The organism is Streptomyces caeni (assembly GCF_042678285.1).
Classification (GTDB): Bacteria; Actinomycetota; Actinomycetes; order Streptomycetales; family Streptomycetaceae; genus Streptomyces; species Streptomyces caeni.
Genome location: NZ_JBHUDX010000032.1, coordinates 1 through 51,569, shown reverse-complemented (window position 1 = coordinate 51,569; position 51,569 = coordinate 1). Strand labels below are relative to the sequence as shown.

At 71.2% G+C, this 51,569-nt stretch carries 39 protein-coding genes and 2 pseudogenes; 14 read left to right on the top strand and 27 right to left on the bottom strand.

What is annotated here, in order from left to right; all coding sequences use genetic code 11:
- Nucleotides 1-120: 120 nt before the first annotated feature.
- Nucleotides 121-345, top strand: a pseudogene (locus ACFSL4_RS14195) (tyrosine-type recombinase/integrase); the annotation flags it as partial.
- A gap of 89 nt (nt 346-434) precedes the next feature.
- Here ACFSL4_RS14195 and ACFSL4_RS14190 read toward each other — a convergent pair.
- Together ACFSL4_RS14190 and ACFSL4_RS14185 are read right to left on the bottom strand one after the other, a co-directional pair.
- Complete coding sequence (locus tag ACFSL4_RS14190; RefSeq protein WP_381082359.1) at nt 435-821, bottom strand: hypothetical protein; 387 nt, start codon at nt 819-821, stop codon at nt 435-437.
- Between the two features lie 119 nt (nt 822-940).
- Nucleotides 941-8,695, bottom strand: a complete 7,755-nt coding sequence (locus tag ACFSL4_RS14185; protein ID WP_381082357.1) for a ricin-type beta-trefoil lectin domain protein — start codon at nt 8,693-8,695, stop codon at nt 941-943.
- A gap of 517 nt (nt 8,696-9,212) precedes the next feature.
- On the opposite strand from ACFSL4_RS14185, the gene ACFSL4_RS14180 reads away from it, so the two are divergent.
- On the top strand, nt 9,213-12,386 hold the full coding sequence (locus ACFSL4_RS14180; protein WP_381082355.1) for a DNRLRE domain-containing protein: 3,174 nt from the start codon (nt 9,213-9,215) through the stop codon (nt 12,384-12,386).
- A gap of 185 nt (nt 12,387-12,571) precedes the next feature.
- Here the strand turns inward: ACFSL4_RS14180 and ACFSL4_RS14175 are convergent, their stop codons facing one another.
- Nucleotides 12,572-13,861 carry a geranylgeranyl reductase family protein gene (locus tag ACFSL4_RS14175; protein WP_381082353.1) on the bottom strand — a complete coding sequence of 430 codons (1,290 nt, stop codon included), beginning with the start codon at nt 13,859-13,861 and terminating at the stop codon, nt 12,572-12,574.
- 179 nt (nt 13,862-14,040) lie between these two features.
- On the opposite strand from ACFSL4_RS14175, the gene ACFSL4_RS14170 reads away from it, so the two are divergent.
- Entirely contained in the window at nt 14,041-14,547 is a 507-nt protein-coding gene (locus ACFSL4_RS14170; RefSeq protein ID WP_381082351.1) for a GNAT family N-acetyltransferase, read from the top strand.
- A 93-nt stretch (nt 14,548-14,640) separates the two neighbouring features.
- Nucleotides 14,641-14,979: a PASTA domain-containing protein gene (locus ACFSL4_RS14165; RefSeq protein ID WP_381082349.1), complete on the top strand. Its 339-nt coding sequence runs from the start codon at nt 14,641-14,643 to the stop codon at nt 14,977-14,979.
- 221 nt (nt 14,980-15,200) lie between these two features.
- On the opposite strand, the gene ACFSL4_RS14160 is transcribed toward ACFSL4_RS14165, so the two are convergent.
- From ACFSL4_RS14160 to ACFSL4_RS14135, 6 genes are all read right to left on the bottom strand, one after another.
- Nucleotides 15,201-15,896, bottom strand: coding sequence for a demethylmenaquinone methyltransferase (locus ACFSL4_RS14160; protein WP_381082347.1), 696 nt, complete (start codon nt 15,894-15,896; stop codon nt 15,201-15,203).
- 60 nt (nt 15,897-15,956) lie between these two features.
- Nucleotides 15,957-16,616, bottom strand: a complete 660-nt coding sequence (locus ACFSL4_RS14155; protein ID WP_381082345.1) for a hypothetical protein — start codon at nt 16,614-16,616, stop codon at nt 15,957-15,959.
- Nucleotides 16,617-16,623: 7 nt separating this feature from the next.
- Nucleotides 16,624-17,823 carry a cyclic dehypoxanthinyl futalosine synthase gene (mqnC, locus tag ACFSL4_RS14150; protein ID WP_381082343.1) on the bottom strand — a complete coding sequence of 400 codons (1,200 nt, stop codon included), beginning with the start codon at nt 17,821-17,823 and terminating at the stop codon, nt 16,624-16,626.
- 89 nt (nt 17,824-17,912) lie between these two features.
- Entirely contained in the window at nt 17,913-18,638 is a 726-nt protein-coding gene (locus tag ACFSL4_RS14145) for a prepilin peptidase (protein ID WP_381082341.1), read from the bottom strand.
- A 265-nt stretch (nt 18,639-18,903) separates the two neighbouring features.
- Complete coding sequence (locus tag ACFSL4_RS14140; RefSeq protein ID WP_381082339.1) at nt 18,904-20,742, bottom strand: serine/threonine-protein kinase; 1,839 nt, start codon at nt 20,740-20,742, stop codon at nt 18,904-18,906.
- An 81-nt stretch (nt 20,743-20,823) separates the two neighbouring features.
- The gene (locus tag ACFSL4_RS14135) at nt 20,824-21,672 is read right to left on the bottom strand and encodes a menaquinone biosynthetic enzyme MqnA/MqnD family protein (RefSeq protein WP_381082337.1); all 849 of its coding nucleotides are present in this window, start codon (nt 21,670-21,672) and stop codon (nt 20,824-20,826) included.
- A 355-nt stretch (nt 21,673-22,027) separates the two neighbouring features.
- On the opposite strand from ACFSL4_RS14135, the gene ACFSL4_RS14130 reads away from it, so the two are divergent.
- Nucleotides 22,028-22,231 carry a cold-shock protein gene (locus ACFSL4_RS14130; protein ID WP_043442843.1) on the top strand — a complete coding sequence of 68 codons (204 nt, stop codon included), beginning with the start codon at nt 22,028-22,030 and terminating at the stop codon, nt 22,229-22,231.
- Nucleotides 22,232-22,604: 373 nt separating this feature from the next.
- Nucleotides 22,605-22,915: pseudogene (locus tag ACFSL4_RS14125) on the top strand (AzlD domain-containing protein).
- Nucleotides 22,916-22,982: 67 nt separating this feature from the next.
- Here ACFSL4_RS14125 and ACFSL4_RS14120 read toward each other — a convergent pair.
- The 4 genes from ACFSL4_RS14120 to ACFSL4_RS14105 form a co-directional block, all read right to left on the bottom strand.
- A complete protein-coding gene (locus tag ACFSL4_RS14120; protein ID WP_381082334.1) occupies nt 22,983-24,188 on the bottom strand; it encodes a cytochrome P450 in 1,206 nt (401 codons plus the stop codon).
- Nucleotides 24,189-24,216: 28 nt separating this feature from the next.
- Nucleotides 24,217-25,233 carry a DUF1259 domain-containing protein gene (locus tag ACFSL4_RS14115; protein WP_381082332.1) on the bottom strand — a complete coding sequence of 339 codons (1,017 nt, stop codon included), beginning with the start codon at nt 25,231-25,233 and terminating at the stop codon, nt 24,217-24,219.
- A 121-nt stretch (nt 25,234-25,354) separates the two neighbouring features.
- Nucleotides 25,355-27,271, bottom strand: coding sequence for an AMP-dependent synthetase/ligase (locus ACFSL4_RS14110; protein WP_381082363.1), 1,917 nt, complete (start codon nt 27,269-27,271; stop codon nt 25,355-25,357).
- 221 nt (nt 27,272-27,492) lie between these two features.
- Entirely contained in the window at nt 27,493-28,782 is a 1,290-nt protein-coding gene (locus ACFSL4_RS14105; RefSeq protein WP_381082330.1) for an acetyl-CoA C-acetyltransferase, read from the bottom strand.
- Nucleotides 28,783-28,869: 87 nt separating this feature from the next.
- Here ACFSL4_RS14105 and ACFSL4_RS14100 point away from each other — a divergent pair, with 87 nt between their 5' ends.
- Both ACFSL4_RS14100 and ACFSL4_RS14095 read left to right on the top strand, forming a co-directional pair.
- Nucleotides 28,870-30,171 carry a 3-oxoacyl-ACP reductase gene (locus tag ACFSL4_RS14100; RefSeq protein ID WP_381082328.1) on the top strand — a complete coding sequence of 434 codons (1,302 nt, stop codon included), beginning with the start codon at nt 28,870-28,872 and terminating at the stop codon, nt 30,169-30,171.
- Between the two features lie 3 nt (nt 30,172-30,174).
- Nucleotides 30,175-31,035, top strand: a complete 861-nt coding sequence (locus ACFSL4_RS14095) for a MaoC family dehydratase (RefSeq protein ID WP_381082326.1) — start codon at nt 30,175-30,177, stop codon at nt 31,033-31,035.
- Between the two features lie 367 nt (nt 31,036-31,402).
- On the opposite strand, the gene ACFSL4_RS14090 is transcribed toward ACFSL4_RS14095, so the two are convergent.
- The 6 genes from ACFSL4_RS14090 to ACFSL4_RS14065 form a co-directional block, all read right to left on the bottom strand.
- Complete coding sequence (locus ACFSL4_RS14090; RefSeq protein ID WP_381082324.1) at nt 31,403-32,068, bottom strand: TetR/AcrR family transcriptional regulator; 666 nt, start codon at nt 32,066-32,068, stop codon at nt 31,403-31,405.
- A 43-nt stretch (nt 32,069-32,111) separates the two neighbouring features.
- Nucleotides 32,112-32,411, bottom strand: a complete 300-nt coding sequence (locus ACFSL4_RS14085) for a DUF4229 domain-containing protein (protein WP_381082322.1) — start codon at nt 32,409-32,411, stop codon at nt 32,112-32,114.
- Nucleotides 32,412-32,547: 136 nt separating this feature from the next.
- Nucleotides 32,548-33,072, bottom strand: coding sequence for a GNAT family N-acetyltransferase (locus ACFSL4_RS14080; RefSeq protein WP_381082320.1), 525 nt, complete (start codon nt 33,070-33,072; stop codon nt 32,548-32,550).
- A 4-nt stretch (nt 33,073-33,076) separates the two neighbouring features.
- Nucleotides 33,077-34,240, bottom strand: a complete 1,164-nt coding sequence (gene mqnE / locus ACFSL4_RS14075; RefSeq protein WP_381082318.1) for an aminofutalosine synthase MqnE — start codon at nt 34,238-34,240, stop codon at nt 33,077-33,079.
- A gap of 87 nt (nt 34,241-34,327) precedes the next feature.
- Nucleotides 34,328-34,783 (bottom strand): Lrp/AsnC family transcriptional regulator, encoded by a 456-nt coding sequence (locus ACFSL4_RS14070; protein ID WP_381082316.1) that lies wholly within the window; start codon nt 34,781-34,783, stop codon nt 34,328-34,330.
- 85 nt (nt 34,784-34,868) lie between these two features.
- Nucleotides 34,869-35,561, bottom strand: coding sequence for a UbiX family flavin prenyltransferase (locus ACFSL4_RS14065; RefSeq protein WP_381082314.1), 693 nt, complete (start codon nt 35,559-35,561; stop codon nt 34,869-34,871).
- An 81-nt stretch (nt 35,562-35,642) separates the two neighbouring features.
- Here ACFSL4_RS14065 and ACFSL4_RS14060 point away from each other — a divergent pair, with 81 nt between their 5' ends.
- The gene (locus tag ACFSL4_RS14060; protein ID WP_381082312.1) at nt 35,643-36,284 is read left to right on the top strand and encodes a rhomboid family intramembrane serine protease; all 642 of its coding nucleotides are present in this window, start codon (nt 35,643-35,645) and stop codon (nt 36,282-36,284) included.
- Nucleotides 36,285-36,462: 178 nt separating this feature from the next.
- Here the strand turns inward: ACFSL4_RS14060 and mqnP are convergent, their stop codons facing one another.
- Complete coding sequence (gene mqnP / locus ACFSL4_RS14055; RefSeq protein ID WP_381082310.1) at nt 36,463-37,365, bottom strand: menaquinone biosynthesis prenyltransferase MqnP; 903 nt, start codon at nt 37,363-37,365, stop codon at nt 36,463-36,465.
- Nucleotides 37,362-38,819, bottom strand: coding sequence for a menaquinone biosynthesis decarboxylase (locus ACFSL4_RS14050; RefSeq protein ID WP_381082308.1), 1,458 nt, complete (start codon nt 38,817-38,819; stop codon nt 37,362-37,364). The genes mqnP and ACFSL4_RS14050 overlap by 4 nt, the downstream gene beginning before the upstream one ends.
- Nucleotides 38,820-38,907: 88 nt before the next feature.
- Between ACFSL4_RS14050 and ACFSL4_RS14045 the strand changes: the two genes are divergently transcribed.
- The 5 genes from ACFSL4_RS14045 (at nt 38,908) to ACFSL4_RS14025 (ending at nt 45,044) form a co-directional block, all read left to right on the top strand.
- Nucleotides 38,908-39,303: a PLD nuclease N-terminal domain-containing protein gene (locus ACFSL4_RS14045; RefSeq protein ID WP_381082306.1), complete on the top strand. Its 396-nt coding sequence runs from the start codon at nt 38,908-38,910 to the stop codon at nt 39,301-39,303.
- Nucleotides 39,304-39,702: 399 nt separating this feature from the next.
- Complete coding sequence (locus ACFSL4_RS14040; protein WP_381082304.1) at nt 39,703-42,381, top strand: SpoIIE family protein phosphatase; 2,679 nt, start codon at nt 39,703-39,705, stop codon at nt 42,379-42,381.
- A 691-nt stretch (nt 42,382-43,072) separates the two neighbouring features.
- Nucleotides 43,073-43,504 (top strand): hypothetical protein, encoded by a 432-nt coding sequence (locus tag ACFSL4_RS14035; protein WP_381082302.1) that lies wholly within the window; start codon nt 43,073-43,075, stop codon nt 43,502-43,504.
- Entirely contained in the window at nt 43,501-43,986 is a 486-nt protein-coding gene (locus tag ACFSL4_RS14030; protein WP_381082300.1) for a hypothetical protein, read from the top strand. Before ACFSL4_RS14035 ends, ACFSL4_RS14030 begins: the two co-directional genes overlap by 4 nt.
- Nucleotides 43,971-45,044, top strand: a complete 1,074-nt coding sequence (locus ACFSL4_RS14025; protein WP_381082298.1) for an ABC transporter substrate-binding protein — start codon at nt 43,971-43,973, stop codon at nt 45,042-45,044. The genes ACFSL4_RS14030 and ACFSL4_RS14025 overlap by 16 nt, the downstream gene beginning before the upstream one ends.
- A 6-nt stretch (nt 45,045-45,050) precedes the next feature.
- Here ACFSL4_RS14025 and ACFSL4_RS14020 read toward each other — a convergent pair whose 3' ends face one another.
- The 6 genes from ACFSL4_RS14020 to ACFSL4_RS13995 form a co-directional block, all read right to left on the bottom strand.
- Entirely contained in the window at nt 45,051-45,461 is a 411-nt protein-coding gene (locus ACFSL4_RS14020) for an SRPBCC domain-containing protein (RefSeq protein ID WP_381082296.1), read from the bottom strand.
- A 120-nt stretch (nt 45,462-45,581) separates the two neighbouring features.
- A complete protein-coding gene (ccsB, locus tag ACFSL4_RS14015) occupies nt 45,582-46,664 on the bottom strand; it encodes a c-type cytochrome biogenesis protein CcsB (protein ID WP_381082361.1) in 1,083 nt (360 codons plus the stop codon).
- 11 nt (nt 46,665-46,675) lie between these two features.
- Nucleotides 46,676-48,487 carry a cytochrome c biogenesis protein ResB gene (gene resB, locus ACFSL4_RS14010; protein ID WP_381082294.1) on the bottom strand — a complete coding sequence of 604 codons (1,812 nt, stop codon included), beginning with the start codon at nt 48,485-48,487 and terminating at the stop codon, nt 46,676-46,678.
- 2 nt (nt 48,488-48,489) lie between these two features.
- Nucleotides 48,490-49,263: a cytochrome c biogenesis CcdA family protein gene (locus ACFSL4_RS14005; RefSeq protein WP_381082293.1), complete on the bottom strand. Its 774-nt coding sequence runs from the start codon at nt 49,261-49,263 to the stop codon at nt 48,490-48,492.
- Between the two features lies 1 nt (nt 49,264).
- Nucleotides 49,265-49,906, bottom strand: coding sequence for a TlpA family protein disulfide reductase (locus tag ACFSL4_RS14000; protein WP_381082292.1), 642 nt, complete (start codon nt 49,904-49,906; stop codon nt 49,265-49,267).
- Between the two features lie 77 nt (nt 49,907-49,983).
- A complete protein-coding gene (locus ACFSL4_RS13995) occupies nt 49,984-51,270 on the bottom strand; it encodes a polysaccharide deacetylase family protein (RefSeq protein ID WP_381082290.1) in 1,287 nt (428 codons plus the stop codon).
- Nucleotides 51,271-51,569 lie beyond the last annotated feature (299 nt).

Here is a 51,569-nt window from a genome sequence, read left to right as displayed (position 1 = left end):
GGGCTGCTCCCACCCTCCCCGGCACCACCCGGATCAGGCTGCCCTCAGCTCCACCGTCCCGCTGCGACGGGATCAGCGGTGAAGGTCTCTCACCTCCACTCGAACCACTGCGCCTCACGGCGCACCCACGACCTTCGGCACTCGACAGCCACCCTGCTCCTGGAACAGGGCGTCGAACTCGTCGTGATCAAGGAACTCCTCGGCCACGCCCACATCGGCGTCACCGCCACCGTCTACGCCCACGTAAGGCTCCGCCTCCAACGTCAGGCGATTGACGCTCTCAACGCCGCTCTGGGAGGGCACACCCACCCTGACGACCCACCTCCCACCACAACTGCGCGGTGACACGCCGAAGACGCCCGCGGCCCCACGAGAAACCTCGTGGGGCCGCGGGCGTCCGGCTGCGTTGCCGTCAGCGTTGCCGTCAAACGACGTTACGCAGAACTCCGGTCATCAGCGTCCACAGGCACGCGCGCCGCAGTCACTACGCCAGAGAACGAAACCTCCACCACAATCCGATCACCGGGAGAATAGATCCAGAGTTCCGGCACAGATTCCGTGATCTCTGATAGGTGAGAGATAGAGGATCCGAGCCCCATCTCCACACTTGGAACTGCCAGGCTCTCCCAGAAGAAGATTAGGCTGTCAGCTTTCGGGGCGAACTGCTGAATTACGGTGCCCAGCTCGATGGAATCCGACTCCATCGAGCAGAGCACCAAATCATCAGCCACCGCGCCCCATTCGATCCCACCATCAGAGTTGCGCGGGTAACGGCTAAGGCTTTCACGCTCGTACTGGAGATGCTGGACCAGGCTCAGCAACTGCACCCCTGGCCGCCCAACCCAAGTCAGCCGTCGATCACCCTGCTGATCTGCACGAACCACTCGGACCATGGATCGAGGCAAAAGGTCCGGTCTGGTTCCGTATACACCTTCGAGCGTCACGAATTACCGCCAAGCATTCTCGCGAAGTCATCTTCTGTGCCATTCCACGGCACGGCCCACTTACGCGCAGAGTCACCTTTACCGACTTCCACGTTGATATGCGGACCCTTCACCGGGTCATAGTCCATCCTCAACCTCTTGAATTCACCGTTCACCCGAGTGGTGAACCCCACTACCTTGCCGTAGGTCGTCGGCGAAGATTCGAGGCGGCCAATGTACGGCTGCCGGGTCGCCGGATCGATATCACCCAGCAGGTCGAGCGCCTTGTTCCGGGCTTGTTCGAAGCTGCCAAAGCTATCCAGGACAACTTCCTTACATGCCCCTCCGGCATTGTGCACCAATACCGGCGTGGCCCCAGCCAGCACATAGTACGTGTGGACGTCGCTGACGGTGAGGTTGTTGACGGTGGCGTCTTGGGCCGTCCGGCGTTCGATCGCGGTGATCTGGACGTAGGTGCCCGCGCTGGTCTGCAGCCACTGGCCGGCCTTGAGGTCGGTGGCCTTGATCCAGGCGCGCAGTTCGGGGACCCAGAAGGGGTGGCCGTCGGTCGCGGTGACCTGGGCCGTCTTCGTGCCCTTCTCACCGTCGGTGTCGATCGTGACCTTGACGAGGTGCTTCAGGCCCTGGCCCTTGATCTCGGCCGTGACCGTCTCGATCCGGGTCTCGCCCGTCCTCGGGTCGGTCGCGACGACCTTGTCGCCGGTCTTGACCTTCTCGATCGGCTTGGTGGTGCCGTCGGCCATCAGGACCCTGGTGCCCGGCACGAAGCTGTTGCACGTCCCACCGCCGCCGTCGCCGTCGGCCTTGCCCGACCCGCCGCTGCCGCTGGAGCCGCCGTTGCTCTTGGAGGACCCACCCGACTTGCCGCCGGGCTTGGAGCCGCTGCCACCGCCGCCCTTGCCGCCGCCGGAGCTGTGGGACGAGACCTTCGGGGCCGCCTTGGCCTGGGCCCGCTTCTGGGCCGCGTTGCCAGTCTTCTTCGACGCGCTGAGCGCCCGGTCGGATGTTCGCTTGGCTGCCTCGGCCGCCTTCTTCTTGGCTTTCTGCGCGGCCAGCTTCTTCGCCCGCTCGATCGCCAGTTTCTTGGCCTTCAGGGCCGCCGCCTCGGCCGCTTTCGCCGCCTTCAGGACGATCTGGGCCGCCTTCTTCGCCGCACGGAAGGCCTCCACCGCCTTGATCGTGCGGTTCACGGCCTTGATCACCGACGGAATCTTGCCCAGCTTCGACCACGGGATCGCGTCGACCACGATGCCCACACACGACCACATGTCACCGCCGAAGCAGGCCATCGCGTCGTTGATGCCGATGAAGTCCTTCAGCGTCTCCCATGCGACGGCGAGGATCACCGACGTCAGCGACTTGCCCATCATGGACTGCGCCTGCGCCACCTGCGCCGCCGACAGACCCGCGCCCGCCAGCGCCGCCGCCCGCTCCGACGCGGTCAGCGCGATGGACAGACCCGACGGGTCGGACATCGTCACCGGGTTGTTGTGGGCGTAGGTGTAGCCGTTGGACTGCAGCACGTCGTTCAGGTCCAGCACCGGGTCCGCGGACAGGAACCTGCCCACCACCGGGTCGTACAACCGCGCACCCAGCGGCACATAGCCGGACGCGTCGTCCCGCGTCGCACCCAGGAAACCCCTGTGGCTCTGGACGTTCTCCCCGGCCGTGTCCGCGCCGCGCTGGTTGCCGAACGGATCCTGCTTGCGCATCCGCACCGGCATGGTCTCCTTGAGACCCACCTCCGCGAACGTGCTGCCCTGATGGTCGCCGGCCAGCGCCACCAACTGCGCGCTGCCCGTGCCGTAGGCGTAGCGCATCACCGCGCCGCCGGGCACCGAGTACGTCCGCTGCGTGTTGATCAGGACGCCGCCCGACGCGACGGTGACCTCGGCCTCGCCCAGGTGCAGCGTGGCCTGCTTGCCCTTGATCGTCAGCAGGGTGGAGCCGTCGGGCGCGTAGATGTGACGGGTGTCGTTCTGCGCCGCCCACTGCTGCTCGGCCTTCGCGGCGTCACAGGCGGCCAGCACGATCGGGGTCGCGTTCGCCGAGTTGGCCCCCTGCACCTCCAGGCACAGGCCCGAGGCGATGTGGGTCAGCTGGCCGGAGGCGTTGCGCCGAAGCTCCTGGGCAGCCGAGCCGTCGCACTTCTGCAGCTGGAACGCGGAGCCGGCCGTGTCCGCGGCGGGCTGCAGGCACCAGGTGTCGTAGACGTTCAGCGTGCCGCGGTCGGGGTCGGTCTGCGTCGCCCCCGGTGTCGGGCTGAAGCGCCAGCTCTGCGCCAGCGTGGAGTTGCAGGAGTACAGCTGGATCGGCTGACCGGCGGCCGCCAGACCCGACTTCAGGTCCAGGCACTTGTCCGCCAGGCCCACGTACGGGGTCTTCCCGCCCGCGCCCTGCCCCTTGATCCGGTCGACCTTGCCGTCGTACGTCCAGGTCAGCTCCTGCTTGTCGCCGTTGTCGAGGGAGGTGACGGACTTGGTCTCACCGGTCAGCTCGTACAGGCGCTGCGCCTCGGCCGTGACCTGCGCGCCGGCCGGCGTGGTGTAGGCCTTGGACACCGTGGTCAGCGTGTGCGGCTGGGTTCCGTCGGCCTTGCCGTAGGCGTAGGTGGTCGTGGCGTCCTTGGCGGTGTCGCCGGTGAGGTCCTTCTCGGTCAGCTTGGTGCGGTTGCCGAGCAGGTCGTACTCGTACTCCTGCCAGTAGCCCGAGTTGTCCGTGCCGGCCGCCACGTTGAGCGTGCCGTCGCTGTTCTTCGGGCCGGTGCAGGAGGTCTGGTCCGCCGAGGTCCAGGCCGTCTTCAGCTGGCCCAGCGGGTCGTAGGCGAAGCACTGCCGCTCCGCGATCCCGGTGGAGTGCTCCTGGATCGAGGTGACGTTGCCCGCCGGGTCGTAGGTGTAGGACCGGTTGGAGACGAGGTTGCCGCTGACGACGCTCTGGTCGCCGGCCTGCTCGCGGTAGACCGACTGGTCCTTGAGCTCACCGCTGGACTCGTCGTACGAGTTCTGCGTCCACACCCGGTACGGCTGCGCGCCGAGCGTGGAGCGCAGGACCTGGCCGTAGGAGTCGTACACCGTCTCCGCGCCGTACCAGTCCTTGCCGGATATGGAGAGCGGCTTGCCGTCCCTGTTGTAGCGGACGACGAGCTTCTCCGCGTCGAACCGGCCCACCGCCGGCAGCGACGCCTCCTCCAGCAGGCCCGTGTCGTCGTACGTGTAGCCGTACGTGTACGACTGCTGCAGACCCCACGCGCTGGCCGTCAGGAGCGGCAGGGTCAGCGTGGTCGAGGTCGGCTGGTAGTCCTTGGTGTAGCCGTCGACCTTCTGGGTGTAGGCCTCGCCGTCGGTGTAGCGGGTGGCGGTGGCCGGCATGCCCTTGCCGCCGGGGGCCGTGTCGTAGCCGAACTGCGCCAGCAGGGTGCCGGTGGCGTCGTCCAGGCGCTGCTCCGTCGGCCGCGACAGTGCGTCGTAGCCGTTCCAGACCGTGACGCCCCGGGCGTTGGTCGTGGTGAGCGGGCGGTCGAACGTGTCGTACGTGGTCGTCGTCGTGCCCGTGTCCGGGTCGGTTGCGGTCTCCGTCCGGCCGCGGTGGTCGTACGTCCACGTCCACGGGTGTGCGGTGTCGGCGGAGTTGGCCGCCCTCACCAGCCGGCCGGCGGCGTCGTACGAGTACCGCATCGACGTGAAGCCGTCGGTCGCCGCCGGGTTGAACGTGTCGACCCGGGAGGTGCGGCCGAGCGCGTCGGTGTAGACCCGGTAGGAGGAGGCTCCCTCCGGGTTGACCACCTTGGACCAGTCCTGGCCGTACTCGTAGCGGGTGGCCCGTGCCGGGACCGGCTGCGAGGTGGCCTCGTGGGTCAGCGGGTCCTCGACCTTGAGGACGGGTGTCTCCTCCGTCACGCGGCCGAGGCCGTCGTAGGTGTAGCGGGTGATGTTGGGGACGGCCGTGTCCGCGAGCGGGGTGAACAGCTCACCCGGCTTGGCGGCGTCGGCGAGGTAGGCGTTGTTGGTCTGCCAGACCTCGCCGGAGCTGTTGTACAGCGTGTCGGTGATCAGGTAGCCGGCGCCGCCGTCGGCCTCCTCCTGCGTCTGCCGCTCGCGGCCGAGGCCGTCGTAGAGGGTGACGGAGGTCTCGATCCGGTTGTCGCGGCCGCGGGTGTAGGTGGTGACGTACGGCGGCTTGCGGTCCGGGTTCGCCGGGTCGTACACCGGGACCGTGTAGACGGCCCGGAAGTCCGGCACGGACGAGGACGACGGGGTGCGGTCGGCGCCCCATGCCTCCAGCAGGCGGCCCAGCGGGTCGTACTTCGCCTCGCTCACGTGCCCGTTGGCGTCCGTGGTCGTGAGGGTCGTCGAACGGCCCGGCTCCAGCTCGGTGATCTGGGTGTGGCCGAGGGCGTTCGTCTGGGTGACCTTGAAGACCTGCCCGGTGGGCGGGTCGTAGGTGATCGTGCCGGACTTGCCGGCCGGGTCGGTCTGCTTGACGACACGGCCGACCGCGTCGAACTCGCTGGTGCCGGCGGACTGGAAGCCGGTGCCGGCGCCGTTCAGCGACCAGGACTCGGTGGCCTCGCCGAGCGTGGTGGAGGCGAGCGCGGTGCCGTAGGCCTGGCCGTCGTACGCGGTGCGGGTGGCGCCGCTGAGCGTGGACAGGTCGGCGAAGTCCGCGTTCGCGCAGGTGGTCGGGGAGAGAAGGACCTGCTTGGTCAGGCCGATCAGGTTCTTGCCGGTGTGGTGCAGGTACTCCAGCTTGGTGCAGGACTCGTCACCCGTCCTGCCGGTGTCGCCGAGCGACTCCACCAGGGTGGGGAGACCGTACGTCGACTCGTAGGTCGTGTGGGTCTTGACGACCCGCTCGGTGCGGGTGTCGTCGCTGTTGGTGCCGGAGGACTTGGTGTACGCGGTCTCGTCGGGCTCGGTGACGCGCCAGGCGCGCAGCGGGCTCAGTCCGTCGTCGCGGTCGCGCCTGGCGAGTTCGGTGGCGGCCGGGACGGTGACGCTGCGGGAGAGCCAGTCGGTGTCCGCGGCGTCCGCGCTCGCGTAGGCGAGTTCCTCGGCGATGCGGCCGGCGAACGGCTCGGAGTCCTTGGCGATCTCGGCGCCGGTGATGTCCGTCACCGGGACGGTGTCGCCCATGCCGCGGAAGTAGCGGGTGACGGACTTGGACTTCCTGCTGCCGATGGCCGGGTCGTCGGCGCCCGTGATCACCGTGGTCTGCTCGAACCCGGCGAACTGCGAGTAGGTGCGGGTGGACTTCTTGGTGAACTCCGCCTCGGCGAGCTTCCAGCCGGGGCTCTGGTACGTGTAGCCGGTCTTGGTGGCGAACGCGCCGTCGACGTTGGGGAGTTCCTCGATGGAGTCCACCACGTACTTGTGGAACCAGTCGATGTCCTCGACCTCGGGGTCGGGGTTCCAGAACATCGGGTAGCACAGGCGCGTGTTGGACTTCAGCGCGGCGGTGTCGGTCTTGCCGGGCAGGTTGGTGCCGGTGGCGCAGTCGCCGGTGGGCACCTTGTAGGTGACGACGGTCTCGCCGCCGTACTCGTTGATGACGCGTGCGATGCGCAGCCGGGAGAAGCCCGGGCGCGGATCGCTGGGCCGCACGACCCGGTTGGGCATGTCCTCCGCGTTCGACTCGAAGCGCACCGGGTTGAGGGTGACGCTCTCGTCGGTGCTGCCGTTGCGGGCGTATCCGGTGCGCTGGACCGACTCCAGCCACAGGGCGGTGTTCGGGCCGGTCCTCAGGACCGGGAAGCTCTGTGTGAGGGCGTACCGGTCGACGACCTGGCGGGCGCTGGTGTCGGTGCGGCGCTGCGCCGAGGTCTGGATCTGGGTCAGGCGCTTGCGGGTCCAGAACGACGGGCCGGCGTTCCAGCACTTGCGGCCGGAGGTGGCGGCGGACTCGCAGTTCAGGTCGGCCGGGGTGTCGTACCAGATGCGGTACTTGCCCGGGTCCTTGTCGGTGAAGTTGGCGTCCGAGCAGGTCAGCGTTCCCTCGTCGAAGCAGCGCTCGGCGACCGTGAAGCTGACGCGGGCCGGGGCGGTCGCGGAGAAGATGCTGTCCTTGCGCTGCCCGTAGTCGATGCGGCTGAGCCAGCCGCCGCGGTCGTAGACGACCGGCGCCTTGAAGTCGAAGTTGCGGGCGTAGTGGTTCTGCTCCTTCTTCCACCACAGGGACATGGCGTTGCCGTGGATGTCCTCGACGTAGTCGAGGCCCCAGCGCCATGCCTGGGTGCACCACGAGCCGGGCCAGTCACCCACCTTGTAGCAGGGCTCGCCCGGGTGGTTGCCGTACACCGGCACCGTCAGGACCGAGTCGGTGACCGGCTGGCCGTCGGTCCAGCCCGGCAGCTTGTGCAGGCCGAAGTGGTAGCGGGTGCCGTCCCGGGTGGTGACGACCCAGTACTCGCCGTCCTTGGCGCCGTTGCCGGTCGCCGGGTCCTTGATCTGCTCGACCTTGGAGCCGTCGCCGTTGGCGGTGAACCACTTGCCCTGGGTCTCGTCCCACACGAGCTCGGTGGTCATGCCGCCCAGTGACAGGGTGGCGTTGTTCGAACCCCAGCACAGGTCCGCGGTGCGGTGCGTGGCGTTGTTCGAACCGGACTTCTTGGAGTCCTCGCGGCAGTTGGCGTAGGTGCGGGTGATGGAGCCCGCGTTGTAGTCCCAGCCGTCGCCGATCCAGGACGCCTGGTTGTTGGTTGCGGAGGTGCGCCCGTCGACCGACTGCGAGGAGTAGCTCAGCGCCACCTTGGGCATCAGGCCGCCGGCGGTCTCCGGCACCTGCACGTCGTAGGAGTAGGTGAAGGCTCCGGAGGAGGAGCCGGCCGCCCAGGAGCCGGAGGACAGCAGCGGGGTCGCGGTGTAGTCGCCGGAGGCGGAGGCGCCGGTGTCCATGGCACCGATGACCTGCGGGCCGGAGGCGTCGACGGCCGGGAGGACGTCCTGGCCGCTGAACGAGGCGGTGCGCGCGGAGGCGCCGGAGGGCGTCGAACCGGCCGTGCCGTCCAGCAGGTCGGCGACCGGGACGGAGCCGCTGAGGATCGTGCGGGTCTTGGCCTTCTTCGCGGCGGTGGACCTGGTGGGCGCCTTCTTCGCGGGCACCTCCCGCACCGTGCTGCGCAGCCGCTCGGCACGGCGGGCACCCGTCTTGACCGACATGGTCTGGACACCGCTGCCCGCGGCGCAGTCACCGCTGTTGGGAGCGGTCAGGACGCAGTCGGGCAGCAGGACGAGGCCGAAGCGGTCGGCGGCCTGGGGGCCGTAGAGGTCGGCGAAGCCGGTGGTGTCGACGGCGACCGCGACCTGCGCGGCCGGGTCGGCGTCGGCGGGCGGGGTGACCTGCATGATCAGGCCGGAGACATCGGCGTCCTGGGACGCGGTCGGCGCGGCCAGGGCGACCGTCCAGTCACCGTCGATCGCGGCCGGGTCGGTGCCGACGGGCACGCCGAGCGCGACCGGCAGGCCGTTGCTGACCGGTACCGTGGTGCCGGGCGCCGTGGTCGAGGTCAGGGTCGCGGTGCCGCTGCTCTCGGTCCAGGGCGTGACGGCGACCGGCGCGTACGGGTCGACGGGGATCTCGGGCGCGGTCGTGAGGTTCTTGTCGGCCTCCGCGTCCCCTTGGACCGCGGTGTCCTGCGGCAGGTCGGGGAGCTTGACCTCCTCGCGGCTCATGCCGGGGCCCGGGATCGCCCATGCCTGCGCGCTCAGGCTGGTCACCGTCAGCGCCGATGCCAGCACCAGGACGGTCGCCACGCGGCCCTGCCGCCGGCGCCGCCGTTCCGACTCCGTCCTGGCCGGGCGTCTCGGTCCCAGCCATGCCAGTGGACTTTGAACACGCATACGCGTCGTCGACTCCCACCCCAGGCGATGCGAACAAAGAGCACATGCCACTCCAGGCGCATGCGTGCCCGCACTCTCTGTCATGAGCGCCACACACTTCAAGATCGGAGCGATGGACGGATGAGACGGTCATGTGATGTGCACCATAAGACATATATGACCAGACCGGCCGCTTGATCACCTCGCATGAAATATGGCGAAAGCGCGACCCTATCGACGCACAACAGGTTGCCAAAACGTGCGAGTAGGGGCATGCGTGACGGACGGTCAAGGACTTCCCAACGCTCCATCACATCTTCATAAAGACTTTATATGTGGACGGCATGTGTAAACCGTGTGATCGTGTGCGCGCCCACGCCCCGCGGCCTGCCGACCGGGGCTGTCCGTGCTGTCCCCATCCGCCTGGTCCACACGGGAGTTGACCGACGCCGTGTCCGCGCCGCCTCGCTGTCTCAGTCCTTTCATACGTACGCGCACCAGGCTGGCTCTCACGCTGGGTCTGGTCCTGGCCGCTCTGACCACTGCCCTGCTGCCCTGGTGGCACCCTGATGAGCCGTCAGCCCCGCAGGCCGGCAAGGCGACCGGCGCGCGGCAGGCTGCGACCGCCCCCCGCGACGAGGCCGCCGCCGCGGCCGAGGCCCGGCGCACCGGAAAGCGGGTCGTCGTCGACACGGCGACCACCGCCACCTCCCTCACCTGGGCCCAGCCGGACGGGCAGTTGCGCACCCGGATCACCGCCCTTCCGCAGCGTGCGAAGAACGCCGAGGGGAAGTGGGCGCCGATCGACAACCGGCTGCGACGCACCGACGACACCGCCGACGGCCTCGGAGTCCGGCCGGTCAACCCCGCGCTCCCGGTGCGGTTTTCCAGCGGTACGCCGGACGGCACCGCCCGCGCCGACCGCTCGTACGCGCGCCGACCGCTGACCGCCGGCCAGACCGCGCAGGACACCGTACTGGCCGAGGTGGACATCGACGGCCACACCGTCGCCTACACCTGGCCGGGCAGGCTGCCCGAGCCGGTGCTCGACGGGCCGCGCGCCCTCTACCCGGAGGTACTGCCGGACGTCGACCTCCTCCTGGTCGCCCGCGAGGAGGGCGGCTTCGCGCAACTGCTCGTCGTCAAGACCAGAAAGGCCGCCCAGAGCAAGGCCCTCGCGACGGTGTCGTACGGGCTGCGCTCCCAGACGGCCGTGTTCCAGTACGACGAAGCCGCGCGCCGTGTCCTGGTGCTGGACAAGGCCGGCAAGGAACTCGGCTCGATCCCCACGCCGTTCGCCTGGGACTCCAGCGGCCGTGACCCCGAACTCCCCGAGGGACAGGGCGCGCCGCGCACCTCGGTCGCGACACCGGCCGACGTGCTGAAGCTGTCCGGCCTGAGCGGCATCGAGCCCGGCGCCCACAGCGCCCCGATGCCGATCGAGCTGGCCGGCGACCGCAGTGGCACGGCCCGCCTCGACCTGGGGGTCGGCGAGACCGGCCTGCTCACCGACGAGAACGTCCGCTTCCCGGTGTTCGTCGACCCGACGCTCAACAGCGGCTGGCTGGCGTGGACGGTGGCGTACAAGCCGTACCCGAACACCAGCTTCTGGGACGGCACCAACTTCGGCTCCGGCACCTCCGACGCCCGCGTCGGCCACGAGAGCGACACCGGCGGCACGGCCCGCTCCTTCTGGCGGATGAACTACAGCAGCAGCCTGAAGGGCGCGACGATCTCGTCGGCGACCTTCAAGGTGCTCAACAACCACTCCTGGTCCTGCACCACCCGGGAGTTCCAGTTCTGGCTGACCGGCTCCATCTCCTCGGGCACGACGTGGAACAAGCAGCCGAGCTGGTCCACGGAGCTGCAGCGCAAGTCGTTCGCGCACGGCTGGTCCTCCAGTTCCTGCCCCGACGCGTACGAGGCGTTCAACGTGAAGGCCGCCGCCCAGAAGGGCGCGGACAGCGGCTGGTCGAACATCACCTTCGGCATGCGCGCCACCAGCGAGTCCGACACCCAGACCTGGCGCAAGTTCCGGGCCACCTCGGCCACTCTGGAGGTCGTCTACAACCGCAAGCCGTACGAGCCCACCGGCGGCAAGTCCACCCCCGGCGGCGCCTGCTCGGCCGGCGGCTCGGGCGTGACCGTCGGCAAGACCAACATCGTGCTGTCGGCGAACGCCAAGGACCCCGACGGCAACCTCAGCAAGCTGCGCTTCCGCTTCTGGCCGACCGGCGGCACCGTCCCGTCCGGCACCCTGGTCACCCCGAACTCCAGCGGAACCGCCACGGTGACCATCCCCTCCACACTGCCGCTGAACGACAAGACCACCTACTCGTGGGACGTGCGCGCCGAGGACTCCGGCGGCTTGGTCTCCACGTACTTCCCGCCCGGCACCGAGCCCTGCCGGATCACCGTCGACGCCAGCGCCCCACCGCAGCCCGCGATCGAGAGCACCGACTTCCCGAGGGCCACCGCCGACGGCCAGACCTGGTCGAGCGTCACGTTCGGTTCTACGGGCTCGGTCTCGTTCTCCTCCCCGGGCTCGGCGAAGTTCAAGTGGGCCATCGACGGCCTGAACTACGCGGAGGTCCCGGCCGACGCCGACGGCAACGCGACCGTCTCCGCCCTCGCGCCGCCGCACGCCGGCCCCAACTGGCTGAACGTGTACGCCTACGACCAGTACGGCAACCAGAGCGTCCGATCCGACTACAACTTCTACGTCCCGCCGCGCGACAAGGCGGACGCCCCCTGGGACACCGGCGGTGACGCCATCCCCGACCTGCTGATCGTGGATGCGAACGGCAACCTGCGCAACTGCGTCGGCAGTGAGGGCGGCGAGTTGTACGGGTGCCTGGCCGCCTCCTACGACGCGAGCAAGCAACCGGACCCCACGGGCCACTGGTACGACCCGGCCACCGGCAAGGCCGCGCTCATCACCCACTACGACGACGCCTACCCCGGCGACGGCTCCACCGACCTGTTCGCCGTCACCCCCGACGGCGCCTTCTGGCTCTACCCCGGTGACGGCTACGGCAGCTTCAACGTCGACGAGCGGCTGAAGATCCGCCTGCCCGCGAACGCCCCCGACCCCTCGACCTGGACCCAGATCAAGGCCGTCGGCGACATCACCGGCGACAGACTGCCCGACCTGGTCCTGCGGGCCGGCACCGCGTTCTGGACGCTGTCCGGCTACAGCGGCGCCACCTTCCAGGCGGCGACGCTGATGGAGGGCACCGCCTGGGCCCGCCGCGACATCGTCAACGTCGCCGACATCAACGGCGACGGCACACCCGACCTGCTGTGGCGCAACATGGACAACGGCAACATGTACGTCCGCCACGGCAAGCCCGGCTCCGTCAGCGGCAGCGTCGACCTCGAATCGCTGAAGCTGGCCGCCAACTCCCTCAACGGGGATGTGTCCTACGGCACCGGCTGGACCGACACCAACGTGTCGACGGCCCTGGGCATCCCCGATGTCAACCAGGACGGCGTCCCCGACATCTGGGCCCGCTTCGGCTCCGACGGACAGATGCGGATCTACTATCCGTCCAGGACCAACACGAACCCGCCCGTGAAGGTCGTGCTGTCCCTGGACTGGAGAACGGTCCGGGCCCTCGGCTGACTCGGCCGCGGTGACTCCCACCGGGCTCCGGCCACCTCGCGCGAGGTGGCCGGAGCCCGGTCGCCTTCCCCGTCGGCCATCGGTCGCCGGGACGGCGGATTCGGGAGTGGACGTCGGAAGGCCGGGCCGAAAGGGGACGTGGCGGAACCGGGGCCAGGCCCCGGGCGGGGCCGGCCCGGCGGGGATCACGCCTTCGGGGCCACCTTCGACAGACCGTTGATCAGCCGGTCCATCGCGTCTCCGCCCGTCGGCTCCGTCAGGTTGGCCAGAAGCTTCAGGGTGAACTTCATCAGCAGCGGGTGCGTCAGGCCCCGCTGCGTGGCGATCTTCATCACCTTCGGGTTGCCGATCAGCTTCACGAAGGCGCGGCCCAGCGTGTAGTAGCCGCCGTAGGTGTCCTTGAGGATCTTCGGGTAGTTGAGCAGGGCCAGTTCGCGCTGGGCGGGGGTCGTGCGGGCCGCGGCCTGCACGATGACGTCGGCCGCGATCCGGCCCGACTCCATGGCGTACGCGATGCCCTCGCCGTTGAACGGGTTCACCAGACCGCCCGCGTCGCCGACGAGCAGCAGGCCCTTCGTGTAGTGCGGCTGCCGGTTGAAGGCCATGGGGAGGGCGGCGCCGCGGATCGGCCCGGTCATGTTCTCGGGGGTGTAACCCCAGTCCTCCGGCATCGATGCGCACCATGCCTTGAGGACCTCGCGCCAGTCCAGTTCCTTGAAGGCGGCGGAGGTGTTGAGGACGCCCAGGCCGACGTTCGACGTGCCGTCGCCCATGCCGAAGATCCAGCCGTAGCCGGGCAGCAGCCGCTCCTGGCCGCCGCGCCGGTCCCACAGCTCCAGCCACGACTCCAGATAGTCGTCTTCGTGGCGCGGGGACGTGAAGTACGTACGGACCGCGACGCCCATGGGGCGGTCCTCGCGGCGGTGCAGGCCCATCGCCAGGGACAGGCGCGAGGAGTTGCCGTCCGCGGCCACCACCAGCGGCGCGTGGAAGGTGACCTCGCGCTTGTCGTCGCCGAGCTTCGCGTGCACACCGGTGATGCGGCCGGTGCGGTCGTCGGTGATCGGCGCGCCCACGGTGCAGCGCTCATGGAGCCGTGCGCCCGCCTTCTGCGCCTGCCGGGCCAGTTGCTCGTCGAAGTCCTCGCGCTTGCGGACCAGGCCGTAGTCCGGGTACGAGGCGAGATCCGGCCAGTCCAGCTGGAGCCGCACCCCGCCGCCGATGATCCGCAGGCCCTTGTTGCGCAGCCAGCCGGCCTCCTCGGAGATGTCGATGCCCATCGCCACGAGTTCCTTCACGGCACGGGGCGTGAGGCCGTCGCCGCACACCTTCTCGCGCGGGAAGGCGGTCTTCTCCAGCAGCAGGACGTCGAGTCCGGCCTTCGCCAGGTGGTACGCGGTGGTGGAACCGGCTGGCCCGGCCCCGACGACGATCACATCGGCGGTGTGTTCGGTAAGGGGCTGGGGCTCGGTCACGGCGGGTTCTCCCCAAGACTCGACGACGACAACGGCGGGCCGGCGACGACGGCGGCACCGGCGACGGCGGCGTCAGCGGCGTCAGCGGCGGAAACAAACGGCGAAAACGACGTGCTGACGGGCACTGGACATGGGCAGTCTATTCAGCGGTTCAGATCTCCCGGCTGAAGGGCTGCCCCGTGACCAGAGCTCTCCCCGACGTACGGCTGCGCGTTCCCACCGACGAGGACGCCTTCGTCTGGCACCGGATCTTCGCCGACCCCGAGGTCATGAGGTTCCACAGCGGCCGGGCAGCCGAACTGTCGGTCTACGAGGAGCTCACCGCCCGCCAGCGCAGGCACGACGCCGAGTACGGCTTCTGCCTGTGGACCATGCTCGACGAGTCGGGCGAGGTCATCGGGTTCACGGGCGCGCAGCCGTGGCCGGGCGAGTGGGGTCCGCAGGGCGAGATCGAGATCGGCTGGCGGCTCGCGCGGGCGCACTGGGGCAAGGGGTACGTCACCGCGGCCGCCCTCACCACGCTGGAGCGGGTGCGGGCAGCGGGCGTGCCCCGGGTCGTGGCCATGGTCCGGCCCGAGAACGAGCGGTCGATCGCCGTCACCCGGCGCCTCGGGATGGAACTGGCGGAGATCCTCATCCACCCCGGGCTGGGCGACCCCGCGCACTGCTACCGACTCGACCTGTGACCCTGAGTGGCGGACTGCTACAGACAGGCACGTGACGCTTCCGGGTAGCGCTCTCGGCCGGTTACCCTTCCAGTACCACTGGGGGTGACATCTGTGCCCATAACACCCAAGACACCCGAAGTGCGCGTGCCACGGCTGATCGGTCTGATGGCGGTGGACGCACGCGAGGCCGCGGAGAAGCAGGGCGTACTGCTCGCCGCGCCCGACCGGCCGGACTTCCATCTCACCGTCGTCGACTACGTCGTACGCCAGTACCCCTTGCCTGGCGCGCAGGTGCCGCGTGGCGCCGTGGTGACCGTGTGGTTCGACCTCGGCGAGGGCGAGGGCGGAGGGGGCGCCGGGGTCCGCGAGCCGCGGCTCCCCATTCCGCCGCCGGGCGGAATGCGCCGCGAACTCGGCGAACCGGGGAACGCGTTCGAACTGCTCAGGTGAGCCTCCGCCGCGACGCGGCCCGTCGTGCGCGGCGTCTTGCCCGCGCCGTGCCCGCGGTGCCCGTGCGCGGCGTCGTACCCGCAGTGCCCGTGCGCGGGGGTGCCCCACGGAAGCGCAGGGCCCGGGCGGCAGCGTGGCGCGTCCCGTGCGGGCGGGCGCCCGCGTCCCCCTCTTCACCGCCGGCGTGAACACCGTTGCGCGGCTCGCCGGTGCCGGGACCGTCAGACCGTCTTGAAGCCGCGGTGCAGCGCCACGATCCCGCCCGTGAGGTTGCGCCACGCCACCTTGGACCAGCCCGCCTTACGCAGCCGTTCCGCGAGGGCCGGCTGGTCGGGCCAGGCGCGGATGGACTCGGCGAGGTAGACGTAGGCCTCGGGGTTGGACGACACCGCGCGGGCCACGGGCGGCAGCGCGCGCATCAGGTACTCGGTGTAGAGCGTCCGGAAGGGCGCCCAGGTCGGATGCGAGAACTCGCAGATCACGACCCGGCCGCCGGGCTTCGTCACCCGGTACAGCTCGTGCAGCGCCGCGTCCGTGTCCTGCACGTTGCGCAGCCCGAAGGAGATCGTCACCGCGTCGAAGACGTCGTCCCGGAACGGCAGCCGCGTCCCGTCCCCCGCGGTGAACGGCAGCCAGGGGTGCCGCCTCTTGCCGACCTGGAGCATGCCGAGCGAGAAGTCGCAGGGAACGACGTACGCTCCCGTGCGTGTGAAGGGGAGCGACGAGGTCGCGGTACCGGCCGCCAGGTCCAGGACCTTCTGCGCGGGGCGCGCGTCGACCGCCTTCGCGACCTCCTTGCGCCACACCCGGTCCTGGCCGAGCGACAGCAGGTCGTTCGTCAGGTCGTACCGTTCCGCCACGTCGTCGAACATCGAGGCGACTTCGTGCGGCTGCTTGTCCAGGGATGCGCGGGTCACGGTCCCCATTGTGGCAGCACCGGGTACGGCGCCCGCGCGCCGCACCCGGCACACCGCGCCTCAGCGGCGCCGGTGCACCAGCCGGCCCGCGACGACCGTGGCCACGCACGTCCCGGCCCCGCGCTTCCCGAGCGCCGCCTCGTCGGGGACGTCGAACACGGCGAACGTCGCGTCCCACCCGTCCGCGCCGTCCGGCGGCAGCGGCACGGGCATCGCCTCCGCCGGGCTCCGTCCGGCCAGCGGGTCGAGCACCGGGGGCCCCGCGGGAGCCCCGAAGCGCTCCTTTACGGTGAGCCCCGCCCGGTACACGGCGTCCAGCACCGCCGGGCGCCACAGGGCCCCCGCCACGGCGACGGTCCCGTGCGCCAGCATCCGCTGCACGCCGCGCCGCGCGCTCGCGCCCCAGCGGGCGTCGCTCATGCCGCGCGCCTGAAGTGCTTCGAGGTCCTCGCCCATGAGCGGCTCGGTGCCGAGTTCGCCGGCCTCGCGCGGATCCGGGTGGTAGGCCCGCTCCAGCAGTTCGGGCCCGTACGGATTCAGCAGGCCCGGGGTGAGCACTCCCGGCCAGCGCCGGACACGGGCCGCCGGATGGGCCGCCACCAGTTCCTCGTACGGGCCGAGGGCCGCGCACTCCCGGCCGTCGACCAGCACCGCGCCGCCCGGCACGGCGGCCCGGCGGTCGCCCGTGAGCAGCAGGTCGGCGGCGTGGATCGTCAGCACTGGCGGATCAGTTGGAGGCCAGCAGCTTCAGCTCGGGATGGGCCGTGCCGCCCGCGATCGCCGTCGACGAGATGTGCGAGACGACCCGCTCGTCGGCGGGGTCGTTCGCCGGGTCGTCGTGGACGACGAGGTGCTCGTACGTCGTGGACCGCTGGGCCGGGACCCGCCCCGCCTTCCGGATCAGGTCGATGATCTCCTGACGGTTGGAGCGGTGCTTGGCGCCTGCCGAGGAGACCACGTTCTCCTCCAGCATGATGGAGCCGAGGTCGTCGGCACCGTAGTGCAGCGACAGCTGGCCGATCTCCTTGCCGGTGGTCAGCCACGAGCCCTGGATGTGCCGGACGTTGTCGAGGAAGAGACGGCCGATCGCGATCATCCGCAGGTACTCGAAGACGGTCGCCTGGGTGCGGCCCTTCAGATGGTTGTTCTCGGGCTGGTAGGTGTACGGGATGAAGGCCCGGAAACCGCCCGTGCGGTCCTGCACGTCACGGATCATCCTCAGGTGCTCGATGCGCTCGGCGTTGGTCTCGCCGGTTCCCATGAGCATGGTGGACGTCGACTCGACCCCCAGCCCGTGCGCGATCTCCATGATCTCCAGCCAGCGCTCGCCGCTCTCCTTCAGGGGGGCGATCGCCTTGCGCGGCCGCTCGGGCAGCAGCTCGGCGCCGGCACCGGCGAAGGAGTCGAGTCCGGCGGCGTGGATACGCGTGATCGCCTCCTCCACGGTGACGCCCGAGATCCGCGCCATGTGCTCGACCTCGGAGGCCCCCAGGCTGTGGATGACCAGCTGCGGGAAGGACTCCTTGATGGCGCGGAAGTGCTTCTCGTAGTACTCGACGCCGTAGTCCGGGTGGTGGCCGCCCTGGAACATGATCTGTGTGCCGCCCAGTTCGACCGTCTCCGCGCACCGGCGCAGGATGTCGTCGAGGTCGCGCGTCCAGCCCTTGGCGGTGTCCTTCGGCGCCGCGTAGAACGCGCAGAACCTGCACGCCGTCACGCACACGTTCGTGTAGTTGATGTTGCGCTCGATGATGTACGTCGCGATGTGCTCGCTGCCGGCGTAGATACGGCGGCGCACGGCGTCGGCGGCCGCGCCCAGCGCGTGCAACGGGGCGTCACGGTAGAGGGCGAGCGCTTCTTCGGGGGTGATCCGCCCACCGGCGGCGGCACGGTCGAGGACGGACTGAAGGTCGGCCTTCTCGGTCACCGGGCGTCCCTTTCGCGAGGGTTGTGGACGGACGCAGGGGCTGCGGACGGACCGGACCAGCCTACGCCAGGGGCCGGGCGCCACCGCCGTCAGGCCGTGTGAGCGCCGACCAGGAGCCCGACGAGGGCGCCCGCGATGAGGAACGGCCCGAAGGGGATCGCGGTCCGCCGCCCGGCCCGCCGCAGCACCACGAGCCCGAGCCCGTACAAGCCGCCGAAGAGGAACCCGGCGAAGGTGCCGAGCATCACGGTTCCCCAGCCGTACCAGCCGAGCACCGCCCCGAGGCCCAGGGAGAGCTTGACGTCGCCGAAGCCCATGCCGTTCGGGGGGAGGACGAAGAGGAGGAAGTACGCGCCGCCGAGCACCAGCGCACCGAGCAGCGCGGTGAGCCACACGCCCGCGTGCCCGGGCAGGGCCGCCGCGGCGGCGAGCAGGACCAGGGCGAGGGCGGCGAGCGGCAGCGTGAGCACGTCCGGCAGCCGCTGCACCCGGAAGTCCACGATCGTCAGCAGCACCCCGACGGGCGCGAGCAGCAGCCAGACGCCCAGTTCGGGGCGGGTGCCGGTGGCGAGCGCTAGTCCCGCGCAGACCAGGGCGGTGACCGCGCACACCACGCCGGTCCCCGGCCCGTAGGCCCGCCCGTCCACGCATCGCGCCCGACCGACCCACCCGCCGATCCGGTGCCCGTCGGGACAGCGGTCCCGCCACGGCTGCTCGGGCTCGACGCAGAGCCGGTACGCGGCCCGGGGCACCAGCGCACCGGCCGCCGCACCCCACAGCGCGGCACCGGTGGTCAGCCAGAGGTCCAGATCCACGCGGACAGGGTATGCGGACGTGCGCCGCCCAACTCCCGTGCTCCGCAAGGCCGCGGCGACTCCGGGTCCGCTAGGGGGTGTTCCGAAAGTCCTGTGCGGTGCCCGCGGTGCCCGGTGCGTGCTCTCGGCGTGCCGGACGAAAGCCCTCGTACTGGACGTACTCGGGGTTTCGGCCGGTGCGGCGAGTGCGGGTGCCCCCTGCTCGAAGAGCCTGGGGGAGCGTGCCGGGCGCCGTGGGTGCTGTGCGGGACTTCCGAAACACCCCCTAGTCGATCCTCGCCAGCCGCGACGTCGGATTTCCGGCGTCCGGGTTGTCGGCGGTGTACTTGAGATCGGCGCCGACCGGCGTCAGCCGGATCTCGTGCCGTCCCGTCGTGCACGTCGACGGGTTGGACTTCCTGGCCACGCTGGAGGCGACGAGCTGCCGGTCCGACGCCCGCTTCAGGAACAGCACGTCGTCGCAGACGCCGCCGAGCGGGTCGGTGGAGCGAAAGGTGCCCAGCTCCTCGCCGACGCCCGCCCGGTGGACGGTGACGCGGAAGGTACCCGCGGGCAGCGTGCCGCCGAGCGCTAGGCCGTCGCCCTCCCACGTGCCGAGATACACCGTGGGCACGGCGGACCGCCCGGCACCGGGACTGCCCGAACCGCTCGTCGGCGCCGGGGAGCCGGCGCCCGCCGCGCCGCCCTTGTCCGCACCGTCCTTGCCCAGCGGCCCGAAGAGCACGGCGGACCCGACCGTCACGGCGGCCAGCGCTCCCGCGACCGCCAGCGCGACCGTGCAGCTGACCCGCCGGCCACGGCCGCCCGCCGCTCCCGGCACGGAGGTCGCGGCGACGCTCACGGACAGCTTCCCGGGCGGGCCCTGGGCGTCCCGCGGGGCCGGCTGCGCGCCGGGGCGGGGCGGCAGGTGGGCGGGGGCCGTCGCCGGGGCGCTCAGGTCGGGCGGCGGCCCGAAGACCCCGGCCCCCGACGGGACGCGGGCCCCCTCCTCGCCCGAGGGAGCGCTGTGCGCCGGAACGCCGGGTGCCTGGACACCGGGCACCGGCGCGTGCGGCGCCGGGACGCCAGAGACCGGACCGCCCGACGACCCGCCGGACACCGGAACGGCCTCCCCCGCTCGCCCGGCTCCACCCGTCACATCACCCCCGGCGGACGGCGTGCCGACCGAGCGGTTGCTGAAGCCCACCGGGCCCGACGGCGGTGCGTGGGCCGCCTCCAGGTTCAGCAGCTGTACGGCCTTGCGGCTGACCTGTTCCACCAGGGGGCCCGGCAGCCAGCCCGCCGTCACCAGGGGGGCCGCGCCTGTCGGGGCGAGCCGTCGGGCCACCTCCGCCGGTGTGGGGCGCCCGGCCGGGTCCTTGGCCAGGCACACGGCCACCAGGTCCCGCAACTCGCCCTCCAGCGAGCCGAGTTCGGGCTCCTCGTGGACCACCTTGTACAGCAGCGCCGCGGACGAGTCGCCGCGGAAGGGGGACTCACCGGTCGCCGCGTAGGCCAGCACGGCGCCCAGGGAGAAGACGTCCGCCGCGCCGGTGACGCCCTTGCCGGTGATCTGCTCGGGCGACATGTAGCCGGGCGAGCCGATGGAGACGCCGGTGGAGGTGAGTGACGCCGTGCCGTCCGTGGCACGCGCGATACCGAAGTCGATCAGGAGCGGTCCGTCGAGGGTCAGCAGGACGTTCGACGGCTTCACGTCCCGGTGGACCAGCCTCAGCCCGTGCACCGCCGCCAGCGCCTCCGCGAGGCCGGCGCCCAGGACCCGTACCGAGTGCCCGGGCAGCGGGCCGACGTCCCCGACGGCTGCGGCCAGCGAGGGTCCGGCCGCGTACCCGGTCGCGACCCAAGGCACGGACGCCTCCGGGTCCGCGTCCAGCACGGGCGCGGTCCACGCGCCGCCGACCCGCCGCGCGGCCTGCACCTCGCGGCGGAAGCGGGCGCGGAACTCCTCGTCGAGCGCGAAGTGCGGATGCACCACCTTGACCGCGACCGTGCGTCCGCCTGCGTTGCGCCCGAGATAGACGCGGCCCATTCCCCCGGAGCCCAGCCGGCCGAGCAGCCGATAGGGCCCCACGACGGTGGGTTCACCGGCTTCGAGCGGCTGCATGTCGTCCACCCCTCCCCCGTCGACTCCCCAGCAGCGTAGTGCCCTGTGCGCCCCGTGCCCGCGCCCCGTGGCACACCCCCTCTACTGCTCCAGGAGCTTCACCTTCACGTCCGCGGGGAAACCCGTCGTCGGCCCCACCCGCCGGGCGAACTCGGCGACCGCCGCCAGCTGCGGGCCCCCGAAACGGAAGTCGAGCGTCGTGAAGTAACGCTCCAGGACCTTCTCGTCGAACGCCTCCCAGCGCGCCGCCTGCTCCGCGACCTTGCCCACCTCCTCCAGGGAGAGGTTGCGGGAGGCCAGGAACGCCTCGTGCACCGCGCGGGTGATGACGGGCTCGCGCTCCAGGTAGTCGCGACGCGCCGCCCAGACCGCGAAGACGAACGGCAGGCCCGTCCACTCCTTCCACAACGCACCGAGATCGTGCACGGCCAGGCCGTAGCGCGGGCCGTCGAGGAGGTTGGCACGCAGGGCGGCGTCGCCGATCAGCACCGCCGCCTCGGCCTCCTGCATCATCAGGCTCAGATCGGGCGGGCAGGTGTAGTAGTCGGGACTCACCCCGTACCGGTCGGCGAGCAGCAGCTGGGCGAGGCGCACGGAGGTCCGGGAGGTCGAGCCGAGGGCGACACGGGCGCCGTCCAGCCGGTCCAGCGGGACCTGCGAGACGATCACGCAGGACATCACCGGGCCGTCGCAGCCGACCGCGATGTCGGGAAAGGCGACCAGGTCGTCGGCGTGCTTGAGGAACTCGACCAGGGTGATCGGCCCGATGTCGAGGTCGCCCTGCACCAGCTTCTCGCTGAGCTTCTCGGGGGTGTCCTTGGTCAGCTCGAAGTCCAGGAGCGTCCCGGTTCTCGCGAGCCCCCAGTACAGGGGCAGACAGTTCAGGAACTGGATGTGGCCTACGCGCGGCCGGGTGCGAGGATTGTCCACATCGCGAGACTAGCCCCCATGCGGTACGTTGCTGGGCCCAGGGTCCCCAGGCGGCTTCGGACACCCCCCGGACGATCCGTGTCAAGCCCTATGACTAGAATGCGCCACAGCAAAGTCAACCCAGCTCGGCATTCCTTCAAACATCCGAGTGACGTGATCTTGACCTCTGTTGCTTTCGGCTGCCCGCGTGCTAGGCTCGCCGCAAGTTGCAGTTTGGTTTCCTTGCAGTACAGAGCCTGCGGAGCATGTGACCGCGGGCTCTCGTCGTTTTCAGAGGCATGCAGTTGTGCGGCGTTCAAGTTTTCACACTTGCAGGTTCTGGAGCAGGGCAACCCTTTGGGCCCAAGGAGGGCTTATGGCTACCGGAACCGTGAAGTGGTTCAACGCCGAAAAGGGCTTTGGCTTCATCGCCCAGGAAGGCGGCGGCCCCGACGTCTTCGTCCACTACTCCGCGATCAACGCGAACGGCTTCCGCTCGCTTGAGGAGAACCAGCAGGTGAGCTTCGACGTGACCCAGGGCCCGAAGGGCCCGCAGGCGGAGAACGTCACCGCCATCTGAGTCCCCGTCTCGGAGTCTTCGCTCTTCGGTTCCAGGCCATCGGCTCACTGAGTCCGATGCTCTGATCCGGAACGAACAGCAGTACCCAAGGAGCCCCCCGCGCCACCCAGCGCAAGGGGCTCCTGCTTTTTTCCCGCGCGCTCTTCACACGTGCTGCATGACCAGGACGACCGTCGTCCCCGGCGCCAGCACCTCGTACGAGTGCGGCACGTCGCCGCGGTACTGGCCGACGGGGGGCGGCTCGCCCGGCCGGCGGGCACCCATCTGGTGACCTACGAGACGGCGGCCTTTGGCCACCGCGGCCCGCCGCACTGCAGGCCGGGGTGCCGATGCTGCTCGCCGTGGCCGGGCTGCTCGTGCCCGGGAGGCGGGCATGACGGCGACGGCCACAGCGATCCTCGCGCTCGCCGTGGGAACGTACGCCTTCCGGCTGGTGGGCCCGGTGCTGCACGACCGGTTCGATGTGCCGGACCGCATCCGGCGGCTGCTGTCGGCCGCCGCGGTGGTGCTGCTGGTCGCCCTGCCGGCGACGGGCGCGCTCACCGGGCCGGGCGGCTTCGCGGGCTGAGCGCGACCCGCGGGAGTGCTTGCGGGCGGGATGCCGGCGTGGCGCCGGGCGCCGTTCGTGGTGGTGGTCCCGGCGCGGCGGCGGCAACGGCGCCGCGGGCGGCCGGGCTGGGGTGATTTGGTGAGGTGACCGTGGGCCGACCCGTGGGACGACCGCGTACGGGTGCCGGGCCGTCCCACGGCCCTACCAGGTCACGGGCAGCTCCAGCGGGAAGCGCCGGATGGTCTCCGTGTCCCAGCGCACCTCGTCCGGCGCCACCGCCAGCCGCAACCCCGGGAACCGCTCCAGCAGCCGCCCGATGGCCACCTCCAGCTCGGCCATGGCCAGCGGCACGGCGATGCACCGGTGTCCGCCCCAGCCGAAGGTCATGTTCGGCGCGGGGGGCCGGTCCGGGTCGATGACGTCCGGGTCCGGGTAGCGCTCCGGGTCCCGGTTGGCCGTCAGGTACGAGACATGGACGAAGTCGCCCGCCCGGATCCGCACCCCGCCGAGTTCCACGTCCTCCAGCGCCACCCGGGGGATGCCCACTCCCTTGCGGAAGGGGATGTAGCGGAGCAGTTCGTTCAGGACGGCGGTCAGGGTCTCCGGCCGGTTCCTGAGGTGCTCCATCAGTCCGGGGCGGGTCAGCAGGAGGTAGCAGATGTCGCTGATCTGGCAGGTGGCGGTGTCCTGCCCGCTGAGCGTCAGCGTCAGCGCCATGACGGCCAGTTCCTGGTCGTCGAGTACGTCCTCACCCTCCCTGGCGGCGGCCAGCGCGCTGATCAGGTCGGTGCCGGGTGAGCGCCGCCGCTGTTCGACCAGTGCGCCGAAGTACGCCCGCAGTTCGGCCTTGGCGTTCGCGGCGGCGGCACGGCCGTCCGGTCCGGTGGACAGCAGCCGGTGCATGTACCGCTGCATGCGGGGCCAGTCGTCCCGCTCGATCCCGAGGAGATCGAAGACGGTGTGCTGGGGAAGCGGGTCGGAGAGGTGGTGCACCAGGTCCGCGGGCGGCCCCTGCGCGGCCATCTCGTCGAGCAGGGTGTCCGCGAGCCGGGTGATCGTCCGCCGCATCCGCTCGACGTGCCGTTTGGTGAAGGCCTGCGACGCCAGGTGCCGCAGGCGGCTGCTGTGCGGCGGATCCATCACATTGATCGACTCGGGGGAGACGATGGGCTCCGGCGTCAGCCGCGGATAGTCGCTCCCCGTGATCGCCGCCCGGCTGAACCGCTGGTCGGTGGTCACCTGGCGCACCTCGTCGAACCCGGTGAACAGCCAGGCGTCGGCGTCGCCGTACGGCAGCCTGATCCGGGTCGGGCGGTCGCGGGCCATGAGTGCCGCTAGCGAGGGATCGAACTCCAGCCCCTCGCTGAAGTCGAAGGGGCACCTGACTGCTTCGCTGCTCGATGTCATCGCGCGGTTCTCCGTTTCCAGCCGGCTGTCAGCCCGCGTCGGGCGCCGCCACCGGCGCCACGTTGGTGGCGTCCACCGCGGCGCGCAGTCCCCGGGCGAGCCCGACGGCGTCGCCGGCGGCCCAGAAGTGGGCGAAGAACAGGCGGGGTTCGTCCCTCAGACCGTGGTGGTGCACCTCGACGAGTTCGGCCCCCGCACGGCGCAGGGCCCCGAGGACGTTCTGGACCTCGTCGGCGACCATGACGCAGTCGCCGCTGACCGCGGCCCGTCCGCCACCCAGCGGCTGGAAGTTGACCGCGGTGGTCGATCCGAGGCCCGGGGGCAGGATCCGTCCGCCGTCGGTGACGGTCTCGCGGCGGGCGAAGATGCTCTTGTAGACCCCGTCGTCGACAACGCCCCGGACGCCCATCGCGGCATCGATGCCGGCGGTGTCCAGGTCGAGGGGCCGCGCCTGCGCGGGAGGTGACGGGGGCGGGGTGCCGATGCGGTCGAAGGCCGCGCGCAGGCCGCGGGCGATGGCCGCCGGGTCGTGGCCGTACGCGTGGACGTGGACCCACCAGACGTCGGGAAACTGGGAGAGCAGGTGCTTGTGGAGCGCGGTCCGCTCGATCCCGTGCTCGTACAGGGCGTCGCCGAACGACTGCAGTTCCCGTTCGGTGACCACCGCGTCGCCCATCAGGAGCGTGGCGCCGTCGGAGTACCGGACGAAGGAGACGTGCGAGCCCAGGGCCAGGGCCGGCTTGATCAGGACACCGCGGGAGATCAGCACGAGGTCCCGGCGCGGGAGGCCCGTGTGGTACATCACCCGCTTCATCTCGCCCGGGCGGCCCAGCGCGTCGGCCACGGCGGTCCAGTCCGACAGCGTGGTGGGCACCGGCGCGGCCGGTCCCCGGCTCGTCCCCCTCACCGTCGCCCCGCCGGCCACCGCGCCGGCCGGGGTCGCCACCACGGCCGGCACGGGGGCCAGGGCCATCGCTGCCAGCACGTGCCGGCGTGACGTACCCGCTCGTGACGGGGTGTCCCGTGATCCGTCCTCAGCCATCATCTGCGCCTCCTGGCGAGATGGAAGCACGGCGGGCCGCGGACCCCGGGGCATCGCCACCGCCGCCGGGGCCGGCTGGGCTAAGCAGTCCTTCGCGATCGGGTGAGAGGGCCCCGGGCCCGCCCTATCGCGGGTACAGCCCCTCCACCTGCCGGGCGAAGTCCTGCATGATCGCCTCCCGTCGCGGTTTCATCGACGGCGTCAGATGCCCGGCCTCCTCGGTGAAGTCGACGGGCAGGACGGCGAAGCGGCGGATGGACTCGGGGCGGGAGACCATCTTGTTGGCCTCGTCCACCGCGCGCTGCAGAACCGCGTGCACCTCCTCGTCGTCCACCAGGAGATCCATCGGCACCGGATGCCTGCCGTTCATCCGGCGCCAGTGGGTGATGCCCTCCGGGTCCAGGGTGATGAGGGCGGAGACATACGGGCGGCCGTCGCCGATGACGATGCACTGGGAGATCAGGGGGTGGGAGCGCAGCCAGTTCTCCAGGGGGGCGGGGGCCACGTTCTTCCCCCCGGCCGTGATCAGGATCTCCTTCTTGCGGCCCGTGATCGTCAGATAGCCCTCGTCGTCCAGACGGCCGATGTCGCCCGTCGGGAACCAGCCGTCGGGGGACGACGGGACGACTCCGCCCGCGTGCGGGTCCCAGTAACCGCGGAACACCTGGCCCCCGGACAGCAGCACCTCGCCGTCCGCCGCGATACGGACCCTCGTGCCGGGCAGGGGCCAGCCCACCGTTCCCAGGCGGGGCTTGAGCGGCGGGGTGACCGTGGCCGCGCCGGTCGACTCCGTCAGGCCGTAGCCCTCGTAGATCTCTATGCCCGCGCCCGCGTAGAAGGCGGCCAGGCGACGGCCCAGCGGAGAGCCGCCGCAGATGATGTGGCGGACCCTGCCGCCCAGGGCGCCCCGGATGCGGCGGTACAGGAGCGGGTCGTAGAGGGCGCGGGCGGCCCTCAGGGCACGGCCCGGGCCGGGACCCGTGCCGTGCTGGCGGGCCTCCAGCGCCTCGCCGTAGCGCCGGGCCACGCCTGCCGCGCGGTCGAACGGCGCGGCCCGCCCGCCGCGTTCGGCCGTCGCCCGCGCGTTGTTGTACACCTTCTCCAGCATGTACGGGATGGCCAGCAGGAAGGTGGGCCTGAAGGCCGCCAGGTCGGCCAGCAGGTCCGGCGCCGCCATGCTCGGCGCGTGGCCCAGGCGTACCCGGGCGCGCACGCAGGCGATCGCCACCATGCGGCCGAAGACGTGCGACAGGGGCAGGAACAGGAGCGTGGAGGGCTCGGCGCCCGTCTTCGCCTTGAACACCGGGTAGAGGAGTTCGATCGCGTTGTCGACCTCCGCCAGGAAGTTGCCGTGCGTCAGCACGCAGCCCTTGGGGCGGCCCGTCGTGCCCGAGGTGTAGACGACGGTGGCCAGCGTGTCCGGGCCCAGTACGCCGCGGCGCACGGTCACCTCCTGGTCGAGGACCTGTCCGCCCAGTTCCGCGAGCCGCTCGACGTGCCCCTTCTCGATCACCCACAGATGGCGCAGGTCGGGCAGCCGGCCACGTTCCGGGCCGAGGGCCGCCGCCTGCCCGGCCGTCTCCGTCACCAGGGCGACCGCGCCCGAGTCCTGCAGGATCCAGCGGGTCTGGAAGACGGAGGAGGTCGGGTAGACGGGGACCGTCACCAGGCCCGCCGCCCATGCCGCGAAGTCGAGGAGCGTCCACTCGTACGTCGTACGCGCCATGATCGCGATCCGGTCGCCCGGCACCAGCCCCTCGGCGATCAGGCCCTTCGCCAATGCCAGCACCTGGCCGGCGAACTGTGCCGCCGTCACGTCCGTCCACCCGCCGTCCGGACCGCGGCGGCTGAGGACCCGGTGGCCGGGCGCCACGCTCGCGTTCTCGAACGGCAGGTCGGCGAGCGAACCGTGGGTCACCGGCGGCACCAACGGGGGTACGGACGCCTCGCGAACCTCGCCGCCCAGCCGCTGTGTCACCGGTTCCACGAGCACCGGCCCGCCGTCGCGGTCGAGATCGGCCGGGGTGGCGGGGACGGGCATGGACGAGTATGAGATGGGCATGGGGCGGCTCCTGGGGCCTGCAGCTGTGCACCGCTTCGCTGCACGGGGTAGGCGCCGTGCGCACCGAGACGGTCACCGGCGGCACGCGGCTCGATGTTACCGCCGGTTATCCCTGTGATCGTACGAGTCTCTCGTGGGGAGTTCGTGCGGGTTCGGGGAGGATCCGGGGCCAGGGCTGTGCAATCTCCTCCCCAGGTCGGTCAGGCGCGTTCGAGGATCGCGGTCACTCCCTGGCCTCCGGCCGCGCAGATCGAGATCAGGCCGCGGCCGGGGGCGTCCCGCTCGGCGAGCAGCTTGGCGAGCGTGGCCACGATCCGGGCACCCGTCGCCGCGAAGGGGTGGCCGGTGGCCAGGGACGACCCCGTCACGTTCAGCCGGGCGCGGTCCACCGGGGCCAGGCCCCGCTTCTCCCAGGCCGCGAGCGTCGCCAGCACCTGGGAGGCGAACGCCTCGTGGATCTCGACGAAGTCGAAGTCCGTCATGTCGAGCCCCGCCTTCTCCAGCATGCGCGGGACCGCGTACGCCGGGGCCATCAGCAGGCCGTCCTGGCCGCCCGTCACGTCCCCGCCGACGAAGTCGACGGCCGCCGTCTCGAATGCCGTCAGACAGGCCAGCGGTTCGAGGCCCCGCCGCCGGGCCCATTCCTCGCTCGCCAGCAGGACGACCGCGGCGCCGTCCGTGAGCGGCGTCGAATTGCCCGCCGTCATGGTCGGGTCGGGGCCGCCGGTGCCGAACACGGGCTTGAGACGGGCCAGTTTCTCCGGCGTCGAGTCCGCGCGGAGGTTCTGGTCGCGCTCCAGCCCGCGGAAGGGCACCACCAGGTCCGACAGAAAGCCCCGTTCGTACGCCGCCGCCAGCCGGCGGTGGCTGGCCGCCGCCAGTTCGTCCTGGGCCTCGCGGGCGATCCCCCAGGCACGGGCCGTCACGGCTGCGTGCTCACCCATGGACAGGCCGGTGCGCGGCTCGGCGTTGCGCGGGATATCGGGGACCAGATGGCGTGGACGGACGGCCGCCAGGGCCCGCAGCCGGGCGCCGGCGGTCTTCGCGCGCCGGGCCTGCAGGAGGATGCGGCGCAGCGCGTCGTTCACACCCAGGGGCGCGTCGCTCGTCGTGTCCGCGCCGCCCGCGATCGCGGACTCCGTCCGGCCCAGGGCGATCTTGTCGGCGGCGGCGATCACGGCCTGCAGACCGGTGCCGCACGCCTGCTGGATGTCATAGGCGGGGGTGCGGGGATCCAGCCGAGACCCCAGCACCGTCTCGCGGGCGAGGTTGAAGTCGCGGCTGTGCTTGAGCACGGCACCGGCGACGAGCTCGCCGACCGCGCCGGGGGCCTGGAGCCCGTGGCGCTCGACGAGGCCGTCCACGGCCGCGGTCAGCATCTCCTGGTTGGAGGCCGTGGCGTAGGGGCCGTCGGAGCGGGCGAAGGGGATGCGGCTGCCGCCGACGACGGCGACACGTCGCACCTCCCCGATGTGGAGGGGACTGCTCATCTCGACCTGCTCCTCACCCGTGACATAAGCTTACCCCCGGTAACCTTACTCCAGAGTAAAGAATACGAGCCAGCTGGGAGTCACACCATGGCCGACCGTTACCTGCGCTTCACGGGGACCGCTCCCGGTCGTTTCCTCGCCCGGCGGCTCGGGCTGCCGCAGCCCGTGGCGCTGCGCCGCTGGTCGGCCGAGCGGCCCACCCTGGACGGCCCGCTGCTGCACCTGACCGCGGGCAAGTCGGAGCTCGCCCTCGCCCCCGTCCTGGCCCGCACGGGTGTCGCGGCCGGCGACGGCCGGCCGGCCGCGGTCGTCCTCGACGCCACCGGCGTGCGGGACCTCGACGCGCTCGCCGAGGTGCACGCCGCGCTGCACCCCGTCGTGCGGTCGGTCGCCGGCAGCGGGCGGGTGGTGGTGCTGGGCGCGCCACCCGACCCCGCCGACCACCACCAGGCGGCCGCCCAGCAGGGCCTGGAGGGGTTCACACGCTCGCTCGGCAAGGAGATCGGGCGCGGGCGGACCGTGACGCTCGTACGGCTCACCGACGCGCGGGCGGCGGAGTCGACGCTGCGGTTCCTGCTCTCGCCGAAGTCCGCGTACGTGAGCGGACAGGTCATCGAGGTCGCCGACGGCCCGGCGCAACCGCCGCAGGACTGGGCCCGGCCGCTCTCCGGGCGGACCGCGCTCGTGACGGGGGCCGCGCGCGGCATCGGCGAGGCGGTCGCCGAGACGCTGGCGCGGGACGGGGCGCACGTGGTGTGCCTCGACGTGCCGGCCGCGGAGGCGGAGCTGCGGCGGGTGGCCGAGCGCCTCGGAGGAAGCGCCCTGGCGCTGGACATCACGGCGGCCGACGCGGGCGCCCGGATCGCCGGGGCACTGCCCGGCGGACTGGACGTCCTGGTCCACAACGCCGGGATCACCCGGGACCGGCGGCTGGCCAACATGGCGGCGGACCGGTGGAGCGCGGTGCTCGACGTGAACCTCGGGAGCGTGCTGCGCACGACGGACGTACTGCTGGCGCGCGGGGTGCTGGGAGCCGGCGGGCGGATCGTGGCCACCGCCTCGATCTCCGGGATCGCCGGGAACGCGGGGCAGACGAACTACGCGACGAGCAAGGCGGGCGTGATCGGGCTCGTACGGTCGCTCGCGCCGCGTGCGCTCGCCGAGCACGGGGTGACGGTGAACGCCGTCGCGCCCGGGTTCATCGAGACGAAGATGACGGCCGCGGTCCCGCTGTTCATCCGGGAGGCCGGACGGCGCATGAACTCGCTGGGGCAGGGCGGACTTCCGGTGGACGTGGCGGAGACGACGGCCTGGCTCGCGAACCCCGCCTCGGGCGCCGTGAACGGGCAGGTCGTGCGCGTGTGCGGCCAGAGCCTCCTGGGGGCGTAGACCATGACCACCGCCAGCGACCCGGTCGTGCTGCCCGGCTCCCCCTCCCTCGCCCCGCTCCTCGCCCGCGGTGCGCTGCGCTCGCCGTTCAAGCGCCCCCGGCCCGGCGCCGCCCCGCCCCGCACCCGCCTCGTCCTGCCCGGCATCCGCATCGGCCCCGCGCGCCTCGCCGCCTATGAGCGCGTCTGCGGCTTCCCCACCGGCGTCGATGCGCTTCCGCTCACCTACCCGCACGTCCTCGGCTTCCCGCTGGCCATGCGGATCATGGCGAGCCGGGAGTTCCCCCTGCCTCTGCTCGGGCTCGTGCACACGTCCATCGAGATCAGCCAGCGGGAGGCGCTCTCCCCCACCGCGGAGTACGAACTCGCCGTGGGCGTGCGGGAACTGGTGCCCCACCGGCGCGGCACCGAGGCGGTCGTCGTCACCGAGGCCCGGACCGGGGACCGGCTCGTGTGGGAGTCGAGCAGCACCTACCTCGCACGGCACCGCACCCCCGCCGGCGCCGCCGCGGCACCGCCCGCCGCCGACATCCGCACCGCGCTCCCCGCCCGTGCCGAGTGGCGGCTCGGCGGGGACGCCGGGCGGCGGTACGCGGCCGTCTCCGGGGACCGCAACCCCATCCATCTGCACCCCCTCGCGGCCCGCCTCTTCGGCTTTCCGCGCGCCATCGCGCACGGCATGTGGACCGTGGCCCGGTGCCTGGCCGAGCAGCCGGCCCGCGCCGCCGTCCACCTGCGGGCCGAGTTCAAGGCGCCTGTACTGCTGCCCGGCACCGTGACCTACGCCGCCGACGGCGGGCGCTTCGAACTGCGCGGCGGGGACAGACCGCACCTCACCGGCGAGACCAGGCCCCTGGCGGGCTGATCCACCCGTTTCCCGCCGTTTCCCGCGAGGATGCCCCGGCGTTCACGCCGGGGAGGAATCGCATCCGGGCAGCGGGCTGCACGGCGCGGCTCTCTCCTGCCTGGCGGCGGGGCCGCGGCTGCCGCCGGGCGGGGACCGAGTCCGCCGGCACCCACGCCTGGGCACAGCGGCGCTTCGGGCCGCCACGGGTGCGGCCCGGGACGGACGTGATCGGCGCGTCGCCCACGGAGACGGGTCCGCTCGACCACACCCCGTCCTGTGCGCGAGGTCACGTCGCAAGCCCACCGGTGGCGTGCGCGGCGGTACTGCGCGCGCCGCCGCGAGGACCCGGCCGGCGGAGGAAGTGACGGCGGGGTCCCGGCCGGGGCTAAGGCGCCGAGGATTCTCTGCCGTGGTCGGGCGGCGACCAGGAGCGGCCCTCCATGAGGCTGCCGAGGCCCGCCCAGGCGAAGTTCATCAGGGTGGTGGCGGCCTGCCGGGCGGAGACGCCGGGAGTGGTGTTGGCCCAGTCCGCGAGTGACTCCGCGGCGCCGACCAGGGCCTCGGCGAGCCCGGCGACCTCACGCTCGGGCAGGTCCGGATCCCGGTGCGCCTGCCGGGCCGCCGCCACGATGAGCTGCGTCACGAACGCGACGATCTCCTCGCGCATCGCGGCGACCTCGGCGGCGAAGGGCTCCGGGTGCGTACGGGCCTGGAGGTGCAGCACCGCCCAGGCGTCCGGGTTGCGGGCGGTGTGCGTGAAGAACGCGCACAGCCCGTCCCACAGTTGCCGGTCGGCGCCGAGCCCGGGCCGGACACCGGCGCGCACGGCCTCGGTGAGCGCGGCGGCCTCGCGGCGGATGCAGGCGGTGAACAGGTCTTCCTTGGAATTCAGGTACAGGTACACCAACGGCTTGGACACACCGGCCAGTTCGGCGATCTCGTCCATGGACGCGGCCATGTAGCCGCGCTGGCCGAAGGTCTTCACAGCGGCGTCCAGCATCTGCTGCTCACGGACCGCCCGCGGCATCCGCCTGGTCTTCACGGAACCCATGCGGGCAAGCCTACGGTCGGCCCGCTCCGGTACGGGCCCGAGCTTACGAAGTCTGTCCCTGTGCCCGCGCCGCGTCGTCCGCCGTGTCCTCCTGCTCGCGGTTCGCCTGGAGGTTGGCCTTCATCCGGTCGACCCGCTGCACGATCCGCTCGGACGCCCGGTCCCGCTCCTTGCGGAGCACCACGAAGCTGATCGGGGCCGAGACCACCAGGGCGAGCAGTACGACCCACAGGCCGTTGGAGTCGCCGAGGCCGCGCGGGGCGAGGCCCGAGTAGACGAGGCCCCAGACGACCACGAGGCTGCCCGCGAAGATTCCGAGGCGCATCAGCGTGTAGCGGAGCATCCCAAACCACTCTTCCGTTCCGTGGGGGTCCCCCCTGTTCGAGCGAAGCCGAGAACTCGGGGGAATTCCCAAAGGGCGCGGCACGTCCAGTGAAGCACGCCCGGCAGCCGATCTTGCAGGGGGGTGTGCCCGGCCCTCACCCGAGCGGCAGCAGCATCGTGATGTCGTCGCGGTCGTCCCCCGGAGCCACCCGGATCGCGCCGGGCACCCGGCCGACCTCCTTGTAGCCGCAGGAGACATAGAACCGCTCCAGGCCGGCACCGCCCCGGCAGGTGAGCCGTATCGCCTCCACGCCCTCAAGGGCGCGGGCCGCGTCCGCGGCGGCGGCCAGCAGGTCCCGGCCATACCCCTTGCCCTGGTGCCGCGGGTGCACCATCACCGTGTAGAGCCACACCCAGTGCGTCATCAGCCGGTGCGTGTTGCGGGTGAGGAACGCGGTCGCGGCCACCCGCCGCTCCCCGTCGTACCCGACCAGCAGCCGGGTGCGGCCCTCGCTCATCGCCACCAGGTGCTTCACCAGCTCCGGGCGGACGGCCTCCGGCGTCACCGGGGGCACGAAACCGACGGCCCCGCCCGCGTTGGACGCGTCCGCCCACAGGCCGAGGAGGCCGTCGCGCAGGACGGGGGTGACGGCCGGATCGACCTCGAAGTCGAGGGGCATGCGGTCACACCCGCATGGGCTGCGGCTCGTCCCGGCGCGCCGGATCCGGCCCCTCGTACTCGCGGATGATCTCGTACCGTGTGTTGCGCTCCACCGGCCGGAAGCCCGCGTCGCGGATCAGGTCCAGCAGGTCCTCGCGGGTCAGCTTGTTCGGCGTGCCGAAGTCGTCCGCGTCGTGCGTGATCTTGTACTCGACGACCGAGCCGTCCATGTCGTCCGCACCGTGCTGCAGGGCCAGCTGCGCGGTCTGCACGCCGTGCATGACCCAGAAGACCTTGACGTGCGGGACGTTGTCGAACAGGAGGCGGGAGACCGCGAAGGTCTTCAGGGCCTCCGCGCCGGTCGCCATCGTCGTCCGCTCCTGGAGGCGGTTGCGGACCTTGCCGTCCTTCATGTCCACGAAGTCGTGCTGGTAGCGCAGCGGGATGAAGACCTGGAATCCGCCGGTCTCGTCCTGGAGCTCACGCAGCCGCAGCACGTGGTCCACCCGGTGCCGCGGTTCCTCGATATGGCCGTACAGCATGGTGCACGGGGTCTTCAGGCCCTTCTCGTGGGCCAGCCGGTGGATGCGCGACCAGTCCTCCCAGTGGGTCCTGTGGTCCACGATGTGCTGCCGGACCTCCCAGTCGAAGATCTCCGCGCCGCCGCCGGTCAGCGACTCCAGGCCCGCGTCGATCAGTTCGTCGAGGATCTCCGACGCCGAAAGGCCGGAGATCGTCTCGAAGTGGTGGATCTCCGTCGCCGTGAACGCCTTCAGGGAGACGCCCGGCAGCGCCGCCTTGAGCTCGCGCAGCGACCGCGGGTAGTAGCGCCACGGCAGGTTCGGGTGCAGCCCGTTGACGATGTGCAGCTCGGTGAGGTTGTCCGCCTCCATCGCCTTGGCGAGCCGGACGGCCTCCTCGATCCGCATCGTGTACGCGTCCTTCTCCCCCGGCTTGCGCTGGAAGGAGCAGTAGGCGCAGGACGCGGTGCACACGTTCGTCATGTTGAGGTGGCGATTGACGTTGAAGTGGACCACGTCACCGTTCTTGCGGGTCCGCACCTCGTGCGCGAGGCCGCCGAGCCAGGCCAGGTCGTCCGACGCGTACAGCGCGATGCCGTCCTCACGGGTCAGCCGCTCACCGGCCCGGACCTTGTCCTCCAGCTCGCGCTTGAGCCCGACGTCCATGCTTGTGCCTCTCCCTCCGGACGAACCCCGCCCACCGTACCCTCCGCCCTCCGGGCGTCGGGCGCCCACCGTACGACGCCCGCGCGCCTAGAGGGGTTCCGGGAGTTCGCCCACGCGGTTCTCCCACTTCGTGGAGAGCACGATCGTGGTCCGCGTGCGGGAGACGCCCTTGGTGCCGGACAGCCGGCGGATGGTCTTCTCCAACCCGTCCACGTCGTTCGCGCGCACCTTGAGCATGAACGAGTCGTCCCCGGCGATGAACCAGCAGTCCTCGATCTCGTGCAGGTCCTTGAGGCGGCGCGCCACGTCCTCGTGGTCGGCGGCGTCGGAGAGCGAGATGCCGATGAGGGCGGTGACACCGAGGCCGAGGGAGGCCGCGTCGACCGTGGCGCGGTAGCCGGTGATGACGCCGGCCGCCTCCAGACGGTTGATGCGGTCCGTGACGCTGGGGCCCGACAGGCCGACGAGGCGCCCCAGCTCCGCGTAGGAGGCCCGGCCGTTCTCCCTCAGTGCCTGGATGAGCTGCCTGTCCACCGCGTCCATGCGATTGAAGCCTTCCGCTGAAAGATCCGAAGAGTCTGAAGTGATGAGTGGTGCTGCGGGGTGCCCGGGGACCACCCGGTTACCGTCACGACGGCCCGGCCCCGCGGGTTCGGCCGCCGAGCTCCCCTTCCCAACGGCGGTACAGCCGGTGCCGCACCCCTGCCGCGTCCAGCACGCGGCCCGCGACGAAGTCCACCAGGTCCTGGATGTGCGTCGCCCCCGCGTAGAACGCCGGTGAGGCCGGCAGCACCACCGCCCCCGCCTCGTCCAGCGCCACCAGCTGCCGGAGGGTCTGACCGCTGAGCGGGGTCTCCCGTACGGCGACCACCAGCCGCCGCCCCTCCTTGAGGGTGACGCTCGCGGCGCGCTGCAGCAGGTCCTTCGACAGCCCGAGCGCGACCCCCGCCACACAGGCGGTGGAGGCGGGCACGATCAGCATCCCCTTCGTGGGATACGACCCCGAGGACGGCCCGGCGGCCAGGTCGCCGGCGCTCCAGTACCGCACCCGCGCGACGTCCGCGTCGAACGTCCCCGGCTTGCCGTCGGCCCCACGGGACAGCCAGGCCCGCAGGTCGTCCCGCCAGTGCCCGTCCCGGAAGGAGATCCCGGTCTCGTCCAGCAGCGTGAGCCGCGCGGCACGGGAGACGACGAGGTCGACGCTCTCACCCGCGGCTAGCAGCCCGCGCAGTACGGCGGCGGCATACGGGGTGCCGGAGGCACCGGAGACCCCTACGATCCAAGGTGTACGCGGCGTCTCTCCTGGCTTGACTGGGTTCACGGCACCGAGCCTATCCGGCGCCGCGGGAGCCAGGGGTGCCGGGCTGATGCCCGGAGAGGACGAGGCGAGGGCGGGGTTGTGATGCCGGACACGGACCTGGAGTGGTCGCAGCGGGACCGCGCGAAGGCTGCGGCCAAGCTGATGGCCGGCTGGGTGGCGCTGCTGTGGCTCCTCGAAGCGGCCGACGCGGTCAGCGGCCACGCCCTGGACGACTTCGGCATCATGCCGCGCACCGCCTCCGAACTGGCCGACATCGTCCCCGCCGCCTTCATCCACTTCGGCTTCGCCCATGTCGCCGCCAACAGCGTGCCGCTGCTGGTGCTCGGCTTCCTCTCGGCCCTCGGGGGCCTGCGCCGGTTCGCCGCGGTCTGCGCGCTGATCATCGTGGCCGACGGCCTGGGCGTCTGGCTCGTGGCCCCGGCCCACACCAACACGGCCGGCGCCTCGGGCCTGGTCTTCGGGCTCTTCGGCTTCCTGCTGGTCGGCGGCTTCGTCGAGCGCCGGCTGCTCGGCGTCCTGGTCGGCGTGCTGGTCGGCGCGGTCTGGGGCGGCGCGATGCTCGCGGGCCTCGCCCCCACCCAGACGCACGTCAGCTGGCAGGGCCATCTGATCGGGCTCGCGGCCGGCGTGGCGGCGGCGTTCCTGTTCCGTCGGCGGGCGGTGGGGGCCCCGGTCAGGAGCGGTCGCGCGCTTTCGGGTCCACCGGCAGACGGCCGGTGGTGAGCGTCGGCTTCCCGAGCGGGGAGTCGATGGTCAGGTCCGCGCCGTACGGGACGGTGCCGCGGCCGCGGTAGCCGTCGGGGCCGGGATTCCGCATCGTGACGCGATGGCCCTTGAGCGGGTCGAGGACCAGGTAGCCGGCGATGCCCCGGGAGGCGTACCAGCCGCACCTCGCCGACGCCTACACCGTCAGGCCCCGAACCAGGAGGTCGAGAAGCGCGCACACGAACAGGGCGATGCCGATGAACCCGTTGACGCTGAAGAACGCCCGGTTGAGGCGGCTGAGGTCATGGGGCCGGACGATCGTGTGCTCGTAGACGAAGGCACCCGCCACGATCAGCAGGCCCAGCCAGAAGAAGCCGCCGGCGCCGGTGACCACGCCGTACCAGACGAACAGCGCCGTCGTGACGGCATGGCAGACGCGGGCGCCCCGGACGGCGGCCGGGATGCCGAAGCGGGCCGGCACCGACATGACCCCGGTCTCCCGGTCCGTGTCGACGTCCTGACAGGCGTAGATCAGGTCGAAGCCGCCGATCCAGATGCCGACGGCGAGGCCGAGGATCACCGCGTCCCAGGACCACGCGCCGCTGATCGCCAGCCAGCCGCCGACGGGCCCCATCGCCTGGGCGAGTCCCAGAATGGCCTGCGGGAAGTTCGTGAACCGCTTGCCGTACGGGTACACCACCATCGGGATCACCGCGATGGGGGCGAGCGCCAGGCACAGCGGGTTGAGCAGGGCCGCCGCGCCGAGGAAGAAGACGAGCGCGATCAGCGCGCCGGTCCAGGCGTGGCGCACCGTCATCGCGCCGGTGACCAGCTCGCGGTGGGCCGTGCGCGGGTTGCGGGCGTCGATCTCGCGGTCGATGATCCGGTTCGCCGCCATGGCGAAGGTGCGCAGGCCCACCATGGCGACGGTGACGAGCAGCAGCCGGCCCCAGTGGATGTTCCGGTCCTCCTGGTACATCGCGGTCAGCGAGGCGATGTAGGCGAAGGGCAGGGCGAAGACGGAGTGCTCGATCATCACCAGGCGCAGAAACGCCTTGGTGCGTCCTGGCTGCGGGATCGCTGCCGAGGCGCTGCTCACAGGCCGTACTCCTTCCAGCGACGACTCACCTTCGCCGCCGTCTCCGGATCGGACAGGACCATGTCGGGCCAGCCGCCGTCCCTCGTGTAGCCCTCCTCGGGCCACTTCCTCGTGGCGTCGATGCCCGCCTTGCCGCCCCAGAACTGCTGGTAGGAGGCGTGGTCGAGGTGGTCGACGGGGCCCTCGACGACCGTGAGGTCACGGGCGTAGTCCGTGTTGCCCAAAGCACGCCAGGCGACCTCGTGCAGATCGTGCACGTCGCAGTCGGAGTCGACGATCACGATCAGCTTCGTCAGGGACATCATGTGCGCCCCCCAGACGGCGTGCATCACCTTCTGGGCGTGCTTGGGGTACTTCTTGTCGATCGACACGATCGCGCAGTTGTGGAAGCCGCCCGCCTCGGGCAGGTGGTAGTCCACGATGTCGGGGACGATGATCTTGAGGAGCGGCAGGAAGAAGCGCTCGGTCGCACGGCCGAGGGGCCCGTCCTCCGTCGGGGGGCGGCCCACGACGATCGACTGGAGCAGGGGGCGCCGGCGCATGGTGACGCAGTCGATGGTCAGCGCCGGGAAGGGCTCCTGCGGGGTGTAGAAGCCGGTGTGGTCGCCGAAGGGGCCCTCCGGGAGCATCTCGCCGGGCTCCAGCCAGCCCTCCAGGACGACCTCGGCCTGGGCCGGCACCTGGAGCGGGACCGTCTTGCAGTCGACCATCTCGATCCGCTTGCCCGCGATGAACCCGGCGAAGAGGTACTCGTCGATGTCGCCGGGGAGCGGCGCGGTGGAGGCGTACGTCACGGCCGGCGGGCATCCGAAGGCGATGGCGACGGGCAGCTTCTCCCCTCGCCGTGCCGCCACCTGGTAGTGGTTGCGGCTGTCCTTGTGGATCTGCCAGTGCATGCCGATGGTGCGCTTGTCGTGGCGCTGGAGGCGGTACAGCCCGAGGTTGCGGATCCCGCTCTCGGGGTCCTTGGTGTGTGTGAGCCCGAGGTTGAAGAAGGAGCCGCCGTCCTCGGGCCAGGTGAACAGGGCGGGGAGCCGGTCGAGATCGACCTCGTCGCCGCGCAGCACGACCTCCTGCACGGGCGCGTTGTCGGACTTGACCTTCCTGGGCGGTAGGTGGGTCATCGCGCCGAGCTTCCCGAACGCCTCCCGCACGCCGACGAACCCGTGCGGCAGTTCGGGCTTGAGAAGTCCGCCGATCTTGTCGGAGATCTCGCCGTACGACTTCAGGCCGAGCGCCTTGAGGAGGCGGCGGTCGGTGCCGAAGACGTTCATGGCGAGGGGCATCGCGGAGCCGCGCACGTTCTCGAAGAGCAGCGCGGGGCCGCCGGACTTCTGCACCCGGTCGACGATCTCCCCGACCTCCAGATACGGGTCGACCTCGGCTTTGATGCGCTTGAGGTCCCCTTCTCGCTCCAGCGCCCGGAGCAGGGACCGAAGATCGTCGTAGGCCATGCGTCCCAGTATCGGGCAAGGGCTAACCTTGCCCCGTCACCGGGGCCGTCCCACGCCCCGTCACCGTCTGCTGGGGGATCTCACCACCATGTTCCGGTATCTGCCCTATCTACTGGTCCTGGCGCTGTGGATCTACGCCTTCATCGACTGCCTGAACACCCCCGAGGAAGAGGTGCGGGGGCTGCCCAAGGTGGTCTGGGTCATCATCATCCTGCTCTTCGGCGAGGTCCTGGTCGGCCCCATCGCCTGGCTCGTCGTCGGCAAGGTGCGCCACGCCCCGGCGAACGGCTCCACGCCCTCCGAGTGGCACCGCAACCACCGCACGCCCTGGGTCGCGCCCGACGACAACCCCGAGTTCCTCCGGTCCTTGAAGGAGGAGAACAAGAAGGACGAGGCGCTTCTGAAGGACTGGGAGGCCGACCTGCGGCGGCGCGAGGAGGAACTGCGGCGGCACGAGCGGGGCGAGAACCCGAAGGGCGACTGAGCCACCGGGCCCCAGGCCGACCAAGCCACCGGATCCGCTCGGCGCCGTCGACGGGGTTTCGGACACCGGACCCGGCACCGGACACCACGGCAGCGCACCGGCGTCGTCCTCGACGTGGGCGCCGCGGACCACCCGGCGGGCACCGATGCCGTGGCACCGGTGCGTCCCCCCGGGCGGCGAGCCGGGCCGCCGGAGTGGAGGCGGAGGCCGAAGAGCAAGGCGGCACCGGTGCCCGGCGACTGCGGCGTCCCCGCGGACGGGCAGGCTCGGCGGCAGCCGTCGCGGATCCCGGCCCGAGCCGCCGGCCGGCTCGCGCCGGGCGGCGACCGGGTGCCCCTGGGCGGCACCGCGGCTGGCCTACCGGGATGCCCCGGCCTGGGCCCGGTGCAAGAATGAGTCATGATCGTCTCTTTCCGCCGATCTCGGACGACTGCTCGGCGGCGAGTGCCGGTACTGAGCGTGCGCAGCGTCGTCGGGCAGATGTTCGTGCTGCAGGTGGTCGTCCTCGTCCTGCTCGTCGCGGTGGCCGTGGTGGCCCTGGTCCTGCAGGCACAGCGCAACGGCACCCGGGATGCCCGCAACCAGGTGCTCGCCGCTGCGGAGAGTTTCGCGAACGCTCCCGGAATCGTGGAGGCGCTCAACGCGGAGAATCCGACAGCCGTGCTGCAGCCGCGCACCGAGGCGGCGCGCAAGGGCTCCGGCATCGAGTTCCTCGTCGTCATGAACACCAAAGGCATCCGCTACACCCATGCGAGACCGGAGCTGATCGGAAAGCGTTTCGTCGGCGATGTCGAGCCGGTGTTGCGCGGCGAGGTGGTCTCGGACGAGGTCACAGGAGTCCTGGGTTCGGTTGTCCGGGCGGTGGTCCCGGTCACCGATGCCCGGGGCAGGGTCATCGGCATGGTCGGCTCCGGGATCAGGGTGGAGCGGGTGAGCGGCATGGTCAACCGCGAGCTGCCTCTGCTGCTCGGCTCGGCCGCAGGCGCCCTGGTCCTGGTCGCGGGGGGCACGGCGCTGTTCAGCAGGCGGCTGCTGCGCCAGACCCACGGTCTCGGCCCCGGGGAGATCACTCGCATGTACGAGCACCATGACGCGGTGCTGCACACCGTCCGCGAGGGCGTGCTCATCACCGATGCGGATCAGCGGCTGGTACTCGCCAACGACGAGGCGTCCCGGCTGCTCGGCATCGAGCAGGAGGCCGAGGGTCGCGAGGTCACCGAGCTCGGGCTCGCCCCGCCGATCGCCGGTCTCCTGGCGTCGGGCCGGATCGCCACCGATGAGGTGCATCCGGTGGGCGACCGACTGCTGGTCGTGAACAACCGGCCCACCGACCGGCACGGCGGACCGCCCGGCAGCGTGACGACCCTGCGTGACTCGACGGAGCTGCGGGTGCTGTCCGGCAGGGCCGAGGCGGCCCGCAGACGCCTCCAGCTGCTGTACGACGCGAGCGTACGCATCGGCACCACACTCGAGATCGGGCGCACCGCCGAGGAACTGGCCCAGGTGGCCGTCCCCCGGTTCGCCGACTTCGTCACCGTCGATCTCGCCGAGCCCGTTCTGCACGGCGAGGAGCCGGCGGGCACGGGCGTGGAGATGGTCCGCACGGCCGTCCAGGGCATCCGCGGTGATCACCCGCTGTACCCGGAGGGCACCCGGTTCGCGCTCGCCTCCTCGGCACCGCAGGCATGGTGCTACGAGCACGGCGAATCGGTCATCGAGCCCGATCTGGGCCAGGCCGCCGGCTGGCGGGCCCAGGACCCCGACCGTGCCCGGCGGGTCCTCGCCCACGGTATCCACTCACTCATCGCGGTCCCGCTCCGGGCCCGCGGCGCCGTCCTCGGCGTGGCCGGCTTCTACCGGTCGCGAGAACCCGAGCCGTTCGACGAGGACGATCTGTCGGTCGCCGAGGAGTTGGTGGCCCGTACGGCGGTGTGTGTCGACAACGCCCGGCGCTACACACGCGAGCACGCCACGGCGGTGGCGCTGCAGCGCAGCCTGCTGCCCCGCGCTCTGCCCGACCAGAGCGCGCTCAGCGCCGCCTACCGCTATCTGCCCGCGCAGGCCGGGGTCGGCGGGGACTGGTTCGACGTGATCCCGCTGCCGGGCGCCCGCGTCGCCCTCGTCGTCGGCGATGTCGTGGGCCACGGCCTGCACGCCGCCGCCACCATGGGCCGACTGCGCACCGCGGTCCACAACTTCTCGGCCCTCGACCTGCCCCCCGACGAACTCCTCAGTCACCTCGACGAGTTGGTCGACCGCATGAACCTCGACGAGGCCGGTGACGACGCCGACGGCGCCGTCACCGGAGCCACCTGCCTGTACGCCGTCTACGATCCGGTCGACCGGTGCTGCGCCCTGGCCCGGGCCGGCCACCCGCCGCCCGCGCTCGTCCACCCCGGCGGAACCGTGGAGTTCCCCGACATACCCGCAGGGCCGCCACTCGGACTGGGCGGCCTGCCCTTCGAGAAGGCCGAGTTCCCACTCGCCGAGGGCAGCCAGCTGATCCTCTACACCAACGGTCTCGTCGAGGACCGCGCCCGCGACATCGGCAGCGGTCTGGACCTGCTGCGGGACACCCTGGCCTCACACGCCGGCGAAGAACCGGAGGCGGTCTGCACGGCGGTACTGGACGCCCTGCTGCCCCCTCGCCCCAGCGACGACATCGTCCTGATCGCCGCCAGCACCCGGGTGCTGGCCCCGGAACAGGTCGCGACCTGGGATGTGCCGTCCAGCCCCCAGGCCGTGTCCCAGATGCGCGCAGCCGTCGAACAGCAGTTGTCCGTCTGGGGGCTGGACGAGATCGCCTTTGTCACCGAGCTGATCATCAGCGAACTGATCACCAACGCGCTCCGGTACGCCACCGGACCCATCGGGGTGCGGCTCATCCGTGAACGCCGTCTGATCTGCGAAGTCTCCGACGTCAGCAGTACCGCGCCGCACCTGCGCTACGCGGCGACGACGGACGAAGGCGGGCGCGGCCTGTTCCTCGTCGCCCAGCTCGCCCAGCGCTGGGGCACCCGCTACACCGCCCACGGCAAGGTGATCTGGAGCGAACAGTCACTGCCGGACGGTGCGTGACGCGGCCGGACGATGCGTGACGCGGCACGAGCGCCCCGGCGCGCCGTTGCCGTCGACGGCGCCCGGAAACGCACGGGTCGCAGCCGGGAAGGACCCATCCGGCGAAGACCACCCTGGTTCCGCCCACCGGCGGGCCCGTGCCCGTGCGCGGCAGGACTCCTTCGAGCACCTTCGGCCAGACAGCGGAGGTCTTTCGTAACACAACGGACACCACGCGCCCTGGCACGAATCAACGCCCCCTTCTTACAGTGGGTTTGATACATCTCACAGCAGCACATCGGACCGGACCGCGCCAGGGGGAGACTGCGGTGCACAGAGGGCTGCACGGCCGGGAGCCGCTGTTCGACACCGATCCACCCGGTCTCGCCGCGCGGCTTGTGGGTCTGCGCCCGTACCAGCTGCGGTCCACGCCCTGCGAACACCGGGACGACCTGCCGTTCGTGGTGTTCGCGGGCGGGCGCGGCCTCGGCAAGAGCTCGGCGAGGAGGGATGGCCCACGGCGGAGGGGCAGTTCGTCGGCGACCCGTTCCTGCGCACGCTGCTCCTGCTGCGGCTGCACCACCTCGGCGCCGGCCACGAGCGGTGGACGGCGGTCCACCGCAGCCTCATCGACCACTACGGCGAGCAGAACAGCGAGGACGCCGACCGCTACCGCCTGCACCACGAACTCGCCCTCGGCCGGGCGGACGTCGTGGTCGCCCGGCTGCGCGACACCTTCCCGGGCACCGACGTCGGCGACTGGCTCGCGTCGCTCGTCTTCATCGCCTCCGCGTCCTACTACCACGGGCACGACAGCGAGGGCCGCGACGTCGACGGCCCCGACCGCAGGGCCGCGGTCGCGCTCGGGCGCACGGACGCGGCCCAGCGGCCGCCGGAGGGCGCGGACGCCGTGCTGCACCTGCGCGTGCGGCGCCTGCTGCACGCGGTGTGGCAGCTGACCGATCCGCTGGTGCTGCCCGACCCGCAGGTGGCCGAGCGGCTGCGCTTCGAACTGGAGCAACTGTCGAACCTGCGGCCGGGGGGCACCGCCCTGCTGTGGCGCGCGTCGCGGGACTGGCCGTCGGACGCGCTGGCCGGCCGGCCGCTGCGCGCTCCGGACGACGACGAGGACGGGGGCCGATGATGGCCGGACGGCTGTGGAGATGGCTGCGCGAGGACGTGTGGGAGATCCCGTTCCGCCGGTATGCGGCGCTGCTGCTCGCCGCGGCGCTCACGGCCGCCGCGGTGTGGGGCGGGCTGCGGCTGGGCGAGCAGGACCGGTCCTGTGCCAAGGGCGTGACCCGTCCCGGGAACAGCGACGACTGCGTGGGCGTGTCGGTAACGGCCTACGACTTCGGCCAGCCCCGGTTCGCGCAGGTCATCCGGGCGGTGGACCGGGAGAACCGCCGTCTTGCGGCGGGCCGTTACGTGACCGTCGCACTCCTCGAGCCGTTCACCACGAGCGACCCGGACAGCGTCAACGACACACTGCACGAACTCCAGGGTGCCTACCTCGCCCAGTACCGCGCCAACCACGAAGCCACGCACGAGACCCCGACATCCGGCTCGTCCTGGCCAACACCGGCCGCGACGGGAGGTACTGGCCGGACGTGGTCGACCGGCTGACCGAGATGACCAAGGGCCCCGACCGCCTGCGGGCGGTGACCGGCATAGGCCTGAGCACCGACAACAACAAGGCGGCCGTCAAGGCACTGACCGGCCGCGGCATCCCCGTCGTCGGCTCCTCCATCACCGCCGACAACCTCGCCAACGGCGGCGGAAAGGACCCCTTCCCCGGTCTGGCCCGCGTGGCCCCCACCAATAGCGACTCGGCCCGCGCCCTCGCGTCCTTCGCCCGGGTCTCCGCGGGCAGGGCGCTGCTGGTGTACGACAGGCCCGGCGACCCGTACACCCGTACGCTGCAGAGCGCCTTCGAGAGGCTGACGGCCGGATCGCCCTACCCGCCGCAGCCGTTCAGCCCACCCGCGGACCGCACCCAGGAGGGCACGACGGCGAACCAGTTCCGGCAGATCACCCAGCTGGTGTGCGACACCCCGAAGACCACGGACACGGTCCTGTTCGCCGGCCGGCACACCCAACTGCGGCAGTTCGTCAACGCGTTGGGGGCACGCGGCTGCATGGATCACCGGCTGACGCTGCTCACGGGCGACGAGGGCTCGTACCTCACCGGCGACCGGCGGCTCGACCGGGCGGCGCTGACCCGCAATCTCTCCTTGCGCTATACGGCGCTGGCGCACCCGGACGCGTGGAAGGGGGAGAAGGCGACGACGGGGGGCAGTCCGGCGGACGCCGCGGCCCTGGACGCGCTGATCGGCCGGAGCGGCCGGGAGCCGGTCGGACCGGTCGGACCGGTCGTCCTGGACGACGGTCAGTTGATCATCGCCCACGACGCCATGCGGCTGGTGGTGCAGGGGGTGCGGGAGGCCACGCCCAGCGGCCGGGTGGCACCGGCGCTGGGGGACGTCGTCAACGAGTGGTCGCTGATGAAGGGGTCGCAGCGGGTGAACGGGGCGAGCGGGTGGATCTGCCTCGACGTGCACGGCAATCCGTACGACAAGGCCGTGCCGATCGTGGAGCTGACGCCGTCGGGCGGGTCCCGGTTCGTGAGGATCGCCTGGCCGGAGGGGAAGGCGCCCGCCGGGGACTGCCTGCCTCAGGCATGAGCACCGTCAGAGGACGCCGCCCTCCACGGCGGCGAGCAGCCGCTCGAAGCGTTCCCGCCAGCCCGGATCACGGTCCTCGGCGCTCTCGTGCGTGAACCGCACGGTCGTGCCCGCCGGGCGGCCCGGCTCCAGGTGGAATCGGATGCGGCCGCGGCCGGCCACCGTGTACTCGACGACCCGCTCGACGTCCCAGGCGGTGATCCGTCCCCGGGCCGTTCCGCCGGGCAGCCAAAGTCCCACCGCGCCGCCGAGCCGGGGTTCGAAGGGCTCGGCGACCGCCAGCCACTCCCGCAGGCCCGCAGGGGTGGCCACGGCGGTCCAGACCTCCTCCACGGGCCGGGCCAGGCGCAGCAGGTAGTGCCGTACGTGCGTGTCCTCCCGGTGCTCGGCTGTGCCCTCTTCGATGGGATTGGTCATGACACCAGCGTGGCCCGCGAGCGGGGGTCGCGCACCCGTTGCGGACGAAGGCCGGTCCCCGTGGCATGGATCACGGGAACCGGCCTTCGCGTATGCCGGGTGTCGGGTTTCGGGAGCCTGTCAGAAGCCCTTGTAGGAGTGCATGCCGGACACGAAGATGTTGACGCCGTAGTAGTTGAACAGCCAGCAGCCGAAGGCGACGAGCGCGATGTACGCGGCCTTGCGGCCCTTCCAGCCGGCCGTGGCCCGGGCGTGCAGATAGCCGGCGTAGGCGACCCAGGTGATGAACGACCAGGTCTCCTTGGGGTCCCAGCCCCAGTAGCGGCCCCAGGCGTCACCGGCCCAGATGGCGCCCGCGATGATCGTGAAGGTCCACAGCGGGAAGACGGCCGCGTTCACGCGGTAGGCGAACTTGTCGAGGGAGGCCGCGGAGGGCAGCCGCTCCAGGACGGAGGTGGCGAAGGTGCCGGGGGTGCCGCCGCTGTGCAGCTTGCTCTCGTACGAGTCCTTGAACAGGTAGAGGATCGTGCCCACCGCGCCCACGTAGAAGACCGCGCCACAGATGATCGCCGTCGAGACGTGGATGTACAGCCAGTACGAGTGCAGGGCGGGCACCAGCTGGTCGCTCGCCACGTACAGCACGGTGACCGCGAGGCCGAGGTCGAGGAGCACCGTGGCGATCAGCGGGAGGCCGAGCCAGCGGACGTTCTTCTTCAGCGCGAGCAGCGCCAGGTACACGCCGACGGCGGCCGTGGAGAAGGTGATGTTGAACTCGTACATGTTGCCCCACGGCGCCCGCTGCACCGACAGGGCGCGGGCGAGCACACCGCCGAGCTCGACGAGGAAGGAGACCACGGTGAGCGACACGGCGATCCGGCCGTACAGGTCGCCCTGTGCGTCGCCGCCGTGGGCACCGGGGCCGTCCGGCACGTCACGGGAGCCGGCCGTGGAGCGGGTGACGACCTTGGGCCGCTCCAGCACCGCGGTGCCCCCGGCCTTCCTGACGGCGACGGCGGGCGCCGCCGCCTCCTTCGGGGCCTCGGAGGTCAGCGCGCTGGCCGTGCGGGCGACCTTGCTGCGGCTGCCGAAGAGCCATTCGGCGATGTAGGCGAAGAACGCCAGCGTGTAGACGGCCATCGCGGAGTAGATCAGCGTGTTGCTGATGTTCGCGAGGTGTTCGTTGGTGGCGATGGCCAGGGTCACATGGTCGAGGGTCACTTGGTCTGAGCCCCTTCAGCGGCAGGTACGGGGGTTGCGGCGTCCGGCTCCTGATCGGGGTCGGCGTCTGGGTCGTCGGTCTTCGTGGGTGCCTGGTCGTGAACCAGCGCTGCCAGGTCGCCGAGTTCCTCGGGGAGCTTCGGGGACTCGCTGCGGCCGAGTCCCGCCATCTCCACGAGGGTGACGCCGTCGGCGCCGGTCGTCGCGCGCACCCAGACGCGACGGCGCTGGATGAACAGGGAGGCGGCCAGACCGAAGATCGCGGCGAGCGCGCCGCCGAGCGCCCAGCCGCTGCCGGGCTCCTGCACGACCTGGAAGCCGGCCCACTCCTTGACGTCCTTCTCGAAGGTGATCGAGCCGTTGCCGCCCGGCAGTCGCATGGTCTGGCCGGGCAGCAGGCGGGCCTTGAGGATGTCGCCCTTGGCGTCCTTGAACTGCTTCAGCTTCTTGGTGTCCAGCTGGTACACGTTCTGCGGGATGCCGGCGTTGACGCCCAGGTCCCCGTGGTACGCGTTCAGCGCGAGCGCCGGATTGTCGAGCGCCGGGAACTGCGAGAACATCGTGCCCTTGCCGGCACCGGCGAAAGTCGGCACGAAGATCGCACGGAAGCCCAGTTGCTCCTGCTGCCCCTGGGCGTTCCGGTAGCCGTCCAGCACCTTGATCGCGCCCTGTGAGGTGACGTTGCCGTCCATCGGCAGCAGCGGCACCGCGTCGTGGAAGACGACGTTGCCCTTGCCGTCGCGCACGGTGACGACGGGCGCGTACCCGTGGCTGACGAGGTAGACCTTCGCGTCGTCGATGTGCAGCGGCTCGTTGACCTTGATGGTGCTCTTCTTCTCCTTGCCGTAGGCGCCCACGCTGTAGGTGATGTCCGCCTCGTACTTGCGCGGAGTGCCCTTGTTGGGGCCGCTGCGCTCGTACGTTCCGGTGAAGTTCTTCAGGTTGAAGCTGAACGGCACCAGGTCGTCGCTGGTGAAGAGGCTGCCGGACTTGAAGTCGTCGTACTGGGTGAGGGTGTTGGAGAACCCGTCTCCCTCGACGATCAGTTTGTTGCCCTCGGACTTGTAGAGCTGGCCCCAGGCGAAGGCGACCAGCAGCACGATCAGCGCGACATGGAAGACCAGGTTGCCGAACTCACGCAGATAGCCCTTCTCGGCCGCGACGGCGTCCCCGGCGACATGCGCGCGGAAGCGGCGCCGCCCGAGGACCTTCAGGGCGGCCTCGCGGACCTGCGCGGGGTCGGCGTCGGTGCGCCAGGCCGCGTACGCGGGCAGCCGGGTCAGCCGCTTGGGCGCGGCCGGCGGGCGGCCCCTGAGCTGGCCCGTGAACTGCCAGGTGCGCGGCACGATGCAGCCGATGAGGGAGACGAACAGCAGGATGTAGATCGCCGAGAACCACACCGAGCTGTACACATGGAACAGCCCGAGCCGGTCGTAGAGCGGGCCGAGCACCGTGTGCCGGTCCTTGAAGTCCGCCACCTTCATCGCGTCGGTGCCGGACTGTGGGATGAGCGAGCCGGGGATCGCGCCGAGCGACAGCAGGAACAGCAGGATCAGCGCGACCCGCATGGAGGTCAGCTGCCGCCAGAACCAGCGGGCCCAGCCGAGGGTTTCGCGCGCGGTCCAGGCGATCCAGCCCTTGGCGCCGGGGGCGCGGGTGCCGCCGAAGGAGCCGGGCATGGCGGTCTCGGCGGGTGCGGTGGACAGCTGCGATCCGGCCTCCCCGAGGTCGGGTTCGGCTCCCGCACGGGCCTTGGGGTTCTCAGGGATCTCGTCGCTGTGCACGTCGGCGCTCCGTGTGTCACTCATGGTCAGACCCCCACCGTGAAGCCGCTGGACCAGCTCTGCATCTCCTGCACGATGCCGTCCCAGGCACCGGTCAGCAGCAGCAGTCCGGTCACGATCATCATGCCGCCCCCGATGCGCATCACCCAGGCGTAGTGCCGCTTGACCCAGCCGAACGCGCCCAGCGCCTTGCGGAAGGCGACGGCGGCGAGCACGAAGGGCAGGCCGAGGCCGAGACAGTAGGCGACGGTCAGTATGGCCCCGCGTCCTGCGCTCGCCTGGTTGAACGCCAGGGCCTGCACGGAGGCGAGGGTCGGGCCGATGCACGGCGTCCAGCCGATCCCGAAGAGCGCGCCGAGGAAGGGGGCGCCCACGAGACCGGCGGCCGGCCGGTTGTGGAGGCGGAACTCGCGCTGGGTGAGCCAGGGCATCAGGCCCATGAAGAACACGCCCATGAGGATCATGAGCACGCCGAGCGCCTTGGACAGGGTGTCCTTGTGTTCCTGCAGCGTCTGCCCGAAGAACCCGAACAGCGCGCCGCCGGACACGAACACCGCGGTGAAGCCGAGGACGAACAGCGAGGCGCCGACGACCATCCGGCCCCTCCGGGCCTCGGCGAGGTCGGTTCCGGTGACGCCGGTCACATACGACAGATAGCCGGGGACCAGCGGCAGGACGCAGGGCGAGAAGAAGGAGACGAGGCCGCCGAGGAGGGCGACCGGCAGGGCGAGAAGCAGGGCCCCGTTGAGGACCGTCTGGTTCGGGTCGGCGGCCGCGGTGAGTGTGGACACTGCGGTCACGTCACTTCTCCGCGATGACCGGGTCGATCAGCTGGTGCAGCTTCTCCTCGCTGAGGGCCTGCAGCGTGCGCGCGGCGATCTTCCCGTCCCGGTCGAGGACGAGCGTGGAGGGGATCGCCTGCGGGTTGAGGGTGCCCTTCTTGAAGCGGAGCATCAGCCTGCCGGTCGGGTCGTACAGGCTCGGGTACGTGACCCCGTACTGCTTCTCGAAGGCGCGGGCCGGTCCCGTGCTGGTGTCACGGGTGTTGATGCCGACGAACTGCACACCCTTGCCGGCGGTCTGCGCGGCGGCCTTGACGAAGTTCGGCGCCTCGGCACGGCACGACGGGCACCAGGAGCCCCAGACGTTGATGACCACGACCTTGCCCCTGTAGTCGGCGACGTCCAGCTTCTTGCCGTCGATCGTCGTCCCGGACAGGTCGGGGGCGGCGTCCCGCTCGCTCTTCTTGACGGTCGCGATGCCGTCGGCACCGGTGATGTAGTTGGTCTTGCCGGAGCCCCCGGAGGTGCCGCCGGAGGTGCAGGCCGACAGGACGAGCGCCGCGACGGCGGCCCCGGCGGCGGTGAGGGCGGTGCGTCGGCGCGTGCGGATGCGGCTACTGGTGCGGTTCAGGTGTCGGGGGGCGCGGCAGGCGGCACTCATGTGAAAAGTTTCGCATGTCCGTTCCGAGGATCTTGCGCACCCCCCTGGCGGACGCCGTGCGGGCGTGAACCCGCATCTCAGGCGGCCTTCGACGGGTCTCCCGGGGCCCCCTTGCCGGTGCCCGAGAGGAACTCCTTCCAGCCGCCCGCCGGCCGCTGCCCCACGTCCAGGGACTGCAGCTTGGCGACGACCTCGGGCCGCTGCGCGTCGAGCCAGTCCGTGAACTGCCGGAATGACACGAGCCGTACGTCGGCGCCCTTCTCCTTCTCGCGCGCGATGTGCTTGAAGGCCGTCTCGACGGCGTCCATGTAGATACCGCCGTTCCAGTGCTCGAAGTGGTTACCTATGAAAAAGGGTGCACGATTGGTCTCGTATGCCCTCCTGAATCCGGCTATGTACGAATTCGCCGCCTGGGTGCGCCAGCCGGGGTAGTTGTACGAGGGCGCCTGCGTGGTCCTGACAGACTGGTTGGCGAGCATGTTGTAGTCCATCGACAGGACCTCGAACCGGTGCCCGGGGAACGGGATCAGCTGGAGTGGGAAGTCCCACAGGCCCTGCCGCTTCTCCGGCCAGCGCTGTCGGCCGCCGGGCGAGGAGGCGTCGTAGCGCCAGCCGAGTGCGCGCGCCGTGGGCAGCAGCCTGTCCTGCCCGAGGAGACAGGGCGTGCGGCCGCCGATCAGCTCCTTGTCGTAGTCGAAGGGCAGCGGCGGGAGATCGGTGAAGCCGGTGTTGGTGCGCCATTCCTTGACGAAGGACTTGGCCTGCTCGATCTCGCTGCGCCACTGCTTGGGCGTCCAGTGCGCGACCGTGCCGAACCCGGAGCAGAAGTGGCCGTTGAAATGGGTCCCGACCTCATGGCCCTCAAGCCACGCGCGCCGGACGTTCTGGAGCGTGGCGCGAATGTGGCCGTCCGTCAGATAACCGATGTCGGAGGCGCCCGGCGCGTTGTTCGGGGGAAGGTACTTGCGCTTTTTCGACTCCGGCAGGAGGTAGAGCCCGGAGAGGAAGAAGGTCATGTGCGCGCCGTGTTCCTTGGCAAGGTCGAGAAAACGGGGGAAGAGACCGTTGCCGACTTCCCCGGCGCCATCCCAGGAAAAGACCACGAACTGCGGCGGGATCTGACCGGGCTCCAGCGGTGCGGGCTTTCCGGGCTGGTTCGGCTGCTTGCCGCTGTCGGCGGTGGAACCGTCACCGAGGGGGCGCGCGGTGGCCGTGGGGCTGTGGGAGGGGCCGGAACCCCGCCGGCCGGAACCGCTGCCGGCCCGTCCGCCGTCCCCGTCCTTGGAACCGCAGGCGGCCAGCCCCAGTGTGGCCGCCGCCCCCGCCCCGAGCCCTATCAGTCCCCGCCGGCTGATGTCCCGCATCCCGTCCCCATTTCATCGTGCCCTCTCGGTGGTCACTCATTCAGAGGGCACGGCGAAGACGGCGGTTCCGCCGAACGCGAGCCTATGCAGGGGATTTTACGGAGATACGTTTACATGGCAGGACTCGATACGTCTTGTGACGAAGCGGCGGCGCGCACCGACAGTTCGTCCAACGCCTCCGGGAGCCCCTGCGCGCCAGCTCGGGCACAAGCCGTACGGCCGCGTCCCGGCCGTGGTCCCGGGCCGGGCAGGGCAGGGCAGGGCAGGGACCACGGCCGGGACGCGGCCGAAGCCGGGCC

Excerpts from the sequence above, each read along its gene's own strand:
- ACFSL4_RS14115 (WP_381082332.1), bottom strand. The coding sequence starts at position 25,233 with ATGATGGCTGAGGACGGATCACGGGACACCCCGTCACGAGCGGGTACG.
- ACFSL4_RS14060 (WP_381082312.1), top strand. The coding sequence starts at position 35,643 with ATGCCGGACACGGACCTGGAGTGGTCGCAGCGGGACCGCGCGAAGGCT.
- ACFSL4_RS14080 (WP_381082320.1), bottom strand. The coding sequence starts at position 33,072 with ATGCCCCTCGACTTCGAGGTCGATCCGGCCGTCACCCCCGTCCTGCGC.
- ACFSL4_RS14030 (WP_381082300.1), top strand. The coding sequence starts at position 43,501 with ATGATGGCCGGACGGCTGTGGAGATGGCTGCGCGAGGACGTGTGGGAG.
- ACFSL4_RS14095 (WP_381082326.1), top strand. The coding sequence starts at position 30,175 with ATGACCACCGCCAGCGACCCGGTCGTGCTGCCCGGCTCCCCCTCCCTC.
- ACFSL4_RS14110 (WP_381082363.1), bottom strand. The coding sequence starts at position 27,271 with ATGCCCGTCCCCGCCACCCCGGCCGATCTCGACCGCGACGGCGGGCCG.
- ACFSL4_RS14100 (WP_381082328.1), top strand. The coding sequence starts at position 28,870 with ATGGCCGACCGTTACCTGCGCTTCACGGGGACCGCTCCCGGTCGTTTC.
- ACFSL4_RS13995 (WP_381082290.1), bottom strand. The coding sequence starts at position 51,270 with ATGCGGGACATCAGCCGGCGGGGACTGATAGGGCTCGGGGCGGGGGCG.
- ACFSL4_RS14045 (WP_381082306.1), top strand. The coding sequence starts at position 38,908 with ATGTTCCGGTATCTGCCCTATCTACTGGTCCTGGCGCTGTGGATCTAC.
- ACFSL4_RS14000 (WP_381082292.1), bottom strand. The coding sequence starts at position 49,906 with ATGAGTGCCGCCTGCCGCGCCCCCCGACACCTGAACCGCACCAGTAGC.
- ACFSL4_RS14120 (WP_381082334.1), bottom strand. The coding sequence starts at position 24,188 with ATGACATCGAGCAGCGAAGCAGTCAGGTGCCCCTTCGACTTCAGCGAG.
- ACFSL4_RS14040 (WP_381082304.1), top strand. The coding sequence starts at position 39,703 with ATGATCGTCTCTTTCCGCCGATCTCGGACGACTGCTCGGCGGCGAGTG.
- ACFSL4_RS14085 (WP_381082322.1), bottom strand. The coding sequence starts at position 32,411 with ATGCTCCGCTACACGCTGATGCGCCTCGGAATCTTCGCGGGCAGCCTC.
- ACFSL4_RS14020 (WP_381082296.1), bottom strand. The coding sequence starts at position 45,461 with ATGACCAATCCCATCGAAGAGGGCACAGCCGAGCACCGGGAGGACACG.
- ACFSL4_RS14070 (WP_381082316.1), bottom strand. The coding sequence starts at position 34,783 with ATGGACGCGGTGGACAGGCAGCTCATCCAGGCACTGAGGGAGAACGGC.
- ACFSL4_RS14140 (WP_381082339.1), bottom strand. The coding sequence starts at position 20,742 with ATGCAGCCGCTCGAAGCCGGTGAACCCACCGTCGTGGGGCCCTATCGG.
- ACFSL4_RS14105 (WP_381082330.1), bottom strand. The coding sequence starts at position 28,782 with ATGAGCAGTCCCCTCCACATCGGGGAGGTGCGACGTGTCGCCGTCGTC.
- ACFSL4_RS14090 (WP_381082324.1), bottom strand. The coding sequence starts at position 32,068 with ATGGGTTCCGTGAAGACCAGGCGGATGCCGCGGGCGGTCCGTGAGCAG.
- ACFSL4_RS14130 (WP_043442843.1), top strand. The coding sequence starts at position 22,028 with ATGGCTACCGGAACCGTGAAGTGGTTCAACGCCGAAAAGGGCTTTGGC.
- mqnE (WP_381082318.1), bottom strand. The coding sequence starts at position 34,240 with ATGGACGTCGGGCTCAAGCGCGAGCTGGAGGACAAGGTCCGGGCCGGT.
- ACFSL4_RS14050 (WP_381082308.1), bottom strand. The coding sequence starts at position 38,819 with ATGGCCTACGACGATCTTCGGTCCCTGCTCCGGGCGCTGGAGCGAGAA.
- resB (WP_381082294.1), bottom strand. The coding sequence starts at position 48,487 with ATGAGTGACACACGGAGCGCCGACGTGCACAGCGACGAGATCCCTGAG.